This window comes from Micromonospora sp. NPDC050495 (assembly GCF_040655175.1).
Classification (GTDB): Bacteria; Actinomycetota; Actinomycetes; order Mycobacteriales; family Micromonosporaceae; genus Micromonospora.
In genome coordinates this window covers 1-55301 of sequence record NZ_JBFAJK010000035.1, presented here as the reverse complement: position 1 = coordinate 55301, position 55301 = coordinate 1, and the positions used below count along the sequence as shown (strand labels likewise).

The 55301-nt window shown below is 73.7% G+C and carries 58 protein-coding genes (1 of these 58 running past the window's edge); 30 read left to right on the top strand and 28 right to left on the bottom strand.

Going from position 1 to position 55301, the window contains the following annotated elements; genetic code table 11:
- Together AB0I11_RS26200 and AB0I11_RS26195 are read left to right on the top strand one after the other, a co-directional pair.
- Positions 1-371 carry the end of an SDR family oxidoreductase gene (locus tag AB0I11_RS26200; protein ID WP_357325860.1) on the top strand. It extends 394 nt beyond the left edge of the window, so the window shows 371 of its 765 coding nt (coding positions 395-765); the start codon falls outside the window, past its left edge; its stop codon occupies positions 369-371.
- Positions 368-1156 carry a class I SAM-dependent methyltransferase gene (locus tag AB0I11_RS26195; RefSeq protein WP_357325889.1) on the top strand — a complete coding sequence of 263 codons (789 nt, stop codon included), beginning with the start codon at positions 368-370 and terminating at the stop codon, positions 1154-1156. Before AB0I11_RS26200 ends, AB0I11_RS26195 begins: the two co-directional genes overlap by 4 nt.
- A 364-nt stretch (positions 1157-1520) precedes the next feature.
- Here the strand turns inward: AB0I11_RS26195 and AB0I11_RS26190 are convergent, their stop codons facing one another.
- Positions 1521-2612, bottom strand: a complete 1092-nt coding sequence (locus tag AB0I11_RS26190) for a UDP-N-acetylmuramate dehydrogenase (RefSeq protein ID WP_357325857.1) — start codon at positions 2610-2612, stop codon at positions 1521-1523.
- Between the two features lie 70 nt (positions 2613-2682).
- On the opposite strand from AB0I11_RS26190, the gene AB0I11_RS26185 reads away from it, so the two are divergent.
- The 8 genes from AB0I11_RS26185 (at position 2683) to AB0I11_RS26150 (ending at position 10752) form a co-directional block, all read left to right on the top strand.
- Positions 2683-3438: a maleylpyruvate isomerase family mycothiol-dependent enzyme gene (locus tag AB0I11_RS26185; protein WP_357325854.1), complete on the top strand. Its 756-nt coding sequence runs from the start codon at positions 2683-2685 to the stop codon at positions 3436-3438.
- A gap of 215 nt (positions 3439-3653) precedes the next feature.
- Positions 3654-4961, top strand: coding sequence for an extracellular solute-binding protein (locus AB0I11_RS26180; RefSeq protein WP_357325851.1), 1308 nt, complete (start codon positions 3654-3656; stop codon positions 4959-4961).
- Positions 4962-5032: 71 nt separating this feature from the next.
- Positions 5033-6019, top strand: coding sequence for a sugar ABC transporter permease (locus AB0I11_RS26175; RefSeq protein WP_357325848.1), 987 nt, complete (start codon positions 5033-5035; stop codon positions 6017-6019).
- On the top strand, positions 6016-6849 hold the full coding sequence (locus AB0I11_RS26170) for a carbohydrate ABC transporter permease (protein WP_357325845.1): 834 nt from the start codon (positions 6016-6018) through the stop codon (positions 6847-6849). The genes AB0I11_RS26175 and AB0I11_RS26170 overlap by 4 nt, the downstream gene beginning before the upstream one ends.
- A gap of 58 nt (positions 6850-6907) precedes the next feature.
- Positions 6908-8275, top strand: a complete 1368-nt coding sequence (locus AB0I11_RS26165; protein ID WP_357325841.1) for a GH1 family beta-glucosidase — start codon at positions 6908-6910, stop codon at positions 8273-8275.
- A 19-nt stretch (positions 8276-8294) separates the two neighbouring features.
- Positions 8295-9302, top strand: a complete 1008-nt coding sequence (locus tag AB0I11_RS26160; protein ID WP_357325838.1) for a LacI family DNA-binding transcriptional regulator — start codon at positions 8295-8297, stop codon at positions 9300-9302.
- A 63-nt stretch (positions 9303-9365) separates the two neighbouring features.
- Positions 9366-9782 carry a RidA family protein gene (locus AB0I11_RS26155; protein WP_357325835.1) on the top strand — a complete coding sequence of 139 codons (417 nt, stop codon included), beginning with the start codon at positions 9366-9368 and terminating at the stop codon, positions 9780-9782.
- A gap of 67 nt (positions 9783-9849) precedes the next feature.
- Positions 9850-10752 (top strand): GNAT family N-acetyltransferase, encoded by a 903-nt coding sequence (locus tag AB0I11_RS26150; protein ID WP_357325832.1) that lies wholly within the window; start codon positions 9850-9852, stop codon positions 10750-10752.
- On the opposite strand, the gene AB0I11_RS26145 is transcribed toward AB0I11_RS26150, so the two are convergent.
- Together AB0I11_RS26145 and AB0I11_RS26140 are read right to left on the bottom strand one after the other, a co-directional pair.
- Positions 10745-11263 (bottom strand): O-acetyl-ADP-ribose deacetylase, encoded by a 519-nt coding sequence (locus AB0I11_RS26145; RefSeq protein ID WP_357325828.1) that lies wholly within the window; start codon positions 11261-11263, stop codon positions 10745-10747. The two genes, AB0I11_RS26150 and AB0I11_RS26145, sit on opposite strands and share 8 nt — an antisense overlap.
- Position 11264: 1 nt before the next feature.
- The gene (locus AB0I11_RS26140) at positions 11265-12056 is read right to left on the bottom strand and encodes an EI24 domain-containing protein (RefSeq protein WP_357325825.1); all 792 of its coding nucleotides are present in this window, start codon (positions 12054-12056) and stop codon (positions 11265-11267) included.
- Positions 12057-12209: 153 nt separating this feature from the next.
- On the opposite strand from AB0I11_RS26140, the gene AB0I11_RS26135 reads away from it, so the two are divergent.
- Complete coding sequence (locus AB0I11_RS26135; protein WP_357325822.1) at positions 12210-13835, top strand: Ig-like domain-containing protein; 1626 nt, start codon at positions 12210-12212, stop codon at positions 13833-13835.
- 22 nt (positions 13836-13857) lie between these two features.
- Positions 13858-14859: a WYL domain-containing protein gene (locus tag AB0I11_RS26130; RefSeq protein WP_357325819.1), complete on the top strand. Its 1002-nt coding sequence runs from the start codon at positions 13858-13860 to the stop codon at positions 14857-14859.
- Here the strand turns inward: AB0I11_RS26130 and AB0I11_RS26125 are convergent.
- The gene (locus AB0I11_RS26125; protein WP_357325816.1) at positions 14850-15764 is read right to left on the bottom strand and encodes an SDR family oxidoreductase; all 915 of its coding nucleotides are present in this window, start codon (positions 15762-15764) and stop codon (positions 14850-14852) included. The genes AB0I11_RS26130 and AB0I11_RS26125 overlap by 10 nt on opposite strands.
- Positions 15765-15841: 77 nt before the next feature.
- Here AB0I11_RS26125 and AB0I11_RS26120 point away from each other — a divergent pair, with 77 nt between their 5' ends.
- Entirely contained in the window at positions 15842-16528 is a 687-nt protein-coding gene (locus AB0I11_RS26120; protein WP_357325813.1) for a nucleotidyltransferase domain-containing protein, read from the top strand.
- A 10-nt stretch (positions 16529-16538) separates the two neighbouring features.
- On the opposite strand, the gene AB0I11_RS26115 is transcribed toward AB0I11_RS26120, so the two are convergent.
- The 5 genes from AB0I11_RS26115 to AB0I11_RS26095 all read right to left on the bottom strand — a co-directional run bounded on the left by AB0I11_RS26115 (position 16539) and on the right by AB0I11_RS26095 (position 19871).
- A complete protein-coding gene (locus AB0I11_RS26115; protein WP_357325810.1) occupies positions 16539-17276 on the bottom strand; it encodes an alanyl-tRNA editing protein in 738 nt (245 codons plus the stop codon).
- Positions 17277-17287: 11 nt separating this feature from the next.
- A complete protein-coding gene (locus AB0I11_RS26110; RefSeq protein WP_357325807.1) occupies positions 17288-18175 on the bottom strand; it encodes an alpha/beta hydrolase in 888 nt (295 codons plus the stop codon).
- Complete coding sequence (locus tag AB0I11_RS26105; protein WP_046570780.1) at positions 18172-18504, bottom strand: DUF2516 family protein; 333 nt, start codon at positions 18502-18504, stop codon at positions 18172-18174. The genes AB0I11_RS26110 and AB0I11_RS26105 overlap by 4 nt, the downstream gene beginning before the upstream one ends.
- A gap of 72 nt (positions 18505-18576) precedes the next feature.
- Complete coding sequence (locus AB0I11_RS26100) at positions 18577-19263, bottom strand: hypothetical protein (RefSeq protein WP_357325803.1); 687 nt, start codon at positions 19261-19263, stop codon at positions 18577-18579.
- A complete protein-coding gene (locus AB0I11_RS26095) occupies positions 19260-19871 on the bottom strand; it encodes a helix-turn-helix transcriptional regulator (RefSeq protein WP_357325800.1) in 612 nt (203 codons plus the stop codon). Before AB0I11_RS26095 ends, AB0I11_RS26100 begins: the two co-directional genes overlap by 4 nt.
- Before the next feature lie 112 nt (positions 19872-19983).
- On the opposite strand from AB0I11_RS26095, the gene AB0I11_RS26090 reads away from it, so the two are divergent.
- Positions 19984-20781 carry an alpha/beta hydrolase gene (locus AB0I11_RS26090; RefSeq protein ID WP_357325797.1) on the top strand — a complete coding sequence of 266 codons (798 nt, stop codon included), beginning with the start codon at positions 19984-19986 and terminating at the stop codon, positions 20779-20781.
- Positions 20782-20885: 104 nt separating this feature from the next.
- Here the strand turns inward: AB0I11_RS26090 and AB0I11_RS26085 are convergent, their stop codons facing one another.
- The 4 genes from AB0I11_RS26085 to AB0I11_RS26070 all read right to left on the bottom strand — a co-directional run bounded on the left by AB0I11_RS26085 (position 20886) and on the right by AB0I11_RS26070 (position 24417).
- A complete protein-coding gene (locus AB0I11_RS26085; RefSeq protein WP_357325794.1) occupies positions 20886-21845 on the bottom strand; it encodes an asparaginase in 960 nt (319 codons plus the stop codon).
- 94 nt (positions 21846-21939) lie between these two features.
- Positions 21940-22767 carry a 3-keto-5-aminohexanoate cleavage protein gene (locus AB0I11_RS26080; protein WP_357325791.1) on the bottom strand — a complete coding sequence of 276 codons (828 nt, stop codon included), beginning with the start codon at positions 22765-22767 and terminating at the stop codon, positions 21940-21942.
- A 112-nt stretch (positions 22768-22879) separates the two neighbouring features.
- Entirely contained in the window at positions 22880-23992 is a 1113-nt protein-coding gene (locus AB0I11_RS26075) for a glycine cleavage T C-terminal barrel domain-containing protein (protein WP_357325788.1), read from the bottom strand.
- Entirely contained in the window at positions 23989-24417 is a 429-nt protein-coding gene (locus tag AB0I11_RS26070; RefSeq protein ID WP_357325785.1) for a Fur family transcriptional regulator, read from the bottom strand. Before AB0I11_RS26070 ends, AB0I11_RS26075 begins: the two co-directional genes overlap by 4 nt.
- Before the next feature lie 68 nt (positions 24418-24485).
- Between AB0I11_RS26070 and AB0I11_RS26065 the strand changes: the two genes are divergently transcribed.
- Positions 24486-25334, top strand: coding sequence for an aminotransferase class IV (locus AB0I11_RS26065; RefSeq protein ID WP_357325782.1), 849 nt, complete (start codon positions 24486-24488; stop codon positions 25332-25334).
- A gap of 88 nt (positions 25335-25422) precedes the next feature.
- Here AB0I11_RS26065 and AB0I11_RS26060 read toward each other — a convergent pair whose 3' ends face one another.
- A complete protein-coding gene (locus AB0I11_RS26060; protein ID WP_357325780.1) occupies positions 25423-26010 on the bottom strand; it encodes an FABP family protein in 588 nt (195 codons plus the stop codon).
- Between the two features lie 55 nt (positions 26011-26065).
- A complete protein-coding gene (gene mtfM, locus AB0I11_RS26055) occupies positions 26066-26170 on the bottom strand; it encodes a small membrane protein MtfM (RefSeq protein ID WP_046570768.1) in 105 nt (34 codons plus the stop codon).
- Positions 26171-26182: 12 nt separating this feature from the next.
- Here mtfM and AB0I11_RS26050 point away from each other — a divergent pair, with 12 nt between their 5' ends.
- The 3 genes from AB0I11_RS26050 (at position 26183) to AB0I11_RS26040 (ending at position 29108) form a co-directional block, all read left to right on the top strand.
- Positions 26183-26557: a DsrE family protein gene (locus AB0I11_RS26050; RefSeq protein WP_357325777.1), complete on the top strand. Its 375-nt coding sequence runs from the start codon at positions 26183-26185 to the stop codon at positions 26555-26557.
- 119 nt (positions 26558-26676) lie between these two features.
- On the top strand, positions 26677-27057 hold the full coding sequence (locus AB0I11_RS26045) for an SCP2 sterol-binding domain-containing protein (protein WP_357325774.1): 381 nt from the start codon (positions 26677-26679) through the stop codon (positions 27055-27057).
- Positions 27054-29108, top strand: a complete 2055-nt coding sequence (locus AB0I11_RS26040) for a glycogen debranching N-terminal domain-containing protein (RefSeq protein WP_357325769.1) — start codon at positions 27054-27056, stop codon at positions 29106-29108. The genes AB0I11_RS26045 and AB0I11_RS26040 overlap by 4 nt, the downstream gene beginning before the upstream one ends.
- A 4-nt stretch (positions 29109-29112) precedes the next feature.
- Here AB0I11_RS26040 and AB0I11_RS26035 read toward each other — a convergent pair whose 3' ends face one another.
- The 6 genes from AB0I11_RS26035 to AB0I11_RS26010 form a co-directional block, all read right to left on the bottom strand.
- Positions 29113-29976 carry a hypothetical protein gene (locus AB0I11_RS26035; protein ID WP_357325766.1) on the bottom strand — a complete coding sequence of 288 codons (864 nt, stop codon included), beginning with the start codon at positions 29974-29976 and terminating at the stop codon, positions 29113-29115.
- A gap of 199 nt (positions 29977-30175) precedes the next feature.
- Positions 30176-30508: a DUF1416 domain-containing protein gene (locus AB0I11_RS26030; protein ID WP_357325763.1), complete on the bottom strand. Its 333-nt coding sequence runs from the start codon at positions 30506-30508 to the stop codon at positions 30176-30178.
- A gap of 3 nt (positions 30509-30511) precedes the next feature.
- Positions 30512-31360, bottom strand: a complete 849-nt coding sequence (locus AB0I11_RS26025; protein WP_357325759.1) for a sulfurtransferase — start codon at positions 31358-31360, stop codon at positions 30512-30514.
- Positions 31361-31565: 205 nt separating this feature from the next.
- Positions 31566-31643, bottom strand: coding sequence for an Ms5788A family Cys-rich leader peptide (locus AB0I11_RS26020; RefSeq protein WP_311202345.1), 78 nt, complete (start codon positions 31641-31643; stop codon positions 31566-31568).
- 129 nt (positions 31644-31772) lie between these two features.
- Positions 31773-32558: a DUF2993 domain-containing protein gene (locus AB0I11_RS26015; protein ID WP_357325756.1), complete on the bottom strand. Its 786-nt coding sequence runs from the start codon at positions 32556-32558 to the stop codon at positions 31773-31775.
- A gap of 100 nt (positions 32559-32658) precedes the next feature.
- Positions 32659-33705, bottom strand: a complete 1047-nt coding sequence (locus AB0I11_RS26010; RefSeq protein ID WP_357325753.1) for a hypothetical protein — start codon at positions 33703-33705, stop codon at positions 32659-32661.
- A gap of 256 nt (positions 33706-33961) precedes the next feature.
- Here AB0I11_RS26010 and AB0I11_RS26005 point away from each other — a divergent pair, with 256 nt between their 5' ends.
- From AB0I11_RS26005 to pstB, 7 genes are all read left to right on the top strand, one after another.
- Positions 33962-34675, top strand: a complete 714-nt coding sequence (locus AB0I11_RS26005) for a response regulator transcription factor (RefSeq protein WP_200210793.1) — start codon at positions 33962-33964, stop codon at positions 34673-34675.
- A 179-nt stretch (positions 34676-34854) separates the two neighbouring features.
- The gene (locus tag AB0I11_RS26000; RefSeq protein ID WP_357325748.1) at positions 34855-35712 is read left to right on the top strand and encodes a polysaccharide deacetylase family protein; all 858 of its coding nucleotides are present in this window, start codon (positions 34855-34857) and stop codon (positions 35710-35712) included.
- Positions 35713-35778: 66 nt separating this feature from the next.
- Positions 35779-36705, top strand: coding sequence for a mycothiol synthase (gene mshD, locus AB0I11_RS25995; RefSeq protein ID WP_357325745.1), 927 nt, complete (start codon positions 35779-35781; stop codon positions 36703-36705).
- 336 nt (positions 36706-37041) lie between these two features.
- A complete protein-coding gene (gene pstS / locus AB0I11_RS25990; RefSeq protein WP_357325741.1) occupies positions 37042-38145 on the top strand; it encodes a phosphate ABC transporter substrate-binding protein PstS in 1104 nt (367 codons plus the stop codon).
- A 32-nt stretch (positions 38146-38177) separates the two neighbouring features.
- Positions 38178-39266, top strand: coding sequence for a phosphate ABC transporter permease subunit PstC (pstC, locus tag AB0I11_RS25985; RefSeq protein WP_357325738.1), 1089 nt, complete (start codon positions 38178-38180; stop codon positions 39264-39266).
- Between the two features lie 109 nt (positions 39267-39375).
- Positions 39376-40464 (top strand): phosphate ABC transporter permease PstA, encoded by a 1089-nt coding sequence (gene pstA, locus AB0I11_RS25980; RefSeq protein WP_357325735.1) that lies wholly within the window; start codon positions 39376-39378, stop codon positions 40462-40464.
- A 20-nt stretch (positions 40465-40484) separates the two neighbouring features.
- Positions 40485-41261 (top strand): phosphate ABC transporter ATP-binding protein PstB, encoded by a 777-nt coding sequence (gene pstB / locus AB0I11_RS25975; RefSeq protein ID WP_357325731.1) that lies wholly within the window; start codon positions 40485-40487, stop codon positions 41259-41261.
- Positions 41262-41398: 137 nt separating this feature from the next.
- Here the strand turns inward: pstB and AB0I11_RS25970 are convergent, their stop codons facing one another.
- Positions 41399-42589: an epoxide hydrolase family protein gene (locus AB0I11_RS25970; RefSeq protein WP_357325727.1), complete on the bottom strand. Its 1191-nt coding sequence runs from the start codon at positions 42587-42589 to the stop codon at positions 41399-41401.
- 62 nt (positions 42590-42651) lie between these two features.
- Between AB0I11_RS25970 and AB0I11_RS25965 the strand changes: the two genes are divergently transcribed.
- The gene (locus AB0I11_RS25965; protein ID WP_357325724.1) at positions 42652-43608 is read left to right on the top strand and encodes a YafY family protein; all 957 of its coding nucleotides are present in this window, start codon (positions 42652-42654) and stop codon (positions 43606-43608) included.
- A gap of 3 nt (positions 43609-43611) precedes the next feature.
- On the opposite strand, the gene AB0I11_RS25960 is transcribed toward AB0I11_RS25965, so the two are convergent.
- Positions 43612-44439 (bottom strand): NUDIX hydrolase, encoded by an 828-nt coding sequence (locus AB0I11_RS25960; RefSeq protein WP_357325721.1) that lies wholly within the window; start codon positions 44437-44439, stop codon positions 43612-43614.
- 491 nt (positions 44440-44930) lie between these two features.
- Here AB0I11_RS25960 and AB0I11_RS25955 point away from each other — a divergent pair, with 491 nt between their 5' ends.
- Positions 44931-45899, top strand: coding sequence for a Gfo/Idh/MocA family oxidoreductase (locus tag AB0I11_RS25955; protein WP_357325719.1), 969 nt, complete (start codon positions 44931-44933; stop codon positions 45897-45899).
- Between the two features lie 42 nt (positions 45900-45941).
- On the opposite strand, the gene AB0I11_RS25950 is transcribed toward AB0I11_RS25955, so the two are convergent.
- The 3 genes from AB0I11_RS25950 to AB0I11_RS25940 all read right to left on the bottom strand — a co-directional run bounded on the left by AB0I11_RS25950 (position 45942) and on the right by AB0I11_RS25940 (position 48688).
- Positions 45942-46946 (bottom strand): inorganic phosphate transporter, encoded by a 1005-nt coding sequence (locus AB0I11_RS25950; RefSeq protein ID WP_357325716.1) that lies wholly within the window; start codon positions 46944-46946, stop codon positions 45942-45944.
- 4 nt (positions 46947-46950) lie between these two features.
- A complete protein-coding gene (locus AB0I11_RS25945) occupies positions 46951-47577 on the bottom strand; it encodes a DUF47 family protein (protein ID WP_357325713.1) in 627 nt (208 codons plus the stop codon).
- A gap of 121 nt (positions 47578-47698) precedes the next feature.
- On the bottom strand, positions 47699-48688 hold the full coding sequence (locus AB0I11_RS25940; protein ID WP_357325709.1) for a PPK2 family polyphosphate kinase: 990 nt from the start codon (positions 48686-48688) through the stop codon (positions 47699-47701).
- A gap of 229 nt (positions 48689-48917) precedes the next feature.
- On the opposite strand from AB0I11_RS25940, the gene sigJ reads away from it, so the two are divergent.
- On the top strand, positions 48918-49874 hold the full coding sequence (gene sigJ / locus AB0I11_RS25935) for an RNA polymerase sigma factor SigJ (RefSeq protein ID WP_357325705.1): 957 nt from the start codon (positions 48918-48920) through the stop codon (positions 49872-49874).
- 7 nt (positions 49875-49881) lie between these two features.
- Here sigJ and AB0I11_RS25930 read toward each other — a convergent pair whose 3' ends face one another.
- Positions 49882-50388: a DUF402 domain-containing protein gene (locus AB0I11_RS25930; protein ID WP_357325703.1), complete on the bottom strand. Its 507-nt coding sequence runs from the start codon at positions 50386-50388 to the stop codon at positions 49882-49884.
- Between the two features lie 127 nt (positions 50389-50515).
- Here AB0I11_RS25930 and AB0I11_RS25925 point away from each other — a divergent pair, with 127 nt between their 5' ends.
- Positions 50516-52768, top strand: coding sequence for an ATP-dependent DNA helicase (locus AB0I11_RS25925; protein ID WP_357325701.1), 2253 nt, complete (start codon positions 50516-50518; stop codon positions 52766-52768).
- A gap of 625 nt (positions 52769-53393) precedes the next feature.
- On the opposite strand, the gene AB0I11_RS25920 is transcribed toward AB0I11_RS25925, so the two are convergent.
- Positions 53394-54683 (bottom strand): AI-2E family transporter, encoded by a 1290-nt coding sequence (locus tag AB0I11_RS25920; protein ID WP_357325886.1) that lies wholly within the window; start codon positions 54681-54683, stop codon positions 53394-53396.
- A 172-nt stretch (positions 54684-54855) separates the two neighbouring features.
- Between AB0I11_RS25920 and AB0I11_RS25915 the strand changes: the two genes are divergently transcribed.
- Complete coding sequence (locus tag AB0I11_RS25915; RefSeq protein WP_357325697.1) at positions 54856-55203, top strand: co-chaperone GroES; 348 nt, start codon at positions 54856-54858, stop codon at positions 55201-55203.
- Positions 55204-55301 lie beyond the last annotated feature (98 nt).

Genomic DNA, 55301 nt, shown 5'->3' with positions numbered 1-55301 from the left:
GCACCATCGTGATCATCAGCTCCACCGCCGGTCGCGTGGTCTACGAGGGCGGCGGTGGCTACACCGCCGCCAAGCACGCGCAGACCGCGGTCGCCGGGACGCTGCGGCTCGAGCTGTGCGGCCGCCCGGTCCGGGTCATCGAGATCGACCCGGGCATGGTCAGGACGGAGGAGTTCGGGCTGGTCCGGTTCGACGGCGACGCGGCCAGGGCCGAGGCCGTCTACGCCGGTGTCGCCGAGCCGCTGGTCGCCGAGGACATCGCCGACTGCGTCGCCTGGTGCGCCACCCGCCCGCAGCACGTCAACATCGACCAGCTGGTGGTCCGCCCGCTGGCCCAGGCCGCCCAGCACAAGGTGCACCGGACCACCTGATGCGGGGCCGGCCGCTCGGGGTGGTGACCCGGGGGACGACCAACCCCAACCGGCTCCGCCGGGTGGACAACTGGATCGTCGAGACCTGCGGGGACGCGCTGCGGGCCGCCGCCGACCCGCTCGTCGTCGACCTGGGCTACGGCGCCACCCCGGTCACCGCCGTCGAGCTGCGGGCCCGGCTCGCCGCCGGGGTCCGCGCCGACGTCCGGGTGGTCGGGCTGGAGATCGATCCGGTACGCGTGGCCGCCGCCCAACCGGCCGCCGACCCGCCCGGCCTGACCTTCGCCCGGGGCGGCTTCGAACTGGCCGGCCTCCGGCCCGCCCTGGTCCGGGCGTTCAACGTGCTGCGCCAGTACGACGAGAGCGAGGTCGCCGAGGCCTGGCGTACCGTCACCGGACGGCTGGCCCCGGGCGGGCTGCTCGTCGAGGGCACCTGCGACGAGCTGGGCCGGCTCGGCGCCTGGGTGCTGCTGGACGCGTCCGGCCCGCGCACGCTGACCCTGGCCGCGCGGCCGACCACCCTGGAAAGCCCGGCCCAGCTCGCGGAGCGGCTGCCCAAGGCGCTGATCCACCGCAACGTGCCCGGCGAGCCGATCCACGACCTGCTCGTCGCCCTGGCCGACGCCTGGCAGGCCGCCGCAGGCTACGCCCCGTTCGGCCCCCGCGACCGCTGGACCAGGACGGTGGCCGCCGTCAAACAGGCCGGCTGGCCCGTCCTCGACCGCCCCCGCCGCTGGCGCCAGGGCGAACTCACCCTCCCCTGGCCCACCATCGCCCCCACCTGACCCCCTCCCCCTCCCCCTCCCCCTCGCCCTCGCCTGCCCTCCCCCTCGCCCTCGCCTGCCCTTGCCCTGGCCTGGCCTGGCCTGCCCTCGCCCTAGCCTGGCCTGGGCCCGCCCGCACCCGCACCCGCACCCGCACCCGCACCCGCACCCGCACCCGCACCGGCACCGGCACCGGCACCGGCACCGGCACCGGCGATCATGGAGTTGTGGCACCGAACAAACACCGCAAAAGCCGCGAGCTGGGCACCACAAGTCCATGATCGATGCAGGAGGCCGCCGGGGTGGGCGAGGGCGGGGGCCACCGGGGTGGGCGGAGGCGGAGGCCGCGGGGCGGGGGGTGGGGGTGGGGGTGGGGGGTGGGGGGTCAGATGGTGCAGTTGATGAGGACGGGTTCGGGGTGGAGGGTCACGCCGAAGCGGGCGTGGACGCCGTCCCTGATCTCGCGGGCGAGGGCGACCAGGGCGGCGGTGCCGGCGGTGCCGCCGCGGTTGGTGAGGGCCAGCGTGTGCTTGCTGGAGATCGCCACTCCCGCCGGGCCCGGGTAGCCCCTGCCGAAGCCGGCCTTGTCGATCAGCCAGGCGGCACTGATCTTGACCCGATCCCCCGGGCAGGGCCAGTTCGGCGGGTCACCCAGGTCGCCGACGCGCTCCCGGAAAAGGTCGTACGCGGCCCGCTCCAGCACCGGATTCGTGAAGAACGAGCCCACCGAGCGGGTGTCCGGGTCGTCCGGGTCGAGCACCATGCCCTTGCCGGCGCGCAGCCGCAGCACGGTGGCCCGGGCGTCGGCCAGCGGCACCCGGTCGCCCACCTCGACGCCGAGCGCCCGGGCCAGTTCGGCGTAGCGCACCGGGCCGGAGAGCGGGGCGCGGGTGAGCCGGAAGTCGACCGAGAGCACCACCCACCGGTCGCTGTACTTGAAGATGCTGCCCCGGTACGCGAACCCGCAGTCCTCGGCCGCGATCCGGACCACCGCCCGGTGGCTGCGGTCGTACGCCTCGACGGCGACGATCGTCTCGGCCACCTCCTGGCCGTACGCGCCGACGTTCTGGATCGGGGTGGCACCGGCCGAGCCGGGGATGCCGGAGAGGCACTCGAGCCCCGACCAGCCGTGCTCGACGGTCGCCGCCACCAGGTCGTCCCAGGGCTCGCCGGCCTCGACGCGTACGGTGACGGTGTCGGCATCCTCCGCGACCACCCGGTAGCCCCGGGAGCGGATCAGCACGACGGTGCCGGGGAAGCCCTGGTCGCCGATCACCACGTTGCTGCCGCCGGCGAGGACCAGGACGGGGTCCTCCCGCAGCTCCGCTTCCTGCACCTGCTGGACGATTTCGTCGGCGCTGGCGGCGGTCGCCAACCGGCCGGCGGGGCCGCCGAGGCGCAGCGTGGTGTAGCGCGCCAGGGTGGCCGGGTCGGCCGGGTCGGCTCCGGTCGTCGGTTCGGCGTAGACGTCTGACACACCTCTCACCCTAGGCTGAGGGGTAGCCGCGGCACCCACTGGTGGCCCGGTCACCCCCGGGAGGATGGCGATGAGCAGATTGCACGGCACGAAGGACTTCTGGATCGGCTCGTTGCGGACGGAGGCACCCGCCTTCGCCGCCGCCGTTGCCGAGGCGCCCCCTGAGACACCGGTGCTCTCCTGTCCCGGCTGGACGGTCTCCGATCTCGCGCACCACCTCACCCGGGTCTACGTCTGGGCCCGGACGGTGCTGACCGCCGGGACCACCACCCGGCCGGAGCGGCACGATCCGGAGCCGCCGGCCGGCCTGGCCCCGGCCGACTGGTACCGGCGGGAGTTCGACCAGTTGATGGCGCTCCTCGAGGGGCTGGATCCGGAGGCGCCGGCGTGGAACTTCGCGCCGCAGCCGAAGAAGGCGGGCTTCTGGCCGCGCCGGATGGCGCACGAGACGGCGGTGCACCGCTGGGACGCCCAGCTCGCGATCGGCGCGGGCGAGCCGATCGAGGCCAAGCTCGCGGCCGACGGGGTGAGCGAGGTGCTGGACACCTGGCTGCCGGCGGGGCGGCGGATCACGCCGGGCCAGTGGCAGGGGGTGGTCCAGTTGAGCGCGACGGACGCCGCCCAGGACTGGTACCTGCGGCTGCGCGGCGAGGGGGTGGCGCTGCTGGACACCGCGACCATCCTCGACCACGACGACCACCACGCCCGGGTGCAGGTCACCGGGACGGCCAGCGACCTGCTGCTGGCGGTGATGGGCCGGATCAGCTTCGACGCCCTCGGGGTGGCCGGTGACCAGCGGCTGTTGCAGGGCTTGCGGGTGGGCTGAGGTCGCCTCGGCGTACGCCTTGCGGGGAGTGGCCCGTCCCGTCGGGGGCGGCCACTCCCCGGCGCTTTTCCGGGGTCACCCGGGCCGCTTCGTAACGGTCTGAGAGCGCTCTCTTGACAGGACGGGAGGCAACCTCCACCCTGTCGTGAGAGCGCTCTCTCAGTTCCGGAACCACCCTCCACCACCCGTTACGACCTAGAGGGGTCAGCAGACAGATGGGTACCTTCACGCGCCGCCGGCTGGCGGCGGTGGCCCTCGTCGCCACCACCGCGCTGCTCGGCGCCACCGGCTGCGGTGGCGGTGACGACGAGGCCGCCGACGGCCCGGTCACGCTCACCGTCGACGTCTTCGGCCAGTTCGGCTACGAGGAGCTCTACCAGGAATACATGGCCGACCACCCCGACGTGAAGATCGTCGAACGGGGCACCGGCGGCAACCTCGACGAGTACTCGCCGAAGCTCACCCAGTGGCTCGCCGCGGGCAAGGGCGCGGGCGACGTCGTCGCCATCGAGGAGGGCCTGCTCGTCGAGTACAAGGCCAACCCGCAGAACTTCGTGAACCTGCTCGACCACGGCGCCGCGGAGCTGAAGGGCAACTTCCTCGACTGGAAGTGGAACCAGGGGCTCACCGCCGACGGCAAGCAGCTCATCGGCCTCGGCACCGACGTCGGCGGGATGGCCATGTGCTACCGCAAGGACCTGTTCGCCAAGGCCGGCCTGCCCACCGACCGGGACGCGGTCGGCCGGCTCTGGCCCACCTGGCAGGACTACATCAAGGTCGGCGAGCAGTTCACCGCGAAGAAGACCGGCGCCGCGTTCCTCGACGCCGCGACGAACACGTTCAACACGATCCTGCTCCAGACCGCCGGCAACACCACCGGCTACAGCTACTACGACACCGGCAACAAGCTGGTCGTGGCGAGCAACCCGGCGGTCAAGCAGGCGTACGACACCACGATGGACATCATCGACTCCGGCCTCTCCGGCCGGTACGGCTCCTGGTCGGAGGAGTGGGTCTCCGCGTTCAAGCAGTCGAAGTTCGCCACCATCGCCTGCCCGGCCTGGATGACCGGGGTGATCGAGGGCAACGCCGGCCCCGGCGCCAAGGGCAAGTGGGACATCGCCCAGATCCCCGGCAACGGCGGCAACTGGGGCGGCTCGTTCCTCGCCGTGCCGAAGCAGAGCAAGCACCAGGCCGAGGCGATCGCGCTGGCCAAGTTCCTGACCAGCGCAAAGGGCCAGATCGGCGCGTTCAAGGCCAAGGGCCCGCTGCCCTCCTCGCCGCAGGCCCTGGCGGACCCGGCGATCGTCGACTCGACCAGCGCGTACTTCTCCGACGCCCCGGTCGGCACGATCTTCGCCACCGGCGCCAAGAGCCTGAAGCCGGTCTACATGGGCCCGAAGAACCAGGCCGTCCGCACCGAGGTGGAGAACGCGGTCCGCACCGTCGAGTTGGGCAAGCGCACCCCGGAGCAGGGCTGGGCCGACGCGGTCGCCAACGCCGAGAAGGCCGCCGCCAAGTAACCCGAGCCAGCGCGTGCGGGCGGGCCCCGGTGACGGGGTGCCGTCCGCACGGCGGAAAGGAGTCCCGGGCCATGGCAGTCCAGCTCGACGCCCGCCCGCCGGTCAGACCGGCGCACCGCACCACCCGCCCGAGCCGGGGCGCCCGGCTCAGCCGGTTCGACGCGACCTACTCGCCGTACCTCTACGTGGCCCCGTTCTTCCTGGTCTTCGGGGTCTTCGGGATCTACCCGCTGGTCTACACCTTCTGGGTGTCGCTGCACGACTGGGACCTGCTCGGCGCCGAGCACCCGTTCGTCGGCCTGGACAACTACAGCCAGTTGCTCGCCGACCCGGACTTCTGGCACTCGGTGGTGAACACCCTCGGCATCTTCGTCATCTCCACGGTCCCCCAGCTGCTCGCCGCGCTCTGGCTGGCCAACCTGCTCAACCGGCAGCTCCGGGCCCGGACCACCTGGCGGATGGCGGTGCTGATCCCGAACGTCACCTCGACCGCCGCCGTGGCGATCGTCTTCGCGGTGCTGTTCGGCCGCGACTTCGGCATGATCAACTGGCTGCTCGACCACGTCGGGATCAGCGCGATCGACTGGAAGGCCAACCGGTTCGCCGCCTGGGTGGCCATCTCCACCATGGTCGACTGGCGGTGGACCGGCTACAACGCGCTGATCTTCCTGGCCGCCATGCAGGCCATCCCGCGCGACCTGTACGAGTCGGCGGCGATCGACGGCGCCGGCCGGGCCCGGCAGTTCTGGTCCATCACGGTGCCGCTGCTCAAGCCGACGATCATCTTCGCGGTCATCATCTCCACCATCGGCGGCCTTCAGCTCTTCACCGAGCCGCGGATGTTCAACTCCGGCACCAACGCGATCCGCGGCGGCCCGCTGCGCGAGTCGCAGACGGTGACCATGTACATGTTCGAGAACGCGTTCGCGCCGCACTACAACTTCGGCTACGGCTCGGCCATCGCCTGGCTGCTCTTCGCGCTGATCGCGCTGGTCGCCGCCGTCAACGTCCTGCTCCTCCGCCGGCTCGGCGGCGCGCGCAAGGGGGACCCCCGATGACCCGCCTCTGGTCGGCCGGCCGGCTCACCTACCTGGCGCTGGCCCTCACGGCCGCCCTCTCCGTCTTCCCGATCTACTGGATGTTCGTGGTGGCCAGCCGGACCAGCGACGCGATGGGCCAGGTGCCGCCCCCGGTCACCCCGGGCGGCAACCTGGGCGCCAACATCGCCACGCTCTTCGACAACACCGACGCGTACTTCCTCACCGGTCTGATCAACTCGGCCATCGTGGCCAGCACGGTGACCATCTCGGTGGTCTTCTTCGCCACCCTGGCCGGATTCGCCTTCGCCAAGCTGCGATTCCGAGGCCGCAACGCGCTGCTGCTGGTCATCGTCGCGACCATGATGGTGCCCACCCAGCTCGGCGTGATCCCGCTCTACCTGCTCATGACGAAGCTGAACTGGAACGACCGGCTGCCCGCGGTGATCGTGCCGGCGCTGGTCACCGGCTTCGGCGTGTTCATGATGCGGCAGTACGCCGGCCAGGCGGTCAGCACCGAGCTGATCGAGGCGGCCCGGATCGACGGCTGCAACACCGCGCGGATCTACTGGAACGTGGTGCTGCCGGCGCTGCGCCCGGCCGCCGCCGTGCTCGGCCTGCTCACCTTCATGACCACCTGGAACGACTTCCTCTGGCCGTACGCGGTGCTCAACGACCCGGAGAACCCGACCGTGCAACTGTCCCTGCGGGCCCTCTCCGACGGCTACTACCAGGACATGTCGCAGGTCTTCACCGGCACGGCCATCGCCACCCTGCCGCTGCTGCTGGTCTTCGTGGTGTTCGGCCGCCAGATCATCGGCGGCATCATGGAAGGCGCCGTGAAGGCGTGAGGGCGAGGGACGAGCCGGGGTCGCCGGACCCGTGGCCAGGAACGAAGGAAGGCGCCGCGTGACGCAGCTGAGGTTCCCCGAGAACTTCGTCTGGGGGGCGGCCACCGCCGCGTACCAGATCGAGGGCGCGGCCGGGGCGGACGGTCGCGCGCCGTCCATCTGGGACACCTTCAGCCGTACGCCCGGAAAGGTCTTCGCCGGGCACACCGGCGACGTGGCCTGCGACCACTACCACCGGTACGCCGAGGACGTGGCGCTGATGGCCGAGCTGGGGCTGCGGGCGTACCGGTTCTCGGTCGCCTGGCCCCGGGTCCGGCCCGCCGGCACCGGCCCGGACAACCCGCCCGGCCTGGACTTCTACGACCGGCTGACGGACGCGCTGCTGGGGCGGGGCATCGACCCGATCGTCACGCTCTACCACTGGGACCTGCCGCAGGCCCTGGCGGACCGGGGCGGCTGGACCGTCCGGGAGACCGCCGAGCACTTCGCCGAGTACGCGCTCGCCGTGCACGGCCGGCTCGGCGACCGGGTCCGCACCTGGACCACGCTCAACGAGCCGTGGTGCTCGGCCTACCTGGGCTACGGCAACGGGGTGCACGCGCCGGGCGGGCAGGACGCCGGGGCGGCCTTCCGGGCCGTACACCATCTGCTGCTCGGCCACGGCCTGGCCGCCCGGGCGCTGCGCGCGGCCGGCGCGCAGGTCGTGGGGATCACCCTCAACCTGGCCGACGTGCATCCGGCGGACCCGGACAGCCCGGCGGACGCCACGGCGGTGCGGCTGGTCGACGGCCTGCACAACCGGATCTTCCTGGGCCCGCTGACCGGTGCGGGATACCCGGAGGACGTGCTGGCCCACCTGAGCCGGCTGGTCGAGCCGGACTTCCTGCGGGACGGCGACGAGAAGCTGATCGCCGCCCCGCTCGACCTGCTCGGCCTCAACTACTACTCCCCCACCTACGTGGCCGGGCGGGCCGGCGGCGCCGGCAGCAGCGCGTACCCGGGCAGCGCGGGCATCGTCGAGTTCCTGCCGCCGGTCGGGCCGGTGACCGAGATGGGCTGGCTGATCGAACCGGCCGGGCTCACCCGGCTGCTGGAGCGGGTGGCCGCCGACCACCCGGGCCTGCCGGTCATGATCATGGAGAACGGCGCGGCGTTCCCCGACGAGCGGACCGACGAGCTGGGCCGGGTCGCCGACGACGACCGGATCCGCTATCTCGACGGGCACCTGCGGGCCGCGCACGACGCCCTCGCCCGCGGCGTCGACCTGCGCGGCTATCTCGTATGGTCGTTGCTGGACAACTTCGAATGGGCCGAGGGTTACCGGAAGCGGTTCGGGATCGTGCACGTCGACTACCCGACCCAGCGGCGCACACCGAAGCGAAGTGCCCGCTGGTACCAGGAGGTGATCTCCCGGAACGGGCTGTGACGAGGCGGTGGTAACGGGGATGACGACGGCACAGCGGCCCACCCTGGAGGCGGTGGCGAGACGGGCGGGCGTGTCCCGCGCGACCGTGTCCCGGGTGGTCAACGGGTCTACCACCGTCGCGGAACCCATCCAGCAGGCGGTCCGCCGGGCGGTCGAGGAGCTGGGGTACGTCCCGAACCTCGCCGCCCGCAGCCTGGTCACCCAGCGCACCGACTCGGTCGCCCTGGTCCTGCCCGAGGCGGCCACCCGGGTCTTCTCCGACGACCAGGTCTTCCCCGGCATCATCCGCGGCGCCGCGCAGGAACTGGAGGCGGCCGACAAGCAGCTCGTGCTGATGCTGGCCGGCTCGCCGGCCGGGCACGAACGGGTCGAGCGCTACACCACCGGCCGGCACGTCGACGGGGTGCTCTTCGCCTCGCTGCACGGCGAGGACCCGCTGCCCGGCAGGCTCGCCCGGCTCGGCATCCCGGTGGTGTGCAGCGGCCGGCCGCTGGACGGCGCCGAGGTGCCCTACGTCGACGTCGACCACGTCGGCGGGGTCGCCCGGGCGGTCCGCCACCTGATCGGGAACGGTCGCCGGCGGATCGCCACCATCGCCGGGCCGCAGGACATGGTGGCCGGCATCGAGCGGCTGATCGGCTACCGGGACACGGTCGCCGCCGCCGGCCTGCCGGAGCTGGTCGCGTACGGCGACTTCACCCGGGAGTCCGGCAGCGCGGCCATGCGGCAACTGCTCGCCGCCGACCCGGAGCTGGACGCGGTCTTCGCGGCCTCCGACCTGATGGCGCACGCCGCCCTGCGCACCCTGCGGGAGGCCGGCCGGCGGGTGCCGCAGGACGTCGCCGTGATCGGCTTCGACGACATCGACACGGCCGCGTACACCGAGCCGCCGCTCACCACGATCCGGCAGCCGATCGTCGAGCTGGGCCGGGCGATGACCCGCCAGCTGCTCCGGATCGCCGCCGGGGAGCAGGTCGAGCAGGCCCTCGTGCTCCCCACCGAACTGGTGCTCCGCGACTCCGCCTGACCGGCCGGGCGGGACCCCTTAAACGCCTCGCCGGGTCGGCGGACCGGGCGCTACGGTCGGCCGATGACCGACACCGTGCGCCTGATCCGGGCGGCCCAGCTCTCCGACGTCGCCGAGTACGCGTACGCGGCCGAGGTCGTCCCGCCCGCCCGGCTGGTCTTCACCGCCGGCGCCTGCCCGCTGGACGCGGACGGGCGGACGGTGGCCCCCGGCGACCCCGCCGGCCAGGCCCGGCAGGTGATGGCCAACCTGGTGGTCGCCCTGGCCGCCGCCGGGGCCCGGCTCACCGACGTCGTCCGGACCACGGTGTACGTGGCCAGCGGCGACCGTGCCGACCTGGTGGCCGCCTGGGAGGTGGTCCGGGACGCGTTCGGTGACCACGACGTGCCGAGCACCCTGCTCGGGGTGGCCGTGCTCGGCTACCCCGACCAGCTCGTCGAGGTCGAGGCGGTCGCCGCGGTCCGGGCGGAGGTCGCCTGAGTGGCCCGCCGGCCCGCCCGCGGTAAACCCGTCGCCAGCGGGCGGGCGACGGCTCTAGGGTCGCCGGATGACCGACCTGATCAGATCCGCCCGCCCCGAGGACGCGCCCGGTGTCGTGGCGCTGCGCGCGCTCGTCTTCCCCTACCTGGTCCGCGGCGTCGAATCGACCCGACGCATGATCGCCCAGCCGCCGCCCGGCGAGGACTGGGCGGCCTGGGTGGTGGAGACGGACGGGCGGCTGGTCGGCTGGGGGTCGGCGTACCGCAACACGCAGACCTCGACGGCCGGCGTGGGGGAGATCTCCACCCTGCACGTCCACCCGGCGCACCGAGGCCGGGGCGCCGGCACCGCCCTCTTCGACGCCGCCCTCGGTCACCTGCGGCAGACCGGCGCGACCCGGGTGCTCACCCACTGCCGCGCCGAATCCCTGCCGTTCGCCCAGCGGCACGGCTTCACGCCCAGCCGCGAGCTGCGCTACTCCGCGCTCGACCTCCGGCCCGCCCCGCCGATGCCCGAACCGCCGCCCGGCGTACGGCTGCTGCCGGCCGGCGAGGTCGACCCCCGGCGGATCCACCGGGCGGACGCGGAGTCGGCGCGGGACGAGCCGGGCGACGTCCCCACGGACGTGCTCGGCTACGACCTCTGGCAGCACGAGGTCTGGGACAACCCGGGCCTGGACCGGCAGGCCAGCACGGTCGCCGAGGTGGCCGGGGACGTGGTGGCGCTCAGCCTGGTCAAGCGGGACGGTGACCGGATGTGGTCGGACTTCACCGGCACCGTGCCGGCGCACCGGGGCCGGGGGCTGGCCCGGCTGACCAAGCAGGTCGCCCTGCACCGCGCGGCGGCGACCGGGGTGCGGACGGCGTACACCTCCAACGATGAGGCGAACGGGCCGATGCTGGCGATCAACACCCGGCTCGGCTACCGGCCGGTGGACAGCCAGTGGTCCTGCCGCCGCACGCTCAGCTGAGCCCGCCGGCGACCCGCACCGCGGTGCCGTAGGTGTCCGCGCCGAAGAGCACGAGCCGGGCCTCGGTGACGTGCGCCGGGGTGGCCGCGTGCAGCACGGTGAGCGCCTGGCGGACCGCGTCGTCGACCGGCCAGCCGTAGACGCCGGCGGAGATCAGCGGGAAGGCCACGCTGGTGGCGCCCAACTCGTCGGCGACCGCCAGGCTGTTGGCGTAGCAGTCGCGCAGCAGCGCCGACCGGTCCTCGCGTGGGGAGAAGACCGGCCCGACGGTGTGCACCACCCACCGGGCCGGCAGGTTGCCCGCGGTGGTGGCGACCGCCTGGCCGGTGGGCAGGCCCCGGCCGTAGCGGGAGGCGCGCAGCGCCCGGCACGCCTCAAGAATGGCCGGGCCGCCCGTGCGGTGGATCGCGCCGTCCACTCCCCCGCCGCCGAGCAGCGAGGAGTTGGCGGCGTTGACGATGGCGTCGACCCGCTGGGCGGTGATGTCTCCCGCGATCAGGACCGTGTCCACGTCACCCCTCCTCGACGGACTGCCCGAGCGACCGGCGGGCCAGCAGGGCGGCGCCGGCGACGGCGGCCGGCATGATGAGCACCGCGCCGAGCGGGATCAGGAAGCAGACGAAGACCGCCGTCCCGAAGCCCAGGGCGGTGGGCCGGTCGGCCTTCAGTATCGACCGCCGCTGCGGCAGCCGCATGCCGCGCCGGTAGAACGGCGCGCCGACCAGTTCCAGGGCCAGGAACCAGCCGCCCACCAGGGCGCCGACCACCGGCACCACGGTCTGCCCGACCACCGGGATGAAGCCGGCCGCGAAGAGGGGTACGCCGACCAGCGCGGAGATGGCCACCAGCCGCAGCGAGTCCACGATGCTGCGCCGCAGCGACGCCCAGAACGGCACCTCGACGGCGCCCGGGGTGCCGCCGAGCCGGTCCTCGACCCGCTCGGAGATCTTCTCGTAGAACGGGTCGCCGATGGCCAGGGTGGCCGCCGTGAAGGCGAGCACGCCGAGCAGCCCGGCCAGCCCCACGACAGCCAGCCCGGCGACCACCCGGACCAGCCCGCGCGCGGTCCCCGACCAGTCGTCCGCGAACGGGGTGACCAGCGCGGCCAGGTCGTCCACGAAGTACAGCAGGGTGGCGAACGCGGCGATGAAGAGCACTCCGGTGATCAGCGCGGGCACGATCCCGAGCAGCATCAGCCCGGGGTCGCGCACGTACAGCCGGAGCCCGCGCAGCAGCAGGCCGGCGCCGGCGAGGAAGCGGGTGACGGCGCCGGTGACGGGCGCGGCGAGGCGGGGTGCGTCCACGATCGCAGAGCCTAGTGGTCGGCCGCACGATCGCCGGGCGGCCGCCGGCCGGGGACCGCGGTCCTTCCCGCCGGCCGGCGTGGGAAGCCCTTGACTCGTGGCGTTGCCAAAGACAACCATCGAAGCGATGGACGTCGATAACGGGGGACGTTGATGAGAAATCGCATCGCCGGTCTGGTCGTCGCCGCGCTCGCCGCCACCTCGGCCGCGCTCGTCATGGTGCATCCGGCGTCCGCCACGGGCGGCTGTGCCGCGGAGATGCCGGTCCGCGCCCAGTACCCGTCGATGCTCAGCGGCGAACTCACCGTCGTGAGCCTGGGCCGGTCGCTGCCGGAGTGGACGCTCGACTTCCAGCTCCGGTACCCGAGCGAGCAGATCAAGAACGTCGACGGCGTGCGCTGGGAGCAGCACGGCGATCACGTCACGCTGCGCGGCCTGCCCGGCGCCGGGTTGCCGGCCGACCGGCCGACGTCCTTCCGGTACGTCATGACCCACGGCGTCAAGCGCGGCGAGCCGCCGGTCTTCACCCTGAACGGTGTCCCGTGCGGGACCGTGCTGCCGCCGTCGCCGTCGCCCTCGTCATCTGTCCCGCCGAGCCCGACGAGGCCGCCGAGCCCGACGCCGAGTTCGTCACCGAGCCCCACACCCGACCCGAACCGGCCGGTCGTGCGGATCACCCGGCCCGAGGACGGTGACCACTTCTTCGCCCCGGCGACAATCACGGTGGAGGCCACCGCCACGCCCGCGCCGGGACGGCGGATCACCCGGGTGGAGTTCTTCCACACCGGCGACTCGCCGGATTCGGCCCCGTTCGAGACCGACACCACCGCGCCGTACACCGCGGAGTGGCGTGATGTGCCGGCCGGCGGATACAGCTTCTTCGCCGTGGCGTACGACGACCAGGGCGCGAAGCAGAGCGGAAAAGACGCCCCGTTCGTCCGGGTGCTCACCCCCGGTGAGGAGCGGCAGGCGCCGTACGTCACCGTGGTGCGGGACCGGCTCTGGGGCATCTCCCCCGTCATCGACGCGGTGGCTCCGCGGGAGCTGGCGCCGCTCGCCCGGAGCGGCGCCGAGTCCCGATGCGTGCAGGGGCGCGGCATCTGGGACGGGCCGGTGGACGCGAGGGCCGTGGCCGGGCTGGCCGCCCGCGGCTTCCGGGCGGTGTACCTCGCCCTCAACGAGGCCTGCTGGCTCGGCCTGCCGTACGTCGACCCGCGCTACGGAGGCGAGCCGTACCGGCAGGAGGTCGTCGCGTACACGCAGCGGCTGGCGGTCGCGGGTATCACCCCGATCGTCGGGCTCACCTGGAGTGAGGGCCGCTACACCGGGCCGGGTGCCACCTGCCGGGACGAGCGGGCGGTCTGCGCCAAACCGATGCCGGACGCCGCGCACGCCATCGACTTCTGGCAGAGCGTCGGCCAGACCCTGGGCACCGAAGCGGTGGTGTACGACCTGTTCACGGCGCCGTACCCGGACCGGGCGATCGGCGATCCAACCCAGGCGTGGACGTGCTGGCGAGACGGTGCCGAGGCCTGCTCCGCGCTCGGCTATCCGGCGGTGGGCATGTTGGCCCTGCACCTCGCGGTCCGGACCGGTTCCGTCGGTGTGCTGCTCGCCGGCGGCCTGCGCGGCGGCAGCGACCTCTCCCAATGGGCTGCGTACGTGCCGGAGGACTGGTACTACAACATCGCCGCGGCGTGGCGGCCGGCGACACCCGGCGACTGCCGGCCGCCGGTGCTGGCGCAGGCGCCCGTCGTCGTCACCACCACCTGCCGTTAGCGCGCTACCGCAGAATGGTCGGGTGCGTGCCGCCCGGTTGATCTCGTTGCTCCTGCTGCTGCAGGCGCGGGAGACGATGACCGCCGCCGAACTGGCCCGCGAGCTGGAGGTCTCCGAGCGCACCGTCTACCGGGACGTGCTGGCGCTCTCCGCGGCCGGTGTGCCGGTCTACGCGGACCGGGGCCGGGCCGGCGGCTACCGGCTGCTCGGCGGCTACCGGACCCGCCTGACCGGGCTCAACCGGGACGAGGCGGAGGCGCTCTTCCTGGCCGGGCTGCCCGGGCCGGCCGGGGACATGGGGCTGGCGGACGCGGTGGCCGCCGCCGAGCTGAAGGTGCTGGCCGCGCTGCCGCCGAGCCTGCGGGACGCGCCCGCCCGGGCCGGGCAGCGGTTCCACCTGGACGTGCCGGGCTGGTTCCGCGAGTCGACCCCGCCGCCCCGGCTGGCCGAGCTGGCCCGCGCCGTCTGGCGGGACCTCGTGGTCGAGTTGCGCTACCGCCGGGGCGAGCGCGAGGTGGCGCGCACGGTCGAACCGTACGGGCTGGTGCTCAAGAACGGGGTCTGGTATCTGGTCGGCCGCGTCGGCGACGGCTGGCGGACGTACCGGGTGGACCGGGTGGTCGACGTCGAGGTGGGCGAGGCGATGTTCGCCCGCGACGGCGGCTTCGACCTGGGGGCGTACTGGCGGGAACAGGCCGAGGCGTTCCTGCGCGGCATGCTCCGCGCCGAGGTCACCGTCCGGCTCAGCCCGGCCGGCCTGCGCGCGCTGCGGCACCGGGCCGAGGCCCCCTTCGCGTACGAGGAGGCGGTGGCCCGGGCCGGCGAGCCCGACGGGCAGGGGTGGCGGGTGACCCGGCTGCCCGTCGAGTCCGTGCCGGTCGCGTACGACGTGCTACTGGCGCTCGGCCCGGAGGTCGAGGTGCTCGACCCGCCCGAGCTGCGGGCCCGCTTCGCCGAGGCGGCCCGCCGGTCGGCGGCGCTCTACCGGGACCCGCCCCCGCCACCGGGCACCGGTCAGCGGTAGCCGGTGGGGTCCGCGGGCTTCCCGGGCGTGACCACCTCATCCTGGTAGCGGGCCCAGTGCGGCCGGCTGCCGTCGACGTCGGTGAAGCCGTACACCTGGGCCAGGCCGCCGCTGTCCACGGACCTGCCGTTCCAGCGGGCCCGGTCCGGGTCGGCGGCCAGGGCGGCCACCGCGCGCCCGACGAAGGCCGGCGTCTCGGACATGACGAAGTGCGGCTCCTTCGCCGCGCCGTCCCGCCAGGTGGCCTCGGTGACCCCGAAGTGCTCCAGCATGGCCTCGGAACGCAGCCAGCCGGGGGTGAGCGCGACCGCCGTGCACCCGTGCGGCGCCAGCTCGTGCGCCTGGGTGAAGGCGAGCCGGTTCACCGACACCTTGGCCAGGTCGTAGAAGACCGAGAGCCGGTACGTGGTGTCGTTGTACTCCTTGGTGCCGTCGCCGATCTCGACGACCAGGCCACCCGGGTTGCGGATCAGCAGCGGCAGCGCGAAGTGGCTGGTGATGATGTGGGTGTCCACGGCCAGCCGCAGGGTGCGGAAGCCGGCGTCGAGTGGCTGCTCCCAGACCGGCTTCTCCCAGGTGATCAGCGGGTCCGCGCCCCAGATGTCGTTGACCAGCACGTCGAGCCGGCCCTGTTCGGCGTCGATCCGCTGCACCAGGCGGCGTACCTGGTCCGGGTCGAGGTGGTCGACCACCACGGCGATGCCGGTGCCGCCGGCGGCGGTGACCAGCTCGGCGGTCTCCTCGATGGTCTCCGGGCGGCCCAGCTCCGAGGGCCGCTCCCGGCTGGTGCGCCCGGTGGCGTAGACGGTGGCCCCGGCGGCGCCGAGCTGCACGGCGATCTGCCGGCCGGCGCCCCGGGTCGCCCCGGCGACCAGCGCGATCGTGCCTTCCAACGGTTTCGTCATGGCTGTCACCGTGCCACCGATACCTGACAGCCGAAGTCTGGTTTCCGGAGTGATCTCGATCGGCCATGATGGCCGGCATGCACCTGCTGCTCTCCGGGATCGTCGGCTCGGTCGCGTACGGGTTGGCGGGGCCGGACTCGGACGTGGACCGGATCGGCGTCTTCGCCGCGCCGACGGTCGCCTTCCACGGCCTGCACCCGCCGCGGGAGTCGGTGGTCACCACCGGCCCCGACCTGACGCTGCACGAGGCGGGCAAGTACGCGCGGCTGGCGTTGAGCGGCAACCCGACCGCCACCGAGCTGATGTGGCTGCCCGACGAGTGCTACGAGACCCGGACCGAGCTCGGGGAGCGGCTGATCGGGATCCGTGCGGCGTTCCTCAGCGGCCCCCGGGTCCGGGACGCCTACCTCGGCTACGCCGCCCAACAGTTCCGCAAGCTGGCCGGCCGGGATGCCACTGTCGGCGGTCGGCGCCGCTCGGCGAAGCACGCCCGGCACCTGGCCCGCCTGCTGCACCAGGGGCGGGTGCTCTACACGACCGGGGTGCTGGCGATCCGGCTGGCCGACCCGGAGTGGTTCCGGGCCTTCGGCGAGCGGGTCGCCGCCGGCGCGCTGGACGAGGCGGAGGCGCTGGTCGCCGCCGCCGAGCGGGACTTCGACCGGATCCGCACCCCGTTGCCGGAGCGGCCCGACGAGGAGACCGTGGAGCGCTGGCTGCTGGCCGTCCGGGCGGCGCACCTGCCGCCGGAGCCGCGCCGCGGCTGACGCTGGACGGTCAGTCCACCAGCCGCACCCGGACCCGGCGGTTGGCCCGGCCCTTGCTCTCCACCTTCACCACCTGCACTTTGCCGATCTGGGCGGTGGAGGCGACGTGGGTGCCCCCGTCGGCCTGCACGTCCAGCCCGACGATGTCCACGATCCGCACCTCCTGCTCGTCCGGCGGGATCAGGTTGGACTGGGTACGGATGATGTCCGGCAGGACCAGCGCCTCGGCCCGGGGCAGCACCCGGACGGCGACCGCCCGGTCGGCGGCCACCTCGACGTTGACCAGCTCCTCGATCCGGGCCTTGAAGTCCGGCGGCACCTCGGGCAGGTTGAAGTCCATCCGGGCCTCGCCGGGTTCCATGTTGCCGCCGGTGACCAGCGCGCCGAAGTCGCGGAACACCACGCCGCAGAGCACGTGCAGCCCGGAGTGGGTACGCATCAGCATGGTGCGCCGGGCGTCCTCGACGGCGCCGGTGACGGCGGTGCCGACCGGTGGCAGCGGGTCACCCTCGGCCGGGATCAGCCACAGGTCGTCGCCCTTGCGGGTGCCGACGATCCGGGTCTGCGCCCCCTGCCAGAGCAGCACCCCGTGGTCCGGCGGCTGTCCGCCGCCGCCCGGGTAGAAGGCCGACCGGTCCAGCACGATGCCCTGCTCGGGATCGGCCGCCAGCACCGTGCACGCCCACTCCCTCAGGGTGGGGTCGGCGAGGTCCAGTCGGTGGGTACGGCCGTGATGTGTGACGCCCATGACCGGGGAGGTTACCCGTTGAGGAACGTCGAGATCCGCTCCCGCAGGTCGGCGCGTTCCGTCCAGAGCACGCCCGGCCGGTCGTACACGTGCAGGGTGGCCTGCGGGAGCGCGGCCGCCAACTGCTCGGCGACCGCCACCGGGTGCAGGTCGTCGCCGGCGCACCCGATCACCAGCGCCGGCGCGGTCACCGCGGCGAGCGCCCCGGCGTCCCGCAGCGGGGCCTGCTCGGGCAGGCTGGCCAGTCCCGGGGCGAGCCCGTCCCGGAGCAGCTGGTCCAGCCGCTGCCGCAGGTACGCCCACCCGGCCGGGGTGTTGCGCACGGACGGCGGCAGCTCCAGGGCCACCACGTCGGCCAGCGCGGACGCGTCGCCGTCGGCGACCGCGTCGAGCAGCCCGGTCAGCCGGGACCGGGCGACCTCGCCGCGCGGGGTGTCCAGCACGGCGGGCAGGAAGAAGACCAGCCGGTCGAAGCGGTCCGGGCTCTCGGCGAGCAGCCGGCAGAGCGCGCCCGCGCCGAGGCTGGCCCCGAAGGCCCGGCCGGCCCCGCCCAGGTCCGCGATGGCCCGCAGGTCACGGGCCAGGTCCAGATAGGTCCACGGGCCGGGCGGCGAGTCGGAGCGGCCGTGCCCGCGGAACTGGAAGAAGATCCGCCGCCCGGTGACCCCGCTGCCGAACGGGCGGGTGGTCGCGATGCCGTTGCCGAGCCCGTGCGCGAACACGGTGACCGGGTCGCCGGCGCCGGTGACCAGCCGTTCCAGCCGTACGCCGTGGGGGGTGGCGACCAGCTCGGTCTCCGGCTCGGGCAGCGCCGGCCGGCCGGTACGCGGGGCGCCGGGCCCGGGACCCCAGGTGCGGGGGCCGCCGTCCGGTGGTGGTGGCCAGCGGAAGCCTCTCACCAGGAGGAGCCTCGGCCGTCGTGCAGGTCCCGTAGGCCGGGCCGGACGTCCAGCAGGTAGATGAGCGACGCAGCGATGCCGACCAGGCCGAAGATGCTCAGCACGCCGCCGAAGCCGAAGCCCAGGCCGGGGAGCGTGAACAGCAGGCAGATCGCCAGGATGGCGATCCAGCCGCCCTTGGGCAGGGTGCCGATCGCGGAGAACCCGTCGGAGCGCTGGGTGATCGCGTGCACCAGCGAGACGGCCTCGATGACCAGGGCGAAGACGAGCAGGATCAGCTCGATCACGAAGCGGACGTCGTGGTAGAACAGCGGCGCGGCGTAGGCCATGACGGCAAGCTTATGCCGAGACCCCGGCAACGTCCGACAGGACGCCGTCCGGGGTCTCGGTCCAGCTTCGACTCACTCGGCGGCCGGGCGGGTCCGCTTCGTGGCCTTCGGCAGCTTCGCCGACGGGGTGGCCGGCTTCGCGGCGGTGGCCCTGGCGGCGGTGGCCTTGGTGGCCCGGGTCCGCTTCACGGCCGCGGGCTTGGCCTCGACGGCCTCGGCCACCTCGGCCGGGGTGGGCACCTCGGCCTGGGCCGGCGCCTCGGCCCGGGCGGTCTCGACGACCGAGGTGGTCGCCTCGGTCGCCTCGATGTCGGCGTTCACCGTGTCGGCGGCCTCCAGCACGCCGGCGCCGACCACCCGCTCGCCGCGGGCGACCAGCTCGGTGTACGCGGCCAGCGCCCGGGCCTGGGCGGCCTGCGCGCCGGCGAGGGCGCGCTCCTGGGCGGCCTGCGCGCCGGCCAGCACGGCGGCGGCGTTGCGGGCGGCTGCCTCCCGGAGCTTGTCCAGGTCGAGGTCGGTCGACTCGGCCTTCTCGCGGAACCCGGCCGCGGTCAGGTTGGCGGTCTTCAGCGTCTCGGTCGCCTTCTGGCGCAGCTCGACACCGGTGACGACGGCCTTGCCACCGAACTCGGCGACGACCCGGGTGCCCAGGTCACTCACCACGGTGGGCAGCTTGCGGAGCTGCTCGAGGGCCAGCTCGCCGGCGCCCGCGGCGGCGTAGAGCGGGGCCGGGATGCGGTTGGTCTTCGGCTGGGTCATGACTTCTCCTCTTCGGCCGCACCGGCGGCCTCGCGGGCCACCCGGTGGGTGGTCTCCTTGTCGGGGGTGGTGGCGGTGGTCGGGGCGGGGGCGGCGCCGGCCTCGGTGACGGCGACCGACTCGAGAACCGCCTCCGTCGGGGTGCCCTCCGCCGTCGTGGGGCCGGTCGCGGCCGGCGTCACGGTGGCGGGTGCCTCGGTGGCCGGGGCCGGCTCGGTGGTGGCCGGCTCGGTCGCCGGCTGGGTGGCGGCGGTGGCCTCGGCGAGCCGGGCGTTCTCCCGGCGGAACGTCTCGTAGATCTGGGTGAGCGACTGCTTCTGCGCCATGGTCAGTTCGGGGTCCACGGCGATGGCGGCGAGCACCCCCTGGCCTTCCTTGTCGTCCAGCAACCCGGCCCGCAGGTACATGGCCGGGGTGGAGACGCGCAGGGCGCTGGCGAGCTGCTGGAGCACCTCGGCGCTGGGCTTGCGCAGGCCGCGCTCGATCTGGCTGAGGTACGGATTGCTGACGCCCGCCTGCTCGGCGAGCTGGCGGAGCGAGATCTTCGCGTTGCGACGCAGGTCGCGAATGAACCCGCCGACGTCGGGAAGGTCCTTACCGGTGGCCATGCCTCCACGCTAGCTCGATCTGCTAGCTCCTGCAAGCAAAATGCTTGCTGGCAGTTAGCAATGTCTCAGTTACCCGCTTGCGCCGCCGCCGTTCGGTCCGTAGCGTCCTCGCGTGCCCAAGATCGAGGTCAACAACGCCCAGCTCGCGTACGACGAGGCGGGCAGCGGCAGCCCGGTGGTGCTGCTGCACGCCGGCATCGCCGACCGGCGGATGTGGCGACACCAGCTGTCCGCGCTCGCCCACCGGCACCGGGTGATCGCCCTCGACCTGCGCGGCTACGGCGACTCGGAGCTGCCACCCATCCCGTTCGCCCACCACGACGACGTGATCGGCCTGCTGGACGCCCTCGGGATCGACCGGGCCGCCCTGGTCGGCTGCTCGTTCGGCGGCAAGGTGGCGGTGGACACCGCCCTGGCCCATCCGGCCCGGGTCGCCGCGCTGGCCCTGCTCGGCGCCCCGGTCTCCGGCAACGAGTGGTCCGAGGAGACCGAGCAGGCCTGGGAGGACCTGGTCGGCGAGGTGGACCCGGAGGACTTCGCGGCCACCGCGGCCGGCGAGGTGCGGTTCTGGGTGGTCGGCCCGAGCCGGCAACCGGCGGACGTCGATCCGGAGCTGATCCGGTTTGCCGAGGAGATGGACCGCCGGGCGCTCGCCGCCGAGCAGGCGCTGAGCGCCGTGGAGGCGGGCGAGCTCGACCCGCCCGCGATCGACCGGCTGGCCGAGCTGTCGATGCCGGTGCTGGCCGCGGCGGGCGCGGACGACCTCGGCGACATCCGCCGGCTGGCCGACCGGATCGCCGCCGAGGCACCCCAGGGGGTACGGCTGCCCGACGTCCCGGACGCCGCGCACCTGCTGCCGCTGGAGCGCCCCGAGCCGGTCAACGCCGCCCTGCTCGACTTCCTGCCCTGACAGCCCCCGGACCAGGTCCGGCAGGTAAGAGCGATATGCCGCTGAGGCATTCGCTCTCGGGCCGTTGCCCGCCCGGAGCCGGCAGACCGCCAGCGCCCCCCGGTTCACCAGACCGGGCGGACCGACCCCACCGGCAGGCCGCCGCCGAGCAGCGGCAGTTCGGCGTACTCGATCAGCACCGGGGCGTCGACGCCGAGCCGACGCAGCGCCGACACCAGCACCGGCATCCGAGCCCGCCCGGCGCCATCGTCGATCTTGAGGGCGACCGCGCCGACTCCCGGGACCGCCGCCGCGATGACCCCCTCCGCGCCCACCTTGGCCAGCAGCCCGGGTACGCCCCGCATCAGCCGCGTGTCGTCGGCCTGGGTGCCGCCCACCAGTTCCGGGTACGCCCGCATCGCGTCGGCCACACTCCGCTCGACGGTGCCCGGCTCGGCGGTGACCAGGCGCAGGAAGGCCCGGGCCAGCCCGGTCAGCGACACGGCGAGCACCGGTGCGCCGCAGCCGTCCACCCCGACGGCCGCCGCCCGTTCCCCGGTCAACTCCTCGATCGCGGCGGCCAGCCGCTGCTGGAGCGGATGCGCGGGACGCCAGTAACCGTCCAGCGGCCAACCCGCGGCCAGGCAGGTGAGCAGCATCCCGGTGTGCTTGCCGGAGCAGTTCATCAAGGTCCGGGTCGGGCCGCCCCCGGCGCGCAGCACCGCCTCCCGGGCGGCCTCGCCGACCGGCAGGTCGGGCGGGCAGTGCAGCGCCTCCTCGGTCAGGCCGGCGCCGCGCAGCAGGGCGGTCACCCGCTCGACGTGGAACTCCTCGCCGGCGTGGCTGGCCGCGACCAGTGCCAGGTCGGCCGGCTCGGTCAGCGGCAGGCCGGCCCGGAGCATCCCGATCGCCTGCATCGGCTTGTTGGACGACCGGGGGAAGATCGGCGAGGTGTTGTCCCCCGCCCCGGCCACCGGCGCGCCGTCGGCGTCGAGCACCGCCACGGAACCCCGGTGGAAACCCTCCACGAAGCCGGACCGGACCACCTCGGCGAGCGGCACGCCGCCCTCGTACGTCTTTCCCACGAGGTGGACGGTACCGACGGGCCCGGCGGGCCCGGCACCGGGGTGACCAGCGGCGTCACCCGAACGTGTACAGGGGTGCCGGGCGGGATGTGGCTTACAGGCCGAGCAGCGCGCGGGCCTCGGTGGTGGTCAGCGGCGGGCGCTGCGCGAGCTGGGCGAAGCCGACCGCGCGGGCGACCAGTTGCATGTTCGACTCGACCGGCCGCCCCTTGGCGTAGCTGACCGTGTCCTCCATGCCGACCCGGAGGTGCCCGCCGGCCGACAGCGACGCCAGCATGACCGGGATGGTGCTGCGGCCGATGCCGGTGGCCGAGAAGGTGGTGCCCTCGGGCAGGTCGCGCAGCATCTGCTCGGCGGCGACCAGGGTGGCCGTGCTGCCCGGCATGCCGCCCGGCACCCCCATCACGAAGTCGACGTGCACGTGCCCGCCGTGCGGCAGGCCGTACTTGCCGAGCAGCCGCTGGAGGGCGGTGAGGTGGCCGAGGTCGAAGATCTCGTACTCGGGGACCACGCCCTTCTCCTGCATCCGGGTGTGCAGGTCGACGATGAACTCCCAGCGGTTCAGGAACACGTCGTCGCCGAAGTTGACCGTGCCCATCGTGCAGGAGGCCATCTCCGGACCGGCGTCCAGCACGGCCAGCCGGTCGGCCTCCGGATCGGTCACCGCGCCCCCGGAGGAGAGCTGCACGATCAGGTCGGTGCTCTCCCGCAGCGCCGCCACGGTCTCCCGCAGCCGGCCCTGGTCGAGGGTGGGCCGCGCCTGGTCGTCGCGGATGTGGACGTGGATCACGGCGGCGCCGAGCGCCTCGCACTCCTTGGCCGTCAGCAGCAGCTCGTCAAAGGTCACCGGCAGCGCCGGCACCTCCGCCTTGGCCGACTCCGCGCCGGTGGGGGCAACCGTGATCAACGTCCCTGTGGTCATGCCCGGGATCCTAGACCGAGGGCCCGCCGCCGGTCGACGGCCACCGGGCGTGCCGACGGAAGAATCATGGATCCGGGCGGGCCGGACCGGAAGGTTTCCCGCCCCGAGCGGCTCAGGCGGGATCGATGGCGGCGGCCGACTCCCCGATCATCAACCGGGCGTCGTCCGCGACGTTGCGCTTGACCACGGCCAGGGCGATCTGGCCCAGCTCGTGGTGGTGCACCGCGGTGCCGACGAAACCGACCGTCCGGCCGTCCAGGGTCACCGGCGTACCGGCCGCGGGCGGCTGGTCCGTGGCCACCCCGTCCAGGTGCAGCAGGACGAGCCGCCGCGGCGGCCGGCCCAGGTTGTGCACCCGCGCCACCGTCTCCTGCCCCCGGTAGCAGCCCTTGTCCAGGTGCACGGCCGGGCCGACCAGGTCCAGCTCGGCCGGGATGGTCCGGTGGTCGCTGTCCACCCCGATCCGGGCCCGCCGGGCGGCCACCCGGATCGCCTCGTACGCCCAGAGCCCGGCCACCGGCACACCGGCGCCGCGCAACTCGTCGACCACCCGGACCATCGCCTCGCGGGGCACCAGCAGGTCCACGCCCAGCGCCACCCGCCGGGCCCAGCCGCCGCCCGGCAGCGGCTTGACGTCGTACACCACGCCGGGGCGCGGCGGCAGCTCGCCGGAGCGGAACTTCGGGCCCGGCACCGCGACCAGGTCGGGCGCGGCCAGCCCGGTGACGCCCAGGGTCTCGAGCGCGCCGGCGGCGTCCGGCCCGACCAGCGACAGCAGCGCGTGCTCCGCGGTGACGTCGCGCGGGTCCACCTTGCTGAAGAAGCGCATCTTCTCCAGGTACGACAGCAGGCCGCCGGTCATCCCGGGCTCGGTGTCCAGCCAGGTGGTCTCGCCGTCCTCGGTGACCATGGCGTGCTGCTCGACGTGCCCGTGCGGGGAGAGGACCAGCAGCTCGGTGCCCTGCCACGGGCGCAGCCCGGCCAGGTGCTGGCTGGTCAGCGTGTGCAGCCAGCTGATCCGCTCCTCACCCGGCACCGCCACCACCCCCCGGTGCGAGCGGTCCACCAGGCCCACGCCGGTGGCCAGCGTGCGCTGTTCGCGCATCGGGTCGCCGTAGTGCGCCGCCACCGGGCCGACCCCGGCGGCCCGATGGGCCGGCTCGGGCTGGTCCCGGGTCTCCTCGTCGATCGCCTCGGCAGCCACCGCGCCCGCGATGTCGATCACGTCGTCCCCCCGTCCTCGCACTGGCCGCAGACGCCGAAGAGCGCCACGTGCCCGATGTCGACCCGGAATCCCCGCTGCGCGGCCAGCCGGTCGGCCAGCGGGCGGAGCAGCTCCGGATCGATCTCGTCGATCCCGCCGCACTCCCGGCAGACCAGGTGGACGTGCTGGTGCTCGCCGGCCGCGTGGTAGGTCGGCGAGCCGTGCGACAGGTGCGTGTGGGTCACCAACCCGAGCCGTTCCAGCAGCTCCAGCGTGCGGTAGATGGTGGTGATGTTGACCCCGGCGGCCACCTCCCGCACCGCCGTGTGCACCTGCTCCGGCGTGGCGTGACCCAGATCCAGCACGGCCTGGAGCACCAACTGCCGCTGCGCCGTCAGCCGCAGCCCACGGGAGCGGAGCAGTTCCGCCAGGGAGGATTCGGACACCGTCCGATCATAGTTCGGCCGCCGCGCCACGCCGACCGCCGAGGTGTACGCCACTAGGCTCGACGGTCGTGGTGGCATCGCGGGTGGCCGTGCTGGGGCGGGGCGTCGTACCGACCGGCCATCCGGTGCTGCGCGGCGACGACCGGGGCGTACTGCACGGCGACGGGCTCTTCGAGACCCTGCACCTGCGCGGCGGCGAGCCCTGGCTGCGCGACGCCCACCTGGACCGGCTGCGGGCCGGCGCGGCCGCGATCGAGCTGGACCTGCCGCCCACCGCCGCGCTGGCCGAACTGCTCGACGTGGTACGCGCCGGGTGGCCGCCGGAGGCGGAGGGGGCACTGCGGCTGGTCTGCACCCGAGGGCCGGAGGGCGGCGGCCCACCCACCGTTTACGCCACCCTGACCGAGGTCCCGGCCGCGACCGTGCGGGCCCGGCGGGACGGCCTGGCCGTGGCCACCCTGCCACTCGGGGTCGCCGCCCGGGCCCGCCCCGAACTGGGCTGGCTCCCGGTCGGCCTGAAATCCACCTCGTACGCGGTCAGCACCGCGGCCCGGCGCTGGGCGGCCCGGGCCGGGGTGGACGACGTGCTCTGGACCTCCACCGACGGGTACGCGCTGGAGGCGCCGAGCGCGAACCTGGTCTGGCAGGCCGGGACGACCCTCTGCACGGTGCCGGCCGCGGCCACCGGGGTGCTCCCCGGGGTGACCGCAAGCTGGCTCCTGGGCCACGCGGCGGAACTGGGCCTGCGGGCCGAGGAACGGCTGATCAGCCCGGCCGGGCTGCGCCACGCGGACGGCGCCTGGCTGACCTCGTCGCTCCGCGGCCCCGCCGAGATCCACTCCCTGGACGGCAGCCCCCTGCCCCGTTCCCCCCTGGCCCCCGCCCTGCTGGCCCTGACCGCCTTCCCCCCACCCTGACCCGCCCCACCCGGGCCGGGCGGGGTGGGCATCCGAGGCGTCCGGGCCGGACGGGTGGGGGCGGAGGGTTGGTTGGTTGGTTGGTTGGTCAGCCGGCCACGCGGGTGAGGCGGGCGGAGAGGTGCGGGCTGAGGGGCTGGCCCACGGCGGCCATCTCCTGGGCGTACAGCAGCGCACCCTCGACGATGCCGAAGAGGCGGGCGCCGGCGGTGACCTCCTTGGCGGTGGCCGTCCGGACCACGGCGTCGGTGGCGAACTCGATCTGGGTGCCCGTGCGCTTGCCGATGTGCAGCTCCATCACGCCGGTCGGCGTGGTCATCAGCGCCTCCAGCTCGTCGGTGACCCGGTCGCCGTCCAGCACCGGACGCCACCAGCCCACCTCGCGCCCGGCCGGTCGGACCGGGCGGCTCTGCTCGTCGAGGATCCAGGCGCGCGACTCGTAGAACAGGAAGGGCCGGCCGTCGTGGCTGATCCGGATCTCCTGGGCGAAGTCGAAGTCGTCGATGGTGGGGAAGCCACCCCGGCCCCGCCCGCGCCACACCCCGATGTACGGCAGCAGCCCGTCCAGGCTGCGGTGCAGCTTCGGGCCGACGCGCAGGTCGTGGCTCTCCTCGTACGGGTACGGGTCGACCGGCGGCGCGTTCAGCCACGGCGGCTGGAGCGGGTTCTCGCTCACCGGGCCACCTTCGTTCGCGACTGCGGGGCTCGCAAACCCGGCTCACTCCTCACGCTCACCATTTTCCTCTCGAGATGCGAACTGCGAGGTACACCAGGCCACCGGCGAGCGCACCCAGGCCGGCGACCAGCAGGCTGACGAACCCGATCTCGGTAACCATCCGGGCCATCCTATGCTGGGTGGTATGGCCCGCACTCTCGTCGTCAAGGCCACCGCCGGGGCCGACGCCCCCGAGCGCTGCGCCCAGGCCTTCACGGTCGCCGCCACCGCCGCCGCGGCGGGAATCGACGTGTCGCTCTGGTTGACCGGTGAATCGACCTGGTTCGCGTTGCCGGGCCGGGCGCAGGAGTTCGACCTGCCGCACTCCGCGCCGCTCGGCGAGCTGCTGCACGTGATCCTGGCTACCGGCAAGGTGACCGCCTGCACCCAGTGCGCGGCCCGCCGGGACATCGGCCCGGACGACGTCATCCCCGGCGTACGGATCGCCGGCGCGGCGGTCTTCGTCGAGGAGGCGATGGCCGAGGGCGCCCAGGCCCTCGTCTACTGACCTCGCCCGCCCGCCCGGGCTGCCGCCGACCGCGCGGTCCGGCCGCCGACCGGCCTGTCCGGTACGGGGGGAGCGGTGATATCCGCCCGACATGTCCGGCCGCTGCCTACGATTCCCCTGTGGGCGAGGCGATCGAGCGGTTCTTCGCGACACTGCCGGCGCGTGCCCCGGCGGTGCTGCGCAGCCCCATCCACGGCACCCTCCAGATCGACCTGACCTGTGAGAACCGCACCGAGCACTGGTTCGCCGAGCTGTCCCCGGGCTCCGTCCGGGTGCTCCGGGAGCAACTGCCCGCCGACGCCACCTTCACCGTGAGCACCGACCTGTTCGAGAAACTGGTCACCGGGCGCGCCGCCGGCATGGCGGCGGTGCTGCGCAACGAGGCCACGTTCAGCGGCAACGTGGCGCTGTTCCTGCTCTTCCGCCGGTTCTTCCCCGACCCGCCCAGTGCCCGCGACCCCCGCGAGACCGCCCGCGCGCACCTCGGACGGCCCAGATGAACGAACGCGTCAGCATCCTGGACGGCAACACCTTCCTGGTCAGCGACGAGCGCGGCAACATCGAGCCGTCCTTCGACTTTCCCACCGGGCTGTTCTCCTTCGACACCCGGTTCATCTCGAACTGGGTGCTCACCCTCAACGGGGAGAAGCTGCACGCGCTCTCCATCGACGACTCGCACTCGTACCGGACCCGGTTCTTCCTGGTCCCCGGCGAGCCCACGCACTACCTGGACGCCAAGGTGTCGGTGATCCGGAGCCGGTCCATCGGCGGCAGCTTCGACGAGGAGCTGACCCTGCTCAACCACGCGGACCAGGCGGTCGAGTTCGTGCTCCGGCTCGACATCGGCTCCGACTTCGCCGACCTGTTCGAGATCAAGCACCAGCGGCAGAAGAAGGGCCGCACCAGGCCCGTGGTGGTCGGCAACGAGCTGCGGCTGGTCTACCGACGGGAGGGGTTCCACCGCGAGGCCGTGATCAGCACCGGCCCGCCGGCCGAGATCGATGAGGCGGGCATCACCTACCGGATCCTGGTCGGGCCGCACGGCGAGTGGACCACCCGGCTGCATGTCGCCACGAACATCTACGGCGCCCGCGGCGAGGACATCCGGTCCACCCTGCCGCTGGGCGGGCACCGCTCGGTCGAGGAGATCCACGTCGAGCAGAACGAGTTGATCGCCCGCGCCCCGAAGCTCGCCTGCGACTGCGAGCCGCTGGCCGGGGCGTACCGGCGCAGCCTGAACGACCTGGCCGCCCTCCGGTACGAGTCGATCACGCTCGGCGTCCGGCTGCTCGCCGCCGGCCTGCCCTGGTTCATGACCCTGTTCGGGCGGGACAGCATCTTCACCTCGCTGCAGATCCTGCCGTTCCTGCCCGAACTGGTGCCGCCTACCCTCCTCATGCTGGCCGGGCTACAGGGCAGCCGGCTGGACGACTTCCGGGACGAGGAGCCGGGCAAGATCCTGCACGAGCTGCGGTACGGCGAGACCGCCGGCTTCGAGGAGCAGCCACACTCGCCGTACTACGGCTCGGCCGACTCGACCGCGCTCTTCGTGATCCTGCTCGACGAGTACGAGCGGTGGACCGGGGACGGCAACCTGGTCCGGATGCTCGAACACGAGACCCGGGCGGCGCTGGCCTGGCTCGACACGTACGGGGATCTGCTCGGCACCGGCTACATCTCGTACCTGACCCGCAATCCGGAGACCGGGCTGCAGAACCAGTGCTGGAAGGACTCCTGGGACGCCATCTCGTTCTCCGACGGCCGGCTGCCCGCCTTCCCCCGGGCCACCTGCGAACTGCAGGGGTACGCGTACGACGCCAAGCTGCGCGGCGCCCGGCTGGCCCGGACGTTCTGGCAGGACCCGGCGTACGCCGACCGGCTGGAACGCGAGGCCGCGGCGCTGAAGGAACGGTTCAACCGGGACTTCTGGATCCACGACCGGGAGTACTACGCGCTGGCCCTGGACCCGGACGGGCACCAGGTCGACGCGCTCTCCTCCAACATCGGCCACCTGTTGTGGAGCGGGATCGTGGACGAGTCCCGGGCGGCCGCGGTCGCCCGGCACCTGCTCGGCCCCCGCCTCTTCTCCGGCTGGGGCGTCCGCACCCTCGCCGACGACCAGGGCCGGTACAACCCGATCGGCTACCACGTCGGCACGGTCTGGCCGTTCGACAACTCGATCATCGCCTGGGGGTTGTGGAAGTACGGCTTCCGCGAGGAGGCCGGCAAGATCTGCGAGGCGATGCTCGCCGCGTCCCGGTACTTCGAGGGCCGGCTGCCCGAGGCGTTCGCCGGCTACGAGCGCGGCCTCACCGACTACCCGGTGCAGTACCCGACCGCGTGCAGCCCGCAGGCCTGGTCGGCGGGGACGCCGCCGCTGCTGATGCGGGTGATGCTCGGCCTGGAGCCGCAGGGCGAGCATCTGATCATCGACCCGGCGGTGCCCCCCGGGATGGGGCGGCTGGAGCTGCTGGACATCCCCGGCCGGTGGGGGCGGGTGGACGCCCTGGGCCGCAGCCGGAGCCCGCACGACGAGCGCCGCGGGCAATGACCGGTCAGCCGGGGCAGGAGGTGGTGACGGCGACCCGCACCCGGTCGCCGGCGCGCTCGGCCAGCACCGCCGGGCTGGACAGCCGGGCGTACTCGTCGGCCGAGTCGCGCAGCACCGGGCCGTCGCCGGTGCGGTCGCGGAACGGGTCGGCCAGCGGGACGCCGGCCGGTGCGCCGGCCGTCTCCGCCCGCGCGGTGCGGGCGGTGCCGCCGCCGGGGCACGGCGCGGCCAGCAGCCGGACCGGTCCGGCCGCGCCGCCCCAGCCGCTGAGGGCCCGGGTGACCTCGGCGGATTCCGGGCCGCCGGTGGCGGTCGGCGGCTGGTAGCCGGCACCGACCGGCCGGCAGCCGGTGGCCGCGGTGAGCCGTACCCGGCCGGGCCCCGCGGGGCGGCCCTCGACGGCGACGAACTCGCCGGCGTCGGCGCGCAGCACCGGCCCGTCCGCGGCGACCCGGACGCCGGCCCGCCAGTCCGCCGGCAGCCGGCCGGCCACCCGCGCCAGCAGATCGGGTACGTCGTCACCGGCGATCGCGACCTCCACGCCACGGGTCAGCTCGGCGCCGTCGGCCAGCGGAGTGACCCGGCAGCCCCGCTCGATCCGGTCCGGCAGGAGCGCCGGCACCCCGTCGCCCCCGATCGCCACCATCAGTCGACCGATCGCCCGGTCCACCACCGGACCGGCCTGGTCGAGGGTGCGCTGCTCCTTCACCGTCGGCGGGTCACGCCGCACCGACCACCAGGTCAGCCCGGCGAGCAGCACCGCCCACGCGACCGTCGCGGCGACCAGCCAGCGCAGCCAGGGCCGGCGCGGGGCAGGCTGGTCGGGACGGGGCGGCGGGGCGTACCCCGCCTGCACGACACCACTCACCGGCCCATCGTGTCACGCGGCGGCGACGCGTCCGGCCGGCACCTCGCCACCGGGGCCGGCGCGCATCCGCCGACACGGGTGGCCGGCGCGAACGACCCGTGGCCCGGTGGCCGGCGCGAACGACCCGTGGCCCGGTGGCCGGCGCGAACGACCCGTGGCCCGCCACCGCAGGGGTGACGGGCCACGATCAGAGCGTGGGTCAGGCGGCGACCGTGACGGTCACCTCGTTGATCCCGCGGGCGGCGGTGACGGCGGTGTCGCCGTTGCCGTGCCGGGAGAGCGCCCGCAGGGTCCAGGCGCCGGGTGCGGCGAAGAACCGGAACTGTCCCGCCGGGGAGGTCACCACCTCGGCGGTGAACTCACCGGTGGAGTCGAGCAACCGGACGTACGCGCCCGGCACGGTCTCGCCGGACTCGGCCTTGACCAGGCCGGTGATGACGGTTTCCTTCTCCAGGTCCAGGCTGGCCGGCAGCGGGGCGGCCTGGTCGGGAGCGGCGCATCCGGCGGCGGTGGGGGCAACGGGAGCGGTCATGGCTCAGGCCTCCCCCGGCTCGTCACCGAGCGCGACCGGCACGCCGACCAGCGAGCCGTACTCGGTCCAGGAGCCGTCGTAGTTCTTCACGTTGCGGTGGCCGAGCAACTCCTGGAGCACGAACCAGGTGTGCGAGGAGCGCTCGCCGATCCGGCAGTACGCGATGGTCTCCCTGCTGTCGTCCAGCCCGGCGGCCGCGTAGATCTTGCGCAGCTCGTCGTCGGACTTGAAGGTGCCGTCCTCGTTGGCCGCCTTGGACCACGGCACGCTGATCGCGGTCGGCACGTGGCCGGCCCGCTGGGCCTGCTCCTGCGGCAGGTGGGCGGGGGCGAGGAGCCGGCCGGCGTACTCGTCGGGGCTGCGCACGTCGACCAGGTTCTTGGTGCCGATGGCGGCGACCACCTCGTCCCGGAAGGCGCGGATGGCGGTGTCGGGCTCCTGCGCGACGTACTGCGTGGCCGGGCGGGTCACCGCGTCCGTGACCAGCGGGCGGGCGTCCAGCTCCCACTTCTTGCGGCCGCCGTCGAGCAGCTTCACGTCGCGGTGGCCGTAGAGCTTGAAGTACCAGTACGCGTACGCGGCGAACCAGTTGTTGTTGCCGCCGTAGAGGATGACGGTGTCGTCGTTGCCGATGCCCCGCTCGGAGAGCAGCGCGGCGAACTGGTCCTGGTTGACGAAGTCCCGGCGCACCGGGTCCTGGAGGTCGGTGCGCCAGTCGAGCTTGACGGCGCCCGCGATGTGGCCGGTGTCGTAGGCCGAGGTGTCCTCGTCGACCTCGACGAAGACGACGCCCGGGGCGTCGATGTTCTTCTCGGCCCACTCGGCCGAGACGAGTGCGGTGTCGCGACTCATCAGATCACTCCCTGTGAGGATGGATGGTGAGCCTGCGCGCGGAGATCGAAATTGGTGATTGTCGCACCACGCGCGGGACCCAGAGCTAGGAACGGATCACGGGTACGTGCGACGGCGCCGCTGCCGGGCGATCAGGGGGGAACACCGGAGGTCCGTGGACCCTGCGTGCCGGTGGCCGCCTAGGCGGCCGAGGACAGCCCCGCCGTCAGATGACGGGGCGACACAGGCAGGTGGCCACGCGGCACAGGTCGACCGCGCGCCGTTTGGTGAGGAGGGTCCCCATGAGGAGGGAGACTACCAGCCGGTCGCGCCGAAGCCACCGGGCCGACCAGCATCCGGGAACGCGCCGACGCGGCCGGACACCCGGACGGCACGGCCCGACCGGTGGTCGGGCCGTGCGCGGGGGCCGGGGTCAGCCGACGTTGTTGATCGGCACGTTCTTCGCGTCGGCGGTGACCGCCAGGCCCTCCGGCCTCGGTTCCACCTTGCGGACGGTGAGCTGGAAGGGCAGCTCCGGCAGGGGCACGTCGATCGAGATGCCCTTGGCGTAGTTGGTCACCACCTGCCGGGCCAGCGGCAGGTTCGGCAGCCCGTCGGCGGTCAGGTCGCTGAAGCGCAGCGCGACCTTGCCGTTGGTGGCGGTGACGTCGGCGGTGCCGTGCACGGTGAGCTTGACGCCCAGCACGTCCACCGGCGCCGTCACGATCAGCTTGCCGTTCTGCTCGCCCAGCTTCAGACCGGGCCGGTCGAGCAGCTTGGCGAGGCTCTCGTAGGTGATGGTGCCGCGCCCGTCGACGGTCTCCGCGGTCACGTCCCCGCGCCGGGTACGCAGGGTGTCCAGCGACGCCGTCACGTTGCGGGCGTCCACGTCCAGCCGGGGCACGCTGACCGCGCCGCCCTGCACGGTGCCCTGCACGTCGGTCAGCACGATCGAGATGTGCTCGTACCTGCCGGCGAGCACCTGGGTCAGGAACGGGAAGCCGCTCACCTCGACCTGGGGCGGCGCGGACCGGGCGTCCTGCTTGGCCACCTCCTGCTCGACCTGGTCGGCGATGGCCCGCTCGGCCGCTCCGGCCGCCAGCCGGTCGGCGACGACCAGCAGCCCGGCCACGATCAGCAGCAGGACGACGAAGCCGACGAGCACCTTCCGGCCGCGCCGTCGGGGCCGTTCCTCGTACGCCGGGTTGGCCTCTGCCACGCCGCCTCCTGTCCTCGCTGTCGGTCGCCGTCACGCGGCGGTCGGGCCGCCTCGTGGCGCAACGCTACTTACCCGGGGCGTCGATCCCCCAACCGCGCGTTCAGAGGAAGAGCACGCACATGGCGTACGCGGCCGGCGCGGCGAGGGCGAACCCGCCGAGCGGGCCCTGCATGTGCCGGGCGACCCACATGGTCGGCGGCTCACCGGCCATCAGCCGGCCGGCCTCGGCGTACCCGACGGCGAGGTCGGCCAGCACGGCCGTGGCGGCCGTGACCAGCCCGACCAGGGCGGCGCTGGTCGGGGTGAAGCCGACCAGGTAGCTGCCGAGCACCGCGCTGGTCAGGGTGCCGAGCATGGCGCCCACGACCACGCCGGCGGCGCCGCGGGGCACCTGCGGGGCGAGCCGGGGCCAGGGCGCGATCGCGTCGGTCAACCGGGCCACCATGAGCGCCACCCCGGTGGCCGTGAGGCAGACCGTGATCGCCTGGGTGCCCTTCGGGATCCGGCTGAGCACGATCAGGGTGGCGAACGCGACCACCCCGACCACGATCAGCAGGGTGCCGCCGAGCGAGTCGGTCACCCGGACCCGGTCCACCCGGCGGAACAGCTGGCCGAGCACGCCGAGCACGAGGCCGGCGACCGCGGCGTAGCCGAGCGGGGCCAGGCCGGCGATGTCGGAGCGGACCGCGGCGGCGTCGGCGATGCCGGCCGTCGCGGCGCTGACCAGCGCGACCACCAGCAGCGCGGGCGGCCGCATGGCCATCGTCCAGGCGAGCACGAAGAGCAGTTGGACGCCGAAGATGATGAACGCGAACGGCAACCGGTGCCCCGGGCCGGCGGTCTGCGCGCCGAGCACCAGGCCGACGCCGAGCAGCGCGGCGAAGCCGGCGACGGTGAGCGCCAGCGGGCGGCGCACCGGGACCGGCGGCACCTCCTCCTCGGGCTCGTCAGCCTCGGCGTCGTCGGGCCGGCGCCCGGGGCCGCCCTTGCGGAGCCGGCGCGGGCCCTTCCTGGCGTGCGGCTCCCCGCCGTCGTCCGGGCCGGTGCGCGGGCCCGGCGGGTGGCCACGGGACGGGCCGGCCGGCCCTGGACGGGCGTCGTCGGCCCACGGCTCGGGGCCGGTGTCGGGCGAGGTCGAGGGAAACACGCCCCGATCGTGCCAGACCGGGCCGCCCGGGCGGAGGTCACGGTTTCGGCAACGTTAAAACCTGCGCCGCGATCGAGGGCAGATCGGGCATACGGGGAAACGACCTGGAGGCGCAGGGCGGGCGATCGGTTACGCTCAAGCCGTTACCCGCCCGTCAGCGACGCCGGGACCCCCGCCAATTCTCAGCGCCACCTCCCCCGCCGGGAGGGCCGCTGGTCGCGCGCGGCCGGACGGCCGCCGGGACGGAGGTGATCGTGTGGAGCTCCTGTTGCTGGTGACCGCGCGCGCAGGTGAACCATCGGCGGTGCTGCCGGCGCTCGACCTGCTGCCGCACTCGGTCCGCACCGCGCCGCGCGACGTGCGCACGCTGGTCTCCGGTCCGAGCCCGGACGCGGTCCTGGTGGATGCCCGCTCCGAGCTGAGCGAGGCCCGGGCCACCTGCCGGATGCTGCACGCCACCGGGCTCGGGGTGCCGCTGGTCGCGGTGGTCACCGAGGCCGGCCTGATCGCGCTGAACGCCGACTGGGGCGTGGACGACGTCATCCTGGCCGGGGCGGGTCCGGCCGAGGTGGAGGCCCGGCTGCGGCTCGCGGTGGGCCGGTTGAGCAACGCGACGGCGGGCGCCGGCGGGTCGATCCGGGCCGGCGAGCTGACCATCGACCCGGACACCTACGCGGCCAAGCTCAAGGGCCGCCCGCTCGACCTCACCTACAAGGAGTTCGAGCTGCTCAAGTTCCTCGCCCAGCACCCGGGCCGGGTGTTCACCCGGGACCAGCTGCTCCGCGAGGTCTGGGGTTACGACTACTTCGGCGGCACCCGGACGGTCGACGTGCACGTGCGGCGGCTGCGCGCCAAGCTCGGCTCGGAGTACGAGTCGATGATCGGCACGGTGCGGCAGGTCGGCTACAAGTTCGTGGTGCCGCCCTCGCGCTCGCTGCCGGAGTCGGAGCCCGCGCCGCTGCCGGTCTGACGGGGAGATCGGACCGCCCGCCCCCTTCTGGCGAACTTTCCTGTACGCCCCTTTTGCCCTACTAGTCGGACCCTATGCTGACTGCCGGAATAGCCGGTTTCAGAGGGGGCGACGGTGCTTGCGCGGACCACGGGGGCGACCAGGGACCGGCGGGCCGGCCCGGACGGGCGGGACCGCTGATGTCGGGCGCGAGGCTGCGGACGGCGGCGATCGTGACCCTGGTGGTGGCCGCGTTGCTCGGCTCGGCCTACACGCTCGGCCGCAGCCTGATGCCCGATCCGCCGCCCCGCAGCACCGGGGTGAGCGCCAGCGTGACCGACCCGCGCTACGCCGACCAGCCGCCCAGCACGGATTTCCCGGCGCCGGCCCGGCCGACCCCCGACGCCAGCCCCAGCGGCCCGGAGACCGACCAGCAGGCGCCCGCCGAGGACGAGGGCCCGTACGGCAGCCGCATGTCCACCGGGTCGTCGCAGATCGCGCTCACCTTCGACGACGGTCCGGACCCGCGCTACACCCCGCAGGTGCTCGCGCTGCTGAAGGAGTACCACGTCAAGGCCACCTTCTGCGTGGTCGGCGAGAACGCGGAGGCCTACCCGGAGCTGATCCAGGCGATCGTGGCCGACGGGCACACCCTCTGCAACCACTCCTGGGACCACGACGAGAACCTCGGCAAGCGGTCGCCGGACAGCATCCAGGCCGACCTGAGCCGCACCAGCGATGCCATCCGGGCGGCGGTGCCCACCGCGCGGATCGAGTACTTCCGGCAGCCCGGCGGCAACTGGACCAAGCCGATCGTCTCGATCTGTACGGAGTTGGGCATGGTCCCGCTGCACTGGGCGGTCGACCCGTCGGACTGGACGGCGCCCGGCGCCAAGGCGATCATCAGCGCCGTGCTCGCCCAGACCGGGCCCGGCTCGATCGTGCTGCTGCACGACGCCGGCGGCGACCGGAGCGGCACCGTCGACGCGCTGCGCGACCTGCTGCCGGTGCTGCTGGACCGGTTCCAGCTGGAGGCGCTGCCCGCCGGCACCACGTGACGACCGCCACCCGTCGCTCCCCGCGTCCGGCATGATCGGCGGCCTGCCGGCCGCTACGGTGACGGGATGAGCAGCACCGCGCCGACCGCCGACCGTGTCGCCCGCGCCGACCGGCTGACGCCGGACGAGGTGGCCGAGGTGATCGGGCTGGCCGGTGCCGCCGGGGACGCCGACGGCGCCGACCCGCTCGACGAGCACGTGCTGCTGCGGTTGCGGGACCCGGAGGCGCCCGCCGTGCACCTCACCGCCCGCGCCGCCGACAACACCCTCACCGGGTACGCCCACCTGGACACCACCGACGCGACCGGCGGCATCGGCGTGGAACTGGTGGTGCATCCGGCGTACCGGCGGCGGGGCACCGGGCGGGCGCTGGCCCGGGGGGTGCTGGCCGCGGCCGCCGGGCCGCTGCGGGCCTGGGCGCACGGCGACCACCCGTCGGCCGCCGCGCTCGCGGTCGACCTGGGGTTCGCCCGCGCCCGGGTGCTCTGGCAGCTGCGCCGGCCGTTGACCGCGGCCCTGCCCGAGGCGACCCTGCCCGACGGCGTCGAGCTGCGCGCGTTCCGGCCCGGCGCGGACGACGAGGCCTGGCTCGCGCTCAACAACGCGGCCTTCGCCCAGCACCCCGAGCAGGGCCGGTGGTCCGACGCCGACCTGCGGCTGCGACTCGCCGAGCCGTGGTTCGACCCGGCCGGGTTCCTGCTCGCGGTCGATTCCGCGTCCGGCCGGCTGCTCGGCTTCCACTGGACCAAGGTGCACGAACGCCCGGGCTCGGCCCGGATCGGCGAGGTCTACGTGCTCGGGGTGGACCCGACCGCGCACCGGGGCGGGCTGGGCCGGGCGCTCACCACGGCCGGGCTGGCGTACCTGCGGGACCGGCGCGGGCTGGACCGGGTGATGCTCTACGTGGACGAGTCCAACAGCGGGGCGGTCGCGCTCTACGAGCGGCTCGGCTTCGCCCGCTGGTCGGCGCACGTCAACTACCACCTCGGCTGAGCACGACCCCGCTCCCCCAGCACCTCGGCTGAGCGCACCCTCACTCCCTCACCACCCCGGCTGAGCCGCCGCTCCGGTCGGGCGTGCCGGTCGAGTGCGCCGGTCGGGTCTGCCCGGCTAAACCGGATAAGTGGCGATAGCGGGCCGCGAGTTCACGTAACGGACAACCCTCCCTCAGCGCAGGGTCACCCGGTCGGTCGGACCTGTTCATGCCCCGTTCACTTCCGACCGGCGCTGCGTCCACCTGGCACTTCTAACTTTCGTGTCAGCCGGTCAGCGCCGGCACCCGGGCCTGCCCGGGCGACCTGACCAAAGACGTGAAGGGAAACCCCTCAGGTGAAGCTCCAGCGGCACGGCGCCATCGCCTGCCTCGCTCTTACCGCGGTGCTCGGTCTCAGCGCCTGCGGCTCGGACAACAACGAGCCGACCGGCACCTCCGCCTCGGGCTCCGCCGCCGCCGTCGACTGCGGCAAGGGCACGCTGAACGCGCAGGGCTCCTCCGCGCAGAAGAACGCGATGGCCGAGTGGATCAAGGCGTACCAGCAGAAGTGCGCCGGCACCACCATCAACTACGAGCCCTCCGGCTCGGGCGCCGGCATCCAGGCCTTCATCGCCGGCACCGCCGACTTCGCCGGCTCCGACTCCGCCCTGAAGCCGGAGGAGCAGCCGCAGGCCGACGCCAAGTGCGCCGGCGGCCAGGCGATCCACCTGCCGATGGTCATCGGCCCGATCGCGGTGGCCTACAACATCAACGGCGTGGACAACCTCCAGCTCAGCGCACCCACCCTGGCCAAGATCTTCACCGGCAAGGTCACCAAGTGGGACGACGGCGCGATCAAGGCCGAGAACCCCGACGCCAAGCTGCCGTCGACCACGATCCAGACCGTCCACCGCTCGGACGAGTCCGGCACCACCGACAACTTCACCAAGTACCTGTCGAAGGCCGCCGCCACCGACTGGACCCTGGACCACACCAAGGCGTGGAAGGCGCCGGGCGGCACCGGCGCCAAGGGCTCGGACGGCGTGGCCAGCGCGGTCAAGGGCGCCGACGGCGCGATCGGCTACCTGGAGCTCTCCTTCGCCGACAACTCCGGCCTGAAGAAGGCCAAGATCAAGAACGGCGCCGGTGAGTTCACCGAGCTGACCGGCGAGGCCGCCGGCAAGACCATCGCCGGCGCCAAGGTCGAGGGCCAGGGCGACGACCTGAAGATGTCGATCGACTACAACACCACGGAGGCCGGGGCCTACCCGATCGTCCTGGCGACCTACGAGATCGTCTGCAGCAAGGGCCTCCCGGCCGACAAGCTCCCCCTGGTCAAGGGCCTGCTCGGCTACGCCGCCAGCAGCGAGGGCCAGTCCCAGCTCGCCGAGCTGGGCTACGCGCCACTGCCGGACTCGGTCCGCACCAAGGTCGAGGCCGCGGTCAAGAACCTCTCCTGACCGTAACCACCACTCCCGAAGCGAGCGACCAGATGGGTCAGACCCCTCACCGCTCGGCGCACGCCGGCACCGGCGGTCCCTCCGTCCCCAGCAGTGACGGGTGGTCCGCCGGTGCCTCGGCGCGTGTGGCCGACATCCCCGGAACCCCCCGTCCGCCCGAGCACGGGCTCGGCGGCGGTGACGCGCTGCCCCGGGCCAAGGCGTTCGGCGCGGAGAAGGCCTTCCGTGGCCTCACCATGGCCGCCGGCACCGCCGTGCTCGTCATCATCGCGGCCATCGCGGTCTTCCTGATCTCCAAGGCCGTGCCGGCGCTCCGCGCGAACACCGAGAACTTCTGGACCTACGAGGGCTGGTCGCCGAACCAGACCGAGCCGAAGTTCGGCATCGGGACGCTCGCCTTCGGCACCGTCCTCAGTTCGGCGCTCGCGCTGCTCATGGCCGTGCCGGTGGCCCTGGGCATCGCCCTCTACCTGTCCCACTACGCGCCGCGCCGGCTCGGCACCGCGCTCGGCTTCGTGATCGACCTGCTGGCCGCCGTGCCCAGCGTGGTCTTCGGCCTGTGGGGGCGGGACATCTTCGTCGAGCCGGTACGCGACTTCTCGGTCTGGCTGAACACCTACTTCGGCTGGATCCCGATCTTCGGCGGGGACGGCCCGTTCGGAAGGTCCATCCTGCTCGGCGCGCTGGTCCTGGCGATCATGGTGCTCCCGATCATCACGTCCCTCTCCCGCGAGGTGTTCCTCCAGACACCCACGGCGAACGAGGAGGCCGCCCTGGCGCTCGGCGCCACCCGCTGGGAGATGATCCGCACCGCCGTGCTGCCGTACGGCCGGCCCGGCGTCATCGCCGCGGTGATGCTCGGCCTCGGCCGGGCGCTCGGCGAGACCATCGCCCTGGCGATGACCCTCGGCATCACCTTCGGCATCTCGTTCAACCTGATCCAGAGCGGCGGCAACACCATCGCCGCGAACATCGCCAACGCGTTCGGCGAGGCCAACGACACCGGACGCGGCGCGCTGATCGCCTCCGGCCTGGTGCTCTTCGCGATCACGCTGATCGTCAACATCACCGCGCGGGCGATCATCTACCGCCGCCGCGAGTTCACGGAGTCCGCGGCGTGAGCGCGAGGACGCGCGTTCCGGGGCCGCTCGCGTGGGACGCGGCGGAGCCGGAATGCGCGCAGGAGCCGGCGTCGCGAGCCCCGCAGTCGCGAACTGAAGGAAGCCCCGCATGACCACCACCGTCACCACCCACCGCTCGCGGCCACCGGCCCGGCCGGTCACGCTGCGGGCCCGGCGGCTGCCGGCGTACGCCGCGCCCGCCGTCGCCCTCGGGGCCCTGCTGGCCGCCGCCGGCATCGTGTACGGCGCGGGCATCGGCGGCCCGGTCCTCGTCGTGGTCCTCGCCGCCCTGCTCTACCTGGTCGGCCTCTTCGTCGCGGCCAACGCGGTCGAGGGCCGGCGCTCCGCCCGCGACCGCACCTGGAGCGCGCTGATCCACTCCGCCTTCGTGCTCGCGGTGCTGCCGCTGGCCTCGGTGGTCTGGACGCTGGTCAGCAAGGGCGCCGAGCGGTTGGACGGCAACTTCTTCGGCACCTCGATGAACAACATCGGGGCGCGGGACGCGAACGGCGGCGCGTACCACGCCATCGTGGGGACCCTGGAGCAGGTCGGCATCGCCACCCTGATCACCGTCCCGCTCGGCCTGCTCTGCGCGATCTACGTGGTGGAGTACGGCCGCGGCCGGTTCGCCTTCGCCATCCGCTTCTTCGTGGACGTGATGACCGGCATCCCGTCGATCGTCTCCGGCCTGTTCGTGCTGGCCTTCTGGGTGCTGATCGTCTCGCCGTGGTTCAACGACGGCCGGCCGAGCTTCTCCGGCTTCGCCGCCGCGCTGGCGCTGAGCGTGCTCATGCTGCCCACCGTGGTCCGCTCCACCGAGGAGATGCTCCGCCTCGTCCCGGCGCCGCTGCGGGAGGGCGCGTACGCCCTCGGCGTGCCGAAATGGAAGACCATCCTGCGGGTCGTGCTGCCGACCGCGCTGCCCGGGATCGTCACCGGCGTCATGCTCGCCATCGCGCGGGCGGCCGGCGAGACCGCCCCGGTGCTGCTCGTCGCGGGCGGCGGCGCGGCGATCAACGTCAACCCGTTCGAGAACAACCAGTCGTCGCTGGCCCTCTTCGTCTACCAGCAGGCCGGCGATGCCTCGAAGTACTCGCCGGCGCGGGCGTGGACGGCGGCGCTGACCCTGGTCGCCCTCGTCCTCGTCCTGACCATCGCGGCGAAGTTGCTGGCCCGCCGCAACCGGCTCGGCCGATGAACCCCGGAGGTACCGCCACCATGGCCAAGCGCATCGAAGCCACGAACGTCACCGCGTACTACGGCGGGTTCAAGGCGATCGAGAACATCAACCTCACCGTCGAACCGAAGACGGTCACCGCCCTGATCGGCCCCTCGGGCTGCGGGAAGTCCACCTTCCTGCGGTCCATCAACCGGATGCACGAGGTGCTGCCGGGTGCCCGGGTCGAGGGCAGCCTCACCATCGACCACCAGGACATCTACGACCGGGACGTGGACGTCACCGCGGTCCGTCGGATGATCGGCATGGTCTTCCAGCGGCCCAACCCGTTCCCCACCATGAGCATCTTCGAGAACGTGGTGGCCGGGCTGCGGCTCAACGGCGTGAAGCGCAAGTCGATCCTGGAGGAGGCCGCCGAGAAGGCGCTCCGCTCGGCGAACCTCTGGGACGAGGTGAAGGACCGGCTCGGCAAGCCCGGCGCCGGCCTCTCCGGCGGCCAGCAGCAGCGGCTCTGCATCGCCCGCACGATCGCGGTCGAGCCGCAGGTGGTGCTGATGGACGAGCCCTGCTCGGCGCTGGACCCGATCTCCACGCTGGCCATCGAGGACCTGATGTTCCAGCTCAAGGACACGTTCACCATCATCATCGTCACGCACAACATGCAGCAGGCCGCCCGGGTGTCGGACCGGACCGCGTTCTTCTCCATCGAGAAGACCGGTGACCCGGGCCGGCTGATCGAGTACGACCACACCCAGAAGATCTTCAGCAACCCGAGCCAGAAGAAGACCGAGGACTACATCACCGGCCGCTTCGGCTGAGCCGCAGCCGTCCCGGTCCGCGGCGGGCCCCGGTCGGAATCGACCAGGGCCCGCCGCCTGTCCACATGGGTCGGTTCAGCGCAGCGCGGCGAAGAACTGCCGCAGGTCTGCGACCAGCAGGTCGGGTGCCTGGTCGGTCAGCGCAGCGCGGCGAAGAACTGCCGCAGGTCCGCGACCAGCAGGTCGGGTGCCTGGTGGGCGGCGAAGTGCCCGCCCCGGTCGTACGTGTGCCAGGAGACGATGTTCTTGTGGTCGCGTTCGGCGAGCGTCCGGATCGACTGGAAGTCCCAGGCGAAGTTGGCCAGGCCGAGCGGCACCGTGGTCGGCTCCGGCACCGCCGTGCCGCGCCCGTTGACCTTCTGGGTCGGGTGCACGGACTCGGCGTCCTCGTAGTAGTAGCGGGCCGCCGAGGCGGCCGTGTTGGTCAGCCAGTAGATGGTCGTGTTGGTGAGCACGTGGTCGGCGTCGATCTGGTCACCCATGAGCTGGCCCAGCCAGCCGAGCAGGCCCACCGGCGAGTCGGCCAGCGCGTGCGCCACGTTCTGCGGCTCGGTCGAGTGCAGCTTGTCGTAGCCGCCCCGCCGCTGCACGAACCAGTCGGCGAACGCCACCTTGCCCCGCTCCTCCTCGGTGAGCCCGGCCAGTTCGGCGGGGTCACCGGACGGCAGGGAGAAGACCTGCGTGACGTGCACCCCGAGCACGTGCTCCGGGTCGGCCCGGCCCACCTCCGGCGAGACGAACGCGCCGAGGTCGTTGCCGGCCGCGCCGTACCGCTGGTAGCCGAGGCGGCGCATCAGCTCGGCCCAGGCGCGGGCCACCCGGTGGCGGTTCCAGCCGCGCTCCTGGGTGGGCCCGGAGAAGCCGTACCCCGGCACCGACGGGATGACCAGGTGGAAGGCGTCGGCCGGGTCGCCGCCGTGCGTCCGTGGGTCGGTCAGCGGCCCGATCACGTCCAGCCACTCGACGACGGTGCCCGGCCAGCCGTGGGTGAGGATCAGCGGGGTGGCGTCCGGCTCGGGCGAGCGGACGTGCAGGAAGTGCACCCGCTGCCCGTCGATCTCGGTGGTGAACTGCGGGTACGCGTTGAGCCGCGCCTCCCACTCCCGCCAGTCGTAGCTGGTGCGCCAGCGCTCGGCCAGCCGCTGCACCCAGCTCAGCGGGACGCCGTACTCCCAGCCGGGCGGGACCGGGCCGGCGGGGGCGGCCGGGTCGGGGTCGGCGGGCAGTTCCTCGGCCCAGCGGGTCCGGGCCAGCCGGTCGGCGAGGTCGTCCAGGTCGGCCTGGGGGACGTCGATACGGAACGGGACGATCGCGGTGTTGTCTGCCATGCCATGAGCGTAGGAAGGGTTTAGGAAAGCTTCGTTCCTAATGCGCTGGCAGAATCCGGAACATGTTGGAGACCTCGGCGCGACTGCTGCGCCTGCTGTCGCTGTTGCAGACGCCACGCGAGTGGACCGGCGCCGAACTGGCCGAGCGCCTGGCGGTGAGCACCCGCACCGTACGCAACGACGTGGAACGGCTGCGCGTGCTCGGCTACCCGGTGCACGGCACCCGGGGCGCGGTCGGCGGCTACCGGCTGGGTGCCGGCGCGGCCCTGCCCCCGCTCCTCCTCGACGACGAGGAGGCGGTGGCCGTGGCGGTCGGGCTGCGCACCGCCGCGGCCGGCAGCGTGGCCGGCATCGAGGAGACCTCGCTGCGGGCGCTGGCCAAGCTGGAGCAGGTGCTCCCGCACCGGCTGCGCCGCCGGGTCACCGCCCTGCACACGCACACCGTGCGCGTCCCGCACGACCAGCCCGGCCCGACCGTGGACGCCGGGACGCTCAGCGCGATCGGGGCGGCCTGCCGGGACCGGGAGCGCCTGCGCTTCGACTACGTCCGGCACGACGGCACCGCGGACCGGCGGGACGTCGAGCCGTACCGGCTGGTCAACTGGGGCCGGCGCTGGTACCTGGTGGCGTTCGACCCGGCCCGGGACGACTGGCGGACCTTCCGGGTGGACCGGATCAGCCCGCGTACCCCGACCGGCCCCCGGTTCGCGGCCCGCGAGCTGCCCGGTGACGTGGTGGACCGGGTGCGGCAGGGGGTCTCCTCGGCCGCGTGGCGGCACCGGGCGCGCATCCGGGTGCACGCCCCCGCCGAGGTGGTGGCCGACCGGATCAACCCGGCCGTCGGCACGGTCGAGCCGGCCGGCGACACGGCCTGCCTCCTGCACACCGGCGCCGACCGGCTGGAGACCATCGCGGTCTGGCTCGGCCTGCTCGACCTCGACTTCACCGTCGAGGACCCGCCCGAGCTGGCTGGCCTCCTGCGTACCCTCGCGGAGCGCTACCTCCGCGCCGCCGGCTGACCCTCAGGACAGGCGGAAGCGGGGCGCCTCGGCGTCGGAGAGGTCGAGGCGCGGGGTGACCGGGGTGCCGGCATCGCGGCCGGCCGAGGCGCGGGCCACGCCGGCCAGGTCGCCGGCGGCGGCCACCTCGGCCAGGGTGACCATGGTGGGCGGCAGCATGGTCAACTCCCCGGCCTCGACCCGCGTGAGGGCGTCCGCCGGGCGCAGCCACAGCGTGTGGTCGGCCTCGCCGGAGACGTCCCGGGTCCGCTGCCCCTCGGGCAGCAGGGCGACGAAGAAGTACGTGTCGAAGCGGCGCGGCTCGAACTCGGGAGTGATCCACCGGCTCCACGGCAGCAGCAGGTCGGACCGGAGGGTGAGCCCCTTCCCGGCCAGCAGGTCGGCGAAGCCGGTCCGCCGGGCCACCAGGTCCTGCCGGGCCGTCTCCCAGTCGTCGCCGCTCACGTCGCCCACCACCGTGCCGGTGTCCGGCCCGGCCAGCAGCACGCCCGCCTCCTCAAAGACCTCGCGGGCGGCGGCGCAGACGACCGCCTGGGCGGCGGCCGGGTCGAGCCGGAGCCGCTCGCCCCACGCCGCCGGATCCGGGCCGGCCCAGCCGAGGTGCGCCTCCGAGTCGGAACGGTCCACCCCGCCGCCGGGGAAGGCGTACATGCCGCCGAAGGTCATCGCGGCCACCCGGCGGATCAGGTAGACCTCGAAGCCGTCGGCGGCCGGGCGCAGCAGCAGCACCGTGGCGGCGACCCGGGGTACGGCCGGCACCCCGCCCTCGGCCCGGAACCGGCGGGCGTGCTCCACCAGGGCGAGGGGTGCGGCGAAGCCGTCGATCGTCATGCGCCGAGCCTAGTTCCCGCCGGCCGGCCCCACCGGGGGCGGCCGGGCGTGGGCGCCCGCCACCTGACGCGCTCCCCGAACCCACCGACTGGTCACGGTGTGTAGCTGCCAGTTCGGTCCATCAGACCCCTCCTCTGCCGCCTTTGCTCTGCAGCCATATCCGCAACGGCAACCCTCCGTTAAGCGGTGCGCATGCGGCTGCAGAGCAAAGGCGGCGAGAGGTAGGCGGCGCGGCCCGAAAGAGAGCGACTTTATGTCCGCTTAGCTGCTTTTGGGTACTCGAATTCGCGAGAGCAGCGACGGCAGTCGTCACGCTACGCAATCCTCACGCTGTGTGATGACCATCAGTCGCTGTCAGCCCTCGGCGCCCGTGCGGCGGCGGGCACCGGTTCTCGACGACGACCGTCGGGTGCCGTGGCCGGGCGGGGTTCGCCATGTCAGGGATGGATCACCCCTGCCGGCCCCGGAGCAGGAAGGGATAGCGTGCGGGCATGACGCGTTGGGGAATCCTGGCCACCGGATACATCGCCGGCCGTTTCGCCGAGGACCTGCGGTTCGTGCCGGGGGCCGAACTGGTGGCGGTCGGGTCGCGTACCCGGGAGAGCGCGGAGCTCTTCGCGCAGCGGCACGGCGCGTCCCGGGCGTACGCCTCCTGGGCGGAACTGGCCGCGGACCCGGAGGTGGACGTCGTCTACGTCGCCACGCCGCACGCCGCGCACCACGAGGCGACCATGACGTGCCTGGCCGGCGGCAAGGCGGTGCTGGTGGAGAAGCCCTGCACGCTGGACCTGGCCAGCAGCACCGAGCTGATCGAGACGGCCCGCGCCCGCGGTCTCTTCCTCATGGAGGCCATGTGGATGCGGACCAACCCGCTGATCCTGCGGCTGCTGGAGCTGATCGCGGACGGCGCCATCGGCGAGGTCACCCACGTCCGGGCGGACTTCGGCGCGGCCGGCCCGTTCCCGCCGGAGCACCGGATGCGGGCCCGGACGCTGGGCGGCGGCGCCCTGCTCGACCTCGGGATCTATCCGCTGAGCCTGGCCCACCTGCTGCTCGGCGTGCCCCAGCACGTGCGGGCCTGGGCCCGGATCAGCCCCGAGCTGGTGGATGAGAACACCGGCATCGTCCTCGGCTGGGATTCCGGGGCGGTGGCGACGCTGAGCTGCGGGATGATCGGCGCCACCGCGATCACCGCGGCGATCACCGGTACGACCGGCCGGATCGACCTGCCGGAGCCGTTCTACCGGCCCGCCGCGGCGGTGCTGCACCGGGCCGGCGCGGAGCCGGAGACCATCCCGGCGGACCCGACCGGCGGCGGCTACCAGTACGAGGCGATCGAGGTGCAGCGCTGCCTGGCCGCCGGGCTGATCGAGAGCCCGCTGGTGCCGCACTCGGCCACCCTCGAGGTGATGGCGCTGCTCGACGACATCCGGGCCCGGATCGGCGTCTCCTACGCGTGACGCGGGGCCCCCGGCCGCTGCCGGAGGCCCCGCGCACCGCGCTCAGAACAGCGGGCGGACCAGCAGGTACGCCAGGCAGGCGATGATCGCGGCGGCCGGGAACGTGATCACCCAGGCGATCACGATGTTGCCGGCCACGTTCCAGCGGACCGCGGAGAGCCGCTTGGTGGCGCCCACACCCATGATCGCCGAGGTGATCGTGTGGGTGGTGGAGATCGGGGCCTTCAGCACCAGGGCGTTGAAGTAGAGCACCGCGCTGGCCACCGTCTCGGCGGCGAAGCCCTCCGGCGGGCCCAGGTCGATGATCTTCCGGCCCAGGGTCCGGATGATCCGCCAGCCGCCCGCGTAGGTGCCGGCGGCCAGCATGGCCGCGGAGGTCCAGAAGACCCACTGCGGGATGTGCGTCTTGGACTCCTGGAAGCCGCCCGTGTAGAGGGCCAGCACGATGATGCCCATGGTCTTGGCGGCGTCCTGCATGCCGTGACCGACCGACATGGCGGCCGCCGAGGCGGTCTGCGCCCAGCGGAAACCCCGGTTGAGCTTGCCGGGCTGCCCCTTCCGGAACAGCCACAGGATGGCCAGCATCACCAGGAAGCCGAGCATCAGGCCGACCACCGGGGAGAGCACCATCGGGATGAGGACCTTCTCCACGATGTTGCCCCACTGCACGACGCCGTCGTTGGCGAACAGGGTCGCCCCGACCAGGCCGCCGAAGAGAGCGTGCGAGGAGGACGACGGGAGGCCGAAGTACCAGGTGATCAGGTTCCAGGCGATCGCGCCGAGCACCCCGGCGAAGACCACCCCCAGGCTCTCGATCCCGGTGGGCAGGGTGACCAGGCCGTCGCCGACCGTCTTGGCCACCCCGGCGCCGAAGTGGGCGCCGACGAAGTTGCCGACGGCGGCCAGCCCGAGGGCGACCCGGGGGGTCAGCGCCCGGGTGGACACGCTGGTGGCGATCGCGTTGGCCGCGTCATGGAAGCCGTTCGTGTAGTCGAACGCCATGGCGACCACGATCACCGCCAGCACGGCGATGAGTTCGGGAGTCACGGGCTCAGGACTCCTTGACCGCGATGGTCTCGACCGTGTTGGCCACGTGCTCGAAGGCGTCGCAGGCGGCCTCCAGCTCGTCGGCCACCTCCTTCATCTTCAGCACCGTCAGCGCGTCGTACTCGCCGGAGAAGAGCCGGACCAGCAACTGCCGGTTGATCCGGTCACCCTCGTTCTCCAGGCGGTTGCACTCGATCCAGTAGTCCTCGAGGTTCTTCATCGAACGCAGCCGGGGCATCGCCTCGGCGGTCAGCTTGGCCTGCTGGTCGAGCACGTTGACCATCTCGTGCAGCTCGCGCGGTAGCGCCGGCAGCTCGGTCAGCCCGTACAGGTAGAGCAGGTCGCCGACCGCCTCCAGGTGGTCCATCACGTCGTCGAGCAGCGAGCCCAGCCGGTAGATGTCCTCCCGGTCGAAGGGCGTGATGAAGGTGGAGTTGATCTTCTTGTACAGGTCGTGGGTGATCTGGTCGCTGTCGTGCTCGACCTCGGTCAACCGCTCGCTGACCGACTGGACGTCGACGCCCGGCAGCGCCAGCTCGTTGAGCAGCTCGGTACCCCGCACCAGGTTCTGCGCGGCCCTGGTGAAGAGCTCGTAGAAGGCGCCCTCGGTGGGACGGAAGGAAAACTTCACAGCACGGACCTCGTCGTGTCGGTGGAAGGGTGGCCGTCGCCCCTGCGGGCGCCTGCTGAAGGGCATGCTAGGTACCCCGCGGAACCGGGCATCGGCCGGCCCACCCGAGGTCAGACCCGATTCACCGCTCGTTCACCCGCCGTTCACCTTCGTCTTCCCGACCCTCGCTCCGCAATCGGTCACGCTCCCCCTCGACGTCGAAATCGGCAGCGGGATACCCCAGATCCAGCTGGTCGAACGTCTCCCGCAGCAGGTGCGCCACCGCCCAGTCGCGGTACCACTTCCGGTCCGCCGGCACCACGAACCAGGGCGCCGTGTCCGTGCCGCAACGCCCCAGCGCCTCGGCGTACGCGGCCTGGTAGTCGTCCCACCGGGCCCGGGTGTCCAGGTCGCTCGGGTTGTACTTCCAGTACTTGGTGGGGTCGGTGAGCCGCTGCATCAGCCGCTCGCCCTGCTCCGCGTAGGAGATGTGCAGCATCACCTTGATCAGGGTGACCGCGCTCTCGGTCAGCTCCCGCTCGAAGTCGTTGATCAGGTCGTACCGGGCCCGCCAGGTGGGCTCGTCGACCAGCCCCTCGACCCGGGCGATCAGCACGTCCTCGTAGTGCGAGCGGTTGAAGATCCCCACGTAGCCGGGCGGCGGCAGGGCGCGCCGGATCCGCCACAGGAAGTCGTGCCGCCGCTCCTCCTCGGTCGGCGGCCCGAACGAGCGGATGTGCAGCCCGAGCGGGTTCATCGCGCCGGCCACCCGCTTGATCGTGCCGTCCTTGCCGCCGCAGTCCATCGCCTGGAGCACCAGCAGCACCCGGCGCGGCCGGTCGCCGGCCAGGTGGGCGCCGGCCGCCGACGGCGCACCCGCCGGCGCCCCCGGCCCGGTGAGCGCCTTCGCGGCCGCGTACAGCATCTCCTGCCGCCGGCCCAACTCCGCGCCGAGCAGCTCCACCTGCGCCCGGGCCCACGCCTTGCGGTCCTTCCCGTGCCCCGCCGCGGCCGGCAGGCCCGGCGTCGACCGGGGATCGACGGCCGCCAGGTCCACCGTCCCGGGCCCCACCCGCAGCAGGTCCCGCATCGGCCCGCCCTCGGGCCGCACCGCCTCGTCGACTCCGCTCATGCCCCGATCCTCACCCACCCGGGGCGCGCCCGCCTCCCGAGCGCGGCCCGGCCCGGCGCCCGCCCCCGGTGCGCCCACCTCCCGAGTGCCCCCGGCGCGGCGCCCGCCCCCGATGGGCTCGCCTCCCGAGCGCCCCCGGTGGGCCCGCCGAGACGAAGCTCTCACGCACCCGGTCGCCGGGGCGCCCGGGTGCCGGGGAGAATTGCGGACGCAGGGAGGGAGCACCCGGGTGGACGAGCTGACGGCGGAGTTCCAGGCGGAACGGGCACACCTGCTGGCGGTCGCGCAGCGGATGCTGGGCAGCCGGAGCGAGGCCGAGGACGCGGTGCAGGAGACCTGGCTGCGCTACGTCGCCGCGCTGGGCGACCCGGCCGCCCGGGCGGCGATCCGCGACCTGCGCGGCTGGCTGACCACCACCTGTTCCCGGATCTGCCTGGACGTGCTCCGCTCAGCCCGGGTCCGCCGCGAGGCGTACCCCGGCCAGTGGCTGCCGGAGCCGACGGTGCGCGACCTGCCGACGGCCGACGGATACGCTCCCGACCCCGCCGAGCGGGCGGTCCGGGCCGACCAGCTCGGCACCGCGCTGCTGGTGGTGCTGGAGCGGCTGACCCCGGAGCAGCGGGTCGCGTTCGTGCTCCACGACGTCTTCGCCGTGCCGTTCGCCGACGTCGCCGAGGTGCTCGGCACCACACCGACCGCCGCCCGGCAGCTCGCCTCCCGGGGCCGCCGCGCGGTCACCGCCCCCGACGTCCCCCGGCACACCGCCGATCTGGCCGAGCAGCAGAAGGTGCTGACCGCCTTCGTCGCCGCCGTGGAGTCCGGCGAGCTGGACCGGCTGGTCGAGGTGCTCGCCCCGGACGTGGTGGTGATCGGCGACAGCGGCGGGCACTTCCCGGCCGCCCGCCGGCCGGTGGTCGGCGCCGAGCTCGCCGGCCGGTTCATCCTCGGCCTGTTCGGTCAGGCGGCCCGGTTCGGCGACTCGCTCTCCGCCCGGCCGGTGCTGGTCGACGGCGGGCTGGGCTGGCAGGCCGAGCTGGTCTACCGGGACGGCCGGCCGATGCGCATGATCACCTCGTTCGCCGTCCACGAGGGGCGGATCACCGGCCTGTTCAACCAGCTCAACCCGGAGAAGGTGAGCCACCTGCCCGCGGTCGACCCGGGCTCGCACTGGCCGCCGCGCTGGTGAGGCCGGCTCAGACCACCACGGCCAGCCATTTGCGGTACGACGTGGCGAACGGTTCGCTGCCGTCGCCGAGCGCGCCGAACAGCCAGCGGGCCGCCGCCTCGGCCTCGGCCACCACGTCGTCGGGGTAGCTCCAGCGCCGGCGGTGCTCGGCGAACTCGTCCTCGTCGCGCAGCTCGACCAGGCCGCTCTCCCGGCGGCGCACCACGTCCAGGTCGAGGTCGACCAGGTGGACGGTGTCCTCGCCGGCCCAGCGAGCCGGGGTGGTGATGTCGCAGTAGACCTCGCTGGTCCGGGGCGGCGGGTTGAACATGCCGGTCCACCAGCCGTGCCGGGGCACCAGCAGGACGAACGGGATCTGCTCGACCGAGGGGCGGCCGTGGTAGACCGACTCCGTGCCGGCCGGCACGCCGAGCCACACGCCGAGGTCGTCCTCGGCGAGGCGGCGGGCCGGGTAGTCGCGGTGCGCGCTGCCGTCGTACTTGCGGTAGATCACGCGGACCACATCGCTCGGCATGACAGGCACCCTAACCGATTCCGGCCACGCGACGCGATCGTCGGGTAACCGGACGCGACCCGACCGTGACCACGCCACGCGGGGCAGCGGCGGGGGCCCTGTCGGGCCCGGCGGGTACCGTCGCACGGTGACCCCGACCCGCATCGCCACCGGTTCCGCCGTGCCCAGGAAGCGTCGGGGCGACCGGCCCAGTGGCGCCGAGTTGCTGGCCGCGGCGGTCGGTGCGGTGCCCGGCGGGGCGGCCCGGCCGGGCCAGCAGCAGATGGCCGAGGCGATCGAGCGGAGCATCGCCTCCGGCGAGCACCTGCTGGTCCAGGCGGGCACCGGCACCGGCAAGTCCCTGGCGTACCTGGCCCCGGCGCTGACCGTGGACGGGCCGGTGGTGGTCTCCACCGCCACCCTGGCCCTGCAGTCCCAGCTGGTCGAGCACGACCTGCCCCGCCTCGCCGACGCGGTGGAGCCGCTGCTGCGCCGCCGACCCACCTTCGCGGTGCTCAAGGGGCGGCACCACTATCTCTGCCTGGCCCGGCTGGACAGCTCGGTGGAGGACGAGCCGGAGGACGGCCTCTTCGACGCGCCCCGCCCCGGCGGCACGAAGTGGCTCGGCGAGGCGGGCCGGCTGGGCAAGCAGATCCAGCGGGTCCGGGACTGGGCGGAGAAGACCGCCACCGGCGACCGGGACGAGCTGGACCCGGGGGTGGACGACCAGCTGTGGCGGACCGTCTCGATGCCGGCCCGGGAATGCGTGGGCGCCACCCGGTGCCCGTTCGGGCAGGAGTGCTTCGCCGAGGCGTCCCGGGCCCGGGCCCGCGAGGCGGACATCGTGGTCACCAACCACAGCCTGCTCGCCGTCGACATGCTCGCCGGCCGGCACATCGTGCCGCCGCACAAGCTGCTCGTCGTCGACGAGGCGCACGAGCTGGCCGACCGGGTCTCCTCAGCCGCCCAGGCCGAACTGGTCCCCGAGCTGATCGACCGATCCACCCGCCGGGCCCGCCCGCTGCTCCGCCCCGAGCTGGCCGAGCGGCTCACCGAGGCCGGCGACGCGCTCGCCGTGGGGCTGGCCGAGGCGTCAGCCGGGCGGCTCACCGCCGGCCTGCCGCCCGCCCTGCGCGAGGCGTGCACGCTGCTCGACGCGGCCACCCGCGCCGCGCTGGAGGCGATCGGCGACGTCAAGGCCGACGATCCCGACCCGGTGCGCAAGCAGCAGGCCAAGGCGGTGCTGGACGAGCTCTCCAGCACCGCCCAGCGGCTGCTGGAGGAGGCCGACCACGACGTGGCCTGGGTGGAGAAGCCGGAGAACGGCAGCCGCCGGGCGCTGGTGGTCGCGCCGCTCTCGGTCGCCGGCACCCTCGCCACCCACCTCTACGACGAGCGGACCGTGGTGGCCACCTCGGCCACCCTGGCGCTGGGTGGCCGCTTCGACACCGTGGCCCGGGCCCTGGGCCTGGACGCGCCGCCGCCCGCCCCGCCGTCCCCGGCGGCCGCCGCGCTGGCCACCGCCGCCGCCGGCCGGGACACCGCCGTCGCAGCCGGCCGGGACACCGCCGTCGCAGCCGGCCGGGGCACCGCCGTCGCAGCCGGCCGGGGCACCGCCGTCGCAGCCGGCCGGGGCACCGCCGTCGCAGCCGGCCGGGGCACCGCCGCGCCGGTGGCGAGCGCCGCGGGCAGCCGGGCGGCCACCGGCACCGTGCCGGCCACCGAAGGGCCGGGGTGGAGTTCGCTGGACGTCGGCTCGCCGTTCGACTACGCCCGGCAGGGCATCCTGTACGTCGCCGCGCACCTGCCCCGGCCGAGCGTCTCCGGGCTGCCGCAGGCGGCCGGCGAGGAGCTGCTCGCGCTGGTCGGGGCGCTCGGTGGGCGTACCCTCGGGCTCTTCTCCTCACGCCGGGCCGCGCAACAGGCGGCGGAGCTGCTGCGGGCACGCACCGACCTGCCGGTGCTGCTCCAGGGCGAGGAGGCGCTGCCGCTGCTGGTCCGCCGGTTCCGCGAGGAGCGGGAGAGCTGCCTGTTCGGGGTGATGTCGCTCTGGCAGGGGGTGGACGTCCCCGGCGACGCGTGCCAGCTCGTGGTGATCGACCGGCTGCCCTTCCCCCGCCCCGACGAGCCGCTGGCGGCGGCGCGCGCGGCGGCCGTGGACGCGAGCGGCGGCTCCGGCTTCGCGGCGGTCAGCGTGCCGATCGCGGCGGTCCGGCTGGCCCAGGGGGTGGGCCGGCTGATCCGGGCCACCGCCGACCGGGGCGTGGTGGCGGTGCTCGACTCGCGGCTGGAGACGGCCCGCGGCTACGGACCGTTCCTGCGCCGCTCGCTGCCCCCGTTCTGGTACACCACCCGCCCCGAGGTGGCCCGGGGCGCGCTGGAACGCCTCGGCAAGAGCTGACCGGGGGCCACCGGCCGGGCTCCGGGCTCGCGACGTGCCGCATCCCGCGGCCTCCACGCGAGCCGAAGGCCCGGAATGCCGCATCCCGTGACGCCCGCGCTAGCCGAAGGCCCCGAATGCCGCATCCCGTGGCCTCTGCGCGAGCCGAAGGCCCGAAGTGCCGCATCCCGTGGCCTCTGCGCGAGCCGAACGCCCGAAGTGCCGCATCCCGTGCCCTCCGCGTGAGCCGAAGGCCCGGAATGCCGCATCCCGTGGCCTCCACGCGAGCCGAACGCCCGAAGTGCCGCATCCCGTGCCCTCCGCGCGAGCCGAAGGCCCTCGAATGCCGCATCCCGTGGCCTCCGCGCGAGCCGAAGGCCCGAAGTGCCGCATCCCGTGACGCCCGCGCGAGCCGAAGGCCCGAAGTGCCGCATCCCGTGGCCTCCGCGCGAGCCGAAGGCCCCGAATGCCGCATCCCGTGGCCTCCGCGCGAGCCGAAGGCCCCGAATGCCGCATCCCGTGGCCTCCGCGCTAGCCGAAGGCCCGAAGTGCCGCATCCCGTGACGCCCGCCCCCGGACCGCCCCGCCCCGGCCTGCCTCGGCCCGGGCCGGCCGCGGCCCGCCCGGGGTGGCCGGGGTGGCCGGGTCAGGGTGCCTTGGCGGCGACCACCACGGCGTCCGGCGGGGTGTCCGGCACGGTACGCGCGGCGAGCCGGCGGACGGCGGTGTTCAGCACGGCGATCAGCGGCACCGCGACCAGCGCACCGGCGATCCCGGCGAGCACCACCCCGGCGGCGATCCCGATGATCACGGCGAGCGGGTGGATGGCCACCGCCCGGCCCATGATCAACGGTTGGAGCACGTGCCCCTCGACCTGCTGCACGCCGATCACCGCGCCCAGGATGATCAGCGCGGTCACCGGCCCGCTGTCGACCAGCGCCACCAGCACGGCCACCACCCCGGAGAGGGTCGCCCCGACGATCGGGATGAACGCCCCGAGGAAGACCAGCGCGGCCAGCGGGAACGCGAACGGGATGTCGAACACGACCAGGAAGACGCCGATGCCGACGGCGTCGATGAAGGCGACCAGCACGGTGGCCCGGACGTACGCGCCGAGGGTGGCCCAGGAGGCCCGCCCGGCGTCGTCGACCTTCCACCGGGCCGCCACCGGCAGCAGCCGGACCAGGAAGCGCCAGATCTTGTTGCCGTCCCGGAGGAAGAAGAAGGTCGCGAAGAGCACCAGGATGGTGCCGGTGAGCACCTCGGCCAGGGTGGCCGCGGTGTTGAGCGCGCCGTTGGTGAACGTCTTGGTGTTCTCGTCCACCCACTTCTGCGCCTCGTCGATGTAGTTGTTGAGCTGGCCGTCGGAGAGGTGCAGCGGGCCGGTCTTGAGCCAGTCCTGGATCTGCCGGACGCCCTCCGAGGTCTTGTCGCTCAACTCCGGCACGCCCTGGATGAACTCGTTCACCACCAGGGTCAGCGTGCCGACCACCGCGGCCAGGCCGCCGACCAGCACCACGCCGGTGGCCAGCGACCGGGGGAAGCGGGCCCGGAGCAGCCAGCCGACCGCCGGAGCGAGCAGCGCCGAGAGGAGCAGGGCCACCGCCAGCGGGATGATCACGATGCGGATGGTGCCGATGATCTTCAGCAGCGCCCAGGTGACGATGCCGATCACGATGAGCCGCCAGCACCAGGCCGCGGCGATCCGCAGCGCGTGCGGCACCTCGGTGTCGTCCCGGCTGGCCGTCGTGGCGGGCAGGACCCCGGACGGCTCCGCACCGACCACGGTCGCACCGGCGGGCGCCGCCGGGCCCGGCGAGGCGGGCGAGGCCAGCCCGGACTCCTCCGACTCCCCCGGCGTGCCGTCGGGGTCGGCCCGGTTGGCCCGCACCGACTCCCGGCCGGACTCGTAAGCCCGGCGCAGCCGTCGGCGCATCGCCTCGAAGCGGCTCAAGCGCACCTCCCGCAAACTTGCCTCGCCCACGTCACAGGGGGGACAGGATACGTCCCTCCGCCCCACCCTAGGGCGACTGCGCCACACATTGCCCCCGCGCCGGTCCGCTCAACCACCGCACGACCGGCCGCGGCGTACGCGGTAGCGTCTTCGCGTGACCGAGGACCAGACTCTCGACTCCGGCCTGCCGATCCGCCTGCTGCACGACCGCGTGCTGGTACGCACCGAGAACGGGGAGGGTGAGCGCCGCTCCAGCGCCGGCATCGTGATCCCGGCCACCGCGGCGGTGGGCAAGCGGCTGGCCTGGGCCACCGCCATGGGGGTGGGCCCCAACGTACGGGCCATCGTCGCCGGCGACCGGGTGCTCTTCGACCCCGACGACCGCTCCGAGGTCGAACTGCACGGCCGGGCGTACGTGCTGCTGCGCGAACGGGACGTGCACGCCGTCGCCGCCGAGCGGGTGGAGCGGGAGTCGACCGGCTCGACCGGCCTCTACCTCTAGACCCAACGCCGTTCAGTTAGGCGTGGGCGAGGCCGGTCAAGGGGTGTGTTGATCAGAGAGCGGGAAGCGGAGTTCCGGTATCAAGGTTTGTCACTCCA

Excerpts from the sequence above, each read along its gene's own strand:
- mtfM (WP_046570768.1), bottom strand. The coding sequence starts at position 26,170 with ATGGTTACCGAGATCGGGTTCGTCAGCCTGCTGGTCGCCGGCCTGGGT.
- AB0I11_RS26180 (WP_357325851.1), top strand. The coding sequence starts at position 3,654 with ATGGGTACCTTCACGCGCCGCCGGCTGGCGGCGGTGGCCCTCGTCGCC.
- pstC (WP_357325738.1), top strand. The coding sequence starts at position 38,178 with ATGGGTCAGACCCCTCACCGCTCGGCGCACGCCGGCACCGGCGGTCCC.
- AB0I11_RS25970 (WP_357325727.1), bottom strand. The coding sequence starts at position 42,589 with ATGGCAGACAACACCGCGATCGTCCCGTTCCGTATCGACGTCCCCCAG.
- AB0I11_RS26025 (WP_357325759.1), bottom strand. The coding sequence starts at position 31,360 with ATGAGTCGCGACACCGCACTCGTCTCGGCCGAGTGGGCCGAGAAGAAC.
- AB0I11_RS26000 (WP_357325748.1), top strand. The coding sequence starts at position 34,855 with ATGTCGGGCGCGAGGCTGCGGACGGCGGCGATCGTGACCCTGGTGGTG.
- AB0I11_RS26100 (WP_357325803.1), bottom strand. The coding sequence starts at position 19,263 with ATGACCCAGCCGAAGACCAACCGCATCCCGGCCCCGCTCTACGCCGCC.
- AB0I11_RS26040 (WP_357325769.1), top strand. The coding sequence starts at position 27,054 with ATGAACGAACGCGTCAGCATCCTGGACGGCAACACCTTCCTGGTCAGC.
- AB0I11_RS26115 (WP_357325810.1), bottom strand. The coding sequence starts at position 17,276 with ATGGGCGTCACACATCACGGCCGTACCCACCGACTGGACCTCGCCGAC.
- AB0I11_RS26160 (WP_357325838.1), top strand. The coding sequence starts at position 8,295 with ATGACGACGGCACAGCGGCCCACCCTGGAGGCGGTGGCGAGACGGGCG.
- AB0I11_RS26175 (WP_357325848.1), top strand. The coding sequence starts at position 5,033 with ATGGCAGTCCAGCTCGACGCCCGCCCGCCGGTCAGACCGGCGCACCGC.
- mshD (WP_357325745.1), top strand. The coding sequence starts at position 35,779 with ATGAGCAGCACCGCGCCGACCGCCGACCGTGTCGCCCGCGCCGACCGG.
- AB0I11_RS25960 (WP_357325721.1), bottom strand. The coding sequence starts at position 44,439 with ATGACGATCGACGGCTTCGCCGCACCCCTCGCCCTGGTGGAGCACGCC.
- AB0I11_RS25965 (WP_357325724.1), top strand. The coding sequence starts at position 42,652 with ATGTTGGAGACCTCGGCGCGACTGCTGCGCCTGCTGTCGCTGTTGCAG.
- AB0I11_RS25940 (WP_357325709.1), bottom strand. The coding sequence starts at position 48,688 with ATGAGCGGAGTCGACGAGGCGGTGCGGCCCGAGGGCGGGCCGATGCGG.
- AB0I11_RS25930 (WP_357325703.1), bottom strand. The coding sequence starts at position 50,388 with ATGCCGAGCGATGTGGTCCGCGTGATCTACCGCAAGTACGACGGCAGC.
- pstA (WP_357325735.1), top strand. The coding sequence starts at position 39,376 with ATGACCACCACCGTCACCACCCACCGCTCGCGGCCACCGGCCCGGCCG.
- AB0I11_RS26125 (WP_357325816.1), bottom strand. The coding sequence starts at position 15,764 with ATGACGAAACCGTTGGAAGGCACGATCGCGCTGGTCGCCGGGGCGACC.
- AB0I11_RS26155 (WP_357325835.1), top strand. The coding sequence starts at position 9,366 with ATGACCGACACCGTGCGCCTGATCCGGGCGGCCCAGCTCTCCGACGTC.
- AB0I11_RS26050 (WP_357325777.1), top strand. The coding sequence starts at position 26,183 with ATGCTGGGTGGTATGGCCCGCACTCTCGTCGTCAAGGCCACCGCCGGG.
- AB0I11_RS26120 (WP_357325813.1), top strand. The coding sequence starts at position 15,842 with ATGCACCTGCTGCTCTCCGGGATCGTCGGCTCGGTCGCGTACGGGTTG.
- AB0I11_RS26170 (WP_357325845.1), top strand. The coding sequence starts at position 6,016 with ATGACCCGCCTCTGGTCGGCCGGCCGGCTCACCTACCTGGCGCTGGCC.
- AB0I11_RS26080 (WP_357325791.1), bottom strand. The coding sequence starts at position 22,767 with ATGACCACAGGGACGTTGATCACGGTTGCCCCCACCGGCGCGGAGTCG.
- AB0I11_RS26185 (WP_357325854.1), top strand. The coding sequence starts at position 2,683 with ATGAGCAGATTGCACGGCACGAAGGACTTCTGGATCGGCTCGTTGCGG.
- AB0I11_RS26150 (WP_357325832.1), top strand. The coding sequence starts at position 9,850 with ATGACCGACCTGATCAGATCCGCCCGCCCCGAGGACGCGCCCGGTGTC.
- AB0I11_RS26135 (WP_357325822.1), top strand. The coding sequence starts at position 12,210 with ATGAGAAATCGCATCGCCGGTCTGGTCGTCGCCGCGCTCGCCGCCACC.
- AB0I11_RS26020 (WP_311202345.1), bottom strand. The coding sequence starts at position 31,643 with ATGGGGACCCTCCTCACCAAACGGCGCGCGGTCGACCTGTGCCGCGTG.
- AB0I11_RS25920 (WP_357325886.1), bottom strand. The coding sequence starts at position 54,683 with ATGCGCCGACGGCTGCGCCGGGCTTACGAGTCCGGCCGGGAGTCGGTG.
- AB0I11_RS26105 (WP_046570780.1), bottom strand. The coding sequence starts at position 18,504 with ATGGCCTACGCCGCGCCGCTGTTCTACCACGACGTCCGCTTCGTGATC.
- AB0I11_RS26095 (WP_357325800.1), bottom strand. The coding sequence starts at position 19,871 with ATGGCCACCGGTAAGGACCTTCCCGACGTCGGCGGGTTCATTCGCGAC.
- pstB (WP_357325731.1), top strand. The coding sequence starts at position 40,485 with ATGGCCAAGCGCATCGAAGCCACGAACGTCACCGCGTACTACGGCGGG.
- AB0I11_RS26030 (WP_357325763.1), bottom strand. The coding sequence starts at position 30,508 with ATGACCGCTCCCGTTGCCCCCACCGCCGCCGGATGCGCCGCTCCCGAC.
- AB0I11_RS25955 (WP_357325719.1), top strand. The coding sequence starts at position 44,931 with ATGACGCGTTGGGGAATCCTGGCCACCGGATACATCGCCGGCCGTTTC.